General features: G+C 54.8%; 47 protein-coding genes (1 of these 47 running past the window's edge). 21 read left to right on the top strand and 26 right to left on the bottom strand.

Annotated elements, in window-relative coordinates; genetic code table 11:
- The 5 genes from DL239_RS09045 to xdhA all read right to left on the bottom strand — a co-directional run.
- Positions 1–923, bottom strand: partial view of an ABC transporter permease gene (locus DL239_RS09045; protein WP_167683683.1) — the 5' portion only. The gene continues 160 nt to the left of window position 1, outside the view; the window shows 923 of its 1,083 coding nt (coding positions 1–923); the start codon lies at positions 921–923; its stop codon lies off the left edge, out of view.
- 66 nt (positions 924–989) lie between these two features.
- The gene (locus tag DL239_RS09040) at positions 990–2,507 is read right to left on the bottom strand and encodes an ABC transporter ATP-binding protein (protein ID WP_167683682.1); all 1,518 of its coding nucleotides are present in this window, start codon (positions 2,505–2,507) and stop codon (positions 990–992) included.
- Positions 2,504–3,448, bottom strand: a complete 945-nt coding sequence (gene xdhC, locus DL239_RS09035) for a xanthine dehydrogenase accessory protein XdhC (protein ID WP_167683681.1) — start codon at positions 3,446–3,448, stop codon at positions 2,504–2,506. Before xdhC ends, DL239_RS09040 begins: the two co-directional genes overlap by 4 nt.
- Positions 3,438–5,789, bottom strand: coding sequence for a xanthine dehydrogenase molybdopterin binding subunit (gene xdhB, locus DL239_RS09030; protein WP_240931820.1), 2,352 nt, complete (start codon positions 5,787–5,789; stop codon positions 3,438–3,440). Before xdhB ends, xdhC begins: the two co-directional genes overlap by 11 nt.
- Positions 5,786–7,165: a xanthine dehydrogenase small subunit gene (xdhA, locus tag DL239_RS09025; protein WP_167683680.1), complete on the bottom strand. Its 1,380-nt coding sequence runs from the start codon at positions 7,163–7,165 to the stop codon at positions 5,786–5,788. Before xdhA ends, xdhB begins: the two co-directional genes overlap by 4 nt.
- Before the next feature lie 356 nt (positions 7,166–7,521).
- Here xdhA and dnaE point away from each other — a divergent pair, with 356 nt between their 5' ends.
- On the top strand, positions 7,522–11,034 hold the full coding sequence (dnaE, locus tag DL239_RS09020) for a DNA polymerase III subunit alpha (protein WP_167683679.1): 3,513 nt from the start codon (positions 7,522–7,524) through the stop codon (positions 11,032–11,034).
- A 624-nt stretch (positions 11,035–11,658) separates the two neighbouring features.
- The gene (locus tag DL239_RS09015; protein WP_167683678.1) at positions 11,659–12,090 is read left to right on the top strand and encodes a nuclear transport factor 2 family protein; all 432 of its coding nucleotides are present in this window, start codon (positions 11,659–11,661) and stop codon (positions 12,088–12,090) included.
- A gap of 121 nt (positions 12,091–12,211) precedes the next feature.
- Here the strand turns inward: DL239_RS09015 and DL239_RS09010 are convergent, their stop codons facing one another.
- Both DL239_RS09010 and DL239_RS09005 read right to left on the bottom strand, forming a co-directional pair.
- On the bottom strand, positions 12,212–12,838 hold the full coding sequence (locus DL239_RS09010; RefSeq protein ID WP_167683677.1) for a hypothetical protein: 627 nt from the start codon (positions 12,836–12,838) through the stop codon (positions 12,212–12,214).
- Positions 12,839–12,966: 128 nt separating this feature from the next.
- Positions 12,967–13,161 carry a SlyX family protein gene (locus tag DL239_RS09005; RefSeq protein ID WP_167683676.1) on the bottom strand — a complete coding sequence of 65 codons (195 nt, stop codon included), beginning with the start codon at positions 13,159–13,161 and terminating at the stop codon, positions 12,967–12,969.
- Between the two features lie 232 nt (positions 13,162–13,393).
- Here DL239_RS09005 and hisS point away from each other — a divergent pair, with 232 nt between their 5' ends.
- The 3 genes from hisS to hisG are packed head-to-tail and all read left to right on the top strand — an operon-like array spanning position 13,394 to position 16,667.
- Positions 13,394–14,884, top strand: a complete 1,491-nt coding sequence (hisS, locus tag DL239_RS09000; protein ID WP_167683675.1) for a histidine--tRNA ligase — start codon at positions 13,394–13,396, stop codon at positions 14,882–14,884.
- Positions 14,884–15,972, top strand: coding sequence for an ATP phosphoribosyltransferase regulatory subunit (locus DL239_RS08995; RefSeq protein ID WP_167683674.1), 1,089 nt, complete (start codon positions 14,884–14,886; stop codon positions 15,970–15,972). The genes hisS and DL239_RS08995 overlap by 1 nt, the downstream gene beginning before the upstream one ends.
- Positions 15,969–16,667, top strand: a complete 699-nt coding sequence (hisG, locus tag DL239_RS08990; RefSeq protein ID WP_167683673.1) for an ATP phosphoribosyltransferase — start codon at positions 15,969–15,971, stop codon at positions 16,665–16,667. The genes DL239_RS08995 and hisG overlap by 4 nt, the downstream gene beginning before the upstream one ends.
- Before the next feature lie 80 nt (positions 16,668–16,747).
- Here hisG and DL239_RS08985 read toward each other — a convergent pair whose 3' ends face one another.
- Positions 16,748–17,179 carry a DUF1489 family protein gene (locus DL239_RS08985; RefSeq protein WP_167683672.1) on the bottom strand — a complete coding sequence of 144 codons (432 nt, stop codon included), beginning with the start codon at positions 17,177–17,179 and terminating at the stop codon, positions 16,748–16,750.
- Between the two features lie 186 nt (positions 17,180–17,365).
- On the opposite strand from DL239_RS08985, the gene DL239_RS08980 reads away from it, so the two are divergent.
- A complete protein-coding gene (locus tag DL239_RS08980; protein WP_167683671.1) occupies positions 17,366–19,651 on the top strand; it encodes an adenosylcobalamin-dependent ribonucleoside-diphosphate reductase in 2,286 nt (761 codons plus the stop codon).
- A gap of 165 nt (positions 19,652–19,816) precedes the next feature.
- On the opposite strand, the gene DL239_RS08975 is transcribed toward DL239_RS08980, so the two are convergent.
- Together DL239_RS08975 and DL239_RS08970 are read right to left on the bottom strand one after the other, a co-directional pair.
- Positions 19,817–21,652, bottom strand: a complete 1,836-nt coding sequence (locus DL239_RS08975; protein WP_167683670.1) for a TniQ family protein — start codon at positions 21,650–21,652, stop codon at positions 19,817–19,819.
- A gap of 170 nt (positions 21,653–21,822) precedes the next feature.
- Positions 21,823–22,266 carry a DUF4345 domain-containing protein gene (locus DL239_RS08970; RefSeq protein WP_167683669.1) on the bottom strand — a complete coding sequence of 148 codons (444 nt, stop codon included), beginning with the start codon at positions 22,264–22,266 and terminating at the stop codon, positions 21,823–21,825.
- A gap of 125 nt (positions 22,267–22,391) precedes the next feature.
- Between DL239_RS08970 and DL239_RS08965 the strand changes: the two genes are divergently transcribed.
- The 5 genes from DL239_RS08965 (at position 22,392) to DL239_RS08945 (ending at position 30,283) form a co-directional block, all read left to right on the top strand.
- Entirely contained in the window at positions 22,392–22,988 is a 597-nt protein-coding gene (locus DL239_RS08965) for a TetR/AcrR family transcriptional regulator (RefSeq protein ID WP_167683668.1), read from the top strand.
- Positions 22,989–23,216: 228 nt separating this feature from the next.
- On the top strand, positions 23,217–23,750 hold the full coding sequence (locus DL239_RS08960) for a transposase (RefSeq protein ID WP_206188404.1): 534 nt from the start codon (positions 23,217–23,219) through the stop codon (positions 23,748–23,750).
- Between the two features lie 779 nt (positions 23,751–24,529).
- Complete coding sequence (locus DL239_RS08955) at positions 24,530–25,294, top strand: hypothetical protein (RefSeq protein ID WP_167683666.1); 765 nt, start codon at positions 24,530–24,532, stop codon at positions 25,292–25,294.
- A complete protein-coding gene (locus DL239_RS08950; RefSeq protein WP_167683665.1) occupies positions 25,291–27,513 on the top strand; it encodes a TnsB C-terminal domain-containing protein in 2,223 nt (740 codons plus the stop codon). The genes DL239_RS08955 and DL239_RS08950 overlap by 4 nt, the downstream gene beginning before the upstream one ends.
- A 706-nt stretch (positions 27,514–28,219) precedes the next feature.
- Entirely contained in the window at positions 28,220–30,283 is a 2,064-nt protein-coding gene (locus tag DL239_RS08945) for an AAA family ATPase (protein ID WP_167683664.1), read from the top strand.
- 391 nt (positions 30,284–30,674) lie between these two features.
- On the opposite strand, the gene ureG is transcribed toward DL239_RS08945, so the two are convergent.
- The 8 genes from ureG to DL239_RS08905 all read right to left on the bottom strand — a co-directional run bounded on the left by ureG (position 30,675) and on the right by DL239_RS08905 (position 35,946).
- The gene (gene ureG / locus DL239_RS08940) at positions 30,675–31,343 is read right to left on the bottom strand and encodes an urease accessory protein UreG (protein WP_167683663.1); all 669 of its coding nucleotides are present in this window, start codon (positions 31,341–31,343) and stop codon (positions 30,675–30,677) included.
- Complete coding sequence (locus DL239_RS08935) at positions 31,340–31,987, bottom strand: urease accessory protein UreF (RefSeq protein ID WP_158981767.1); 648 nt, start codon at positions 31,985–31,987, stop codon at positions 31,340–31,342. The genes ureG and DL239_RS08935 overlap by 4 nt, the downstream gene beginning before the upstream one ends.
- Entirely contained in the window at positions 31,977–32,432 is a 456-nt protein-coding gene (locus DL239_RS08930; RefSeq protein ID WP_157023921.1) for an urease accessory protein UreE, read from the bottom strand. The genes DL239_RS08935 and DL239_RS08930 overlap by 11 nt, the downstream gene beginning before the upstream one ends.
- Positions 32,433–32,489: 57 nt before the next feature.
- Positions 32,490–34,199, bottom strand: coding sequence for an urease subunit alpha (gene ureC, locus DL239_RS08925; protein ID WP_167683662.1), 1,710 nt, complete (start codon positions 34,197–34,199; stop codon positions 32,490–32,492).
- A gap of 78 nt (positions 34,200–34,277) precedes the next feature.
- Positions 34,278–34,583, bottom strand: coding sequence for an urease subunit beta (locus DL239_RS08920; RefSeq protein WP_157023919.1), 306 nt, complete (start codon positions 34,581–34,583; stop codon positions 34,278–34,280).
- Positions 34,580–34,750 (bottom strand): hypothetical protein, encoded by a 171-nt coding sequence (locus tag DL239_RS08915; RefSeq protein WP_167683661.1) that lies wholly within the window; start codon positions 34,748–34,750, stop codon positions 34,580–34,582. Before DL239_RS08915 ends, DL239_RS08920 begins: the two co-directional genes overlap by 4 nt.
- A 10-nt stretch (positions 34,751–34,760) precedes the next feature.
- Positions 34,761–35,063: an urease subunit gamma gene (locus DL239_RS08910; protein WP_157023918.1), complete on the bottom strand. Its 303-nt coding sequence runs from the start codon at positions 35,061–35,063 to the stop codon at positions 34,761–34,763.
- Between the two features lies 1 nt (position 35,064).
- Positions 35,065–35,946 carry an urease accessory protein UreD gene (locus tag DL239_RS08905; protein ID WP_158981756.1) on the bottom strand — a complete coding sequence of 294 codons (882 nt, stop codon included), beginning with the start codon at positions 35,944–35,946 and terminating at the stop codon, positions 35,065–35,067.
- Between the two features lie 346 nt (positions 35,947–36,292).
- Here DL239_RS08905 and urtA point away from each other — a divergent pair, with 346 nt between their 5' ends.
- The 5 genes from urtA (at position 36,293) to urtE (ending at position 42,195) form a co-directional block, all read left to right on the top strand.
- The gene (gene urtA, locus DL239_RS08900) at positions 36,293–37,570 is read left to right on the top strand and encodes an urea ABC transporter substrate-binding protein (RefSeq protein WP_158981757.1); all 1,278 of its coding nucleotides are present in this window, start codon (positions 36,293–36,295) and stop codon (positions 37,568–37,570) included.
- Positions 37,571–37,632: 62 nt separating this feature from the next.
- Positions 37,633–39,588 (top strand): urea ABC transporter permease subunit UrtB, encoded by a 1,956-nt coding sequence (gene urtB / locus DL239_RS08895; protein ID WP_158981758.1) that lies wholly within the window; start codon positions 37,633–37,635, stop codon positions 39,586–39,588.
- A 3-nt stretch (positions 39,589–39,591) separates the two neighbouring features.
- The gene (gene urtC, locus DL239_RS08890; RefSeq protein WP_158981759.1) at positions 39,592–40,761 is read left to right on the top strand and encodes an urea ABC transporter permease subunit UrtC; all 1,170 of its coding nucleotides are present in this window, start codon (positions 39,592–39,594) and stop codon (positions 40,759–40,761) included.
- Entirely contained in the window at positions 40,758–41,498 is a 741-nt protein-coding gene (gene urtD, locus DL239_RS08885; protein ID WP_167683660.1) for an urea ABC transporter ATP-binding protein UrtD, read from the top strand. Before urtC ends, urtD begins: the two co-directional genes overlap by 4 nt.
- A gap of 1 nt (position 41,499) precedes the next feature.
- Positions 41,500–42,195 (top strand): urea ABC transporter ATP-binding subunit UrtE, encoded by a 696-nt coding sequence (urtE, locus tag DL239_RS08880; RefSeq protein ID WP_167683659.1) that lies wholly within the window; start codon positions 41,500–41,502, stop codon positions 42,193–42,195.
- Positions 42,196–42,242: 47 nt separating this feature from the next.
- Here the strand turns inward: urtE and DL239_RS08875 are convergent, their stop codons facing one another.
- The 7 genes from DL239_RS08875 to DL239_RS08845 all read right to left on the bottom strand — a co-directional run bounded on the left by DL239_RS08875 (position 42,243) and on the right by DL239_RS08845 (position 50,488).
- The gene (locus tag DL239_RS08875) at positions 42,243–43,295 is read right to left on the bottom strand and encodes an ABC transporter ATP-binding protein (RefSeq protein ID WP_167683658.1); all 1,053 of its coding nucleotides are present in this window, start codon (positions 43,293–43,295) and stop codon (positions 42,243–42,245) included.
- On the bottom strand, positions 43,295–44,539 hold the full coding sequence (locus tag DL239_RS08870) for an MGH1-like glycoside hydrolase domain-containing protein (RefSeq protein ID WP_158981763.1): 1,245 nt from the start codon (positions 44,537–44,539) through the stop codon (positions 43,295–43,297). The genes DL239_RS08875 and DL239_RS08870 overlap by 1 nt, the downstream gene beginning before the upstream one ends.
- 5 nt (positions 44,540–44,544) lie before the next feature.
- A complete protein-coding gene (locus tag DL239_RS08865) occupies positions 44,545–45,753 on the bottom strand; it encodes a carbohydrate ABC transporter permease (protein ID WP_158981764.1) in 1,209 nt (402 codons plus the stop codon).
- A complete protein-coding gene (locus tag DL239_RS08860) occupies positions 45,753–46,988 on the bottom strand; it encodes a carbohydrate ABC transporter permease (protein WP_158981765.1) in 1,236 nt (411 codons plus the stop codon). Before DL239_RS08860 ends, DL239_RS08865 begins: the two co-directional genes overlap by 1 nt.
- A gap of 59 nt (positions 46,989–47,047) precedes the next feature.
- The gene (locus DL239_RS08855; protein WP_206188403.1) at positions 47,048–48,400 is read right to left on the bottom strand and encodes an ABC transporter substrate-binding protein; all 1,353 of its coding nucleotides are present in this window, start codon (positions 48,398–48,400) and stop codon (positions 47,048–47,050) included.
- A gap of 23 nt (positions 48,401–48,423) precedes the next feature.
- Positions 48,424–49,554 (bottom strand): LacI family DNA-binding transcriptional regulator, encoded by a 1,131-nt coding sequence (locus DL239_RS08850; protein ID WP_158981766.1) that lies wholly within the window; start codon positions 49,552–49,554, stop codon positions 48,424–48,426.
- A 622-nt stretch (positions 49,555–50,176) separates the two neighbouring features.
- Entirely contained in the window at positions 50,177–50,488 is a 312-nt protein-coding gene (locus DL239_RS08845; protein ID WP_240931817.1) for a DUF1127 domain-containing protein, read from the bottom strand.
- Positions 50,489–50,550: 62 nt separating this feature from the next.
- Here DL239_RS08845 and DL239_RS08840 point away from each other — a divergent pair, with 62 nt between their 5' ends.
- Together DL239_RS08840 and DL239_RS08835 are read left to right on the top strand one after the other, a co-directional pair.
- Positions 50,551–51,444, top strand: coding sequence for a LysR family transcriptional regulator (locus DL239_RS08840; RefSeq protein WP_240931816.1), 894 nt, complete (start codon positions 50,551–50,553; stop codon positions 51,442–51,444).
- A 179-nt stretch (positions 51,445–51,623) separates the two neighbouring features.
- A complete protein-coding gene (locus tag DL239_RS08835) occupies positions 51,624–51,800 on the top strand; it encodes a hypothetical protein (protein WP_167683654.1) in 177 nt (58 codons plus the stop codon).
- Between the two features lie 82 nt (positions 51,801–51,882).
- Here DL239_RS08835 and htpG read toward each other — a convergent pair whose 3' ends face one another.
- Positions 51,883–53,748, bottom strand: coding sequence for a molecular chaperone HtpG (htpG, locus tag DL239_RS08830; RefSeq protein WP_167683657.1), 1,866 nt, complete (start codon positions 53,746–53,748; stop codon positions 51,883–51,885).
- Between the two features lie 264 nt (positions 53,749–54,012).
- Between htpG and DL239_RS08825 the strand changes: the two genes are divergently transcribed.
- From DL239_RS08825 to DL239_RS08815, 3 genes are all read left to right on the top strand, one after another.
- Positions 54,013–54,477 (top strand): (2Fe-2S)-binding protein, encoded by a 465-nt coding sequence (locus DL239_RS08825; protein WP_167683656.1) that lies wholly within the window; start codon positions 54,013–54,015, stop codon positions 54,475–54,477.
- Between the two features lie 2 nt (positions 54,478–54,479).
- Complete coding sequence (locus DL239_RS08820) at positions 54,480–56,708, top strand: xanthine dehydrogenase family protein molybdopterin-binding subunit (RefSeq protein ID WP_167683655.1); 2,229 nt, start codon at positions 54,480–54,482, stop codon at positions 56,706–56,708.
- Between the two features lie 106 nt (positions 56,709–56,814).
- Entirely contained in the window at positions 56,815–57,615 is an 801-nt protein-coding gene (locus tag DL239_RS08815) for a helix-turn-helix domain-containing protein (protein WP_167683653.1), read from the top strand.
- Positions 57,616–57,671 lie beyond the last annotated feature (56 nt).

Here is a 57,671-nt window from a genome sequence, read left to right as displayed (position 1 = left end):
AGGCCACCGGCTAACAGAATGCCGAAAGGATGCAATCGACCCAGAAAGGCTACGATGATCGCGGTAAAGCCGTAGCCGACGTTGAAATCGATGCTGACTTGCCCAGCCGGTCCTGAAACCTCGAACAGGCCAGCCAATCCAGCCAGTGCGCCGGAAATGCCCAGACACAACAGGATCAGCCGTGCCGGTTTGACGCCAGCAAATTTTGCAGCCCGCGGTGCCTCGCCGGTCAGGCGGATGTGAAACCCAATCATATGTCGGGTCAGCAGCACATAGGCAAAGATCACTGCGATCAGGGCTGCAACCACACCCCAGTGCATGCCGGTTCCCTCGATCAGGTCGGCGTTGAACGCACTCTCATAGCTTTGCAGGTTGCGTGATCCCGGAAACCCCATTCCTTCGGGATTCTTCAAGAAGCGTAGCGAAGCCGAGGCCAGCAGCTGTTCTGCGATATAAACCAGCATCAGCGACACCAAAATCTCGTTGGTGCCAAAACGCACCTTCAAGAAGGCAGGGATCATCGCCCAGGCCCAACCACCCAAGGCGCCAGCAATCACCATCAGTGGGAAAATGTACCAGGCCTCATAAGGATAAAAGGCCAGCCCAACAGCGGCACCAACGATGGCCCCCATGATATACTGACCCTCGGCGCCAATGTTCCAGATGCCAGCCTTGAACCCAAGGCTCAAACCAATGGCAATCAACACCAGCGGTGCGCCTTTGACCAGCAACTGTGGGCGAAAGTAAAAGGCATACTCGCCAAATAGCGGATCCCAGAAAATGGTCCGGATTGCCTCAACCGGGTCCTTGCCCAGCACTGCAAACAACAGCCCGCCGAACAGCATCGTTGCCAGCACCGCCACCAGCGGCGTCGCCAGCGACCAGGCGCGCGACGGCTGCGGCCTTTTCTCAAGCCTGATCATGTCGCGGCCCCTTGCTTCTTTTTGCTTAAAATACTCTCGCCGAAGGCGAACCTGTGACGCGCCAGCTCAAACATGCGCCACCTCCATGCCATGGGCCCCGCCCAGCATCAGACCGATTTCATCCACCGTTAGCCCTGTGGCTGCACGCGGAGCACTCAACCGACCTTCGTTCAGGGCGGCAAAATTGTCCGAGATTTCCATTAGCTCATCCAGATCCTGGCTGATGCAGATCACTGCAGCTCCTTTGGCGGCCAAATCCAGCAGCGATTGGCGAATATCCGCAGCCGCTGCCGCATCAACCCCCCAGGTCGGTTGGTTCACGACCAAAACATCAGGATCCTGCAAAACCTCGCGGCCGATTACGAACTTCTGCAGGTTGCCCCCAGACAGCGATCGCGCCGCGTTGTCCGGGCCCGGTGTTCGCACATCAAATGCCTTGATAACGTCTTCGGCAAATGTTGTTGCGGCGCGCCAATTCAAGAAACCGTTGTTTTCCAACCCTTGGCGCACTGCGCCGGTCAACATGGCGTTTTCAGTCAGGCTCATGTCTGGTACTGCGGCATGGCCCAGCCGCTCTTCTGGCGCGGCCAAAATCCCCAAACGACGGCGTTCCACTGGTCCTAAGTGGCCAATTGCCTCACCGCCGAGCTTGACCGCATCCGCTTGCGTGGTGGTTTCGCCGGACAACACATTCAGTAGCTCATCCTGACCATTGCCGGCAACACCGCCAATGCCCAAGACCTCACCTTTGCGCACTGTCAGGTGTACATTCTTCAATGCAGTCCCAAAGGCAGACGGCGCAGGCACCGACAGCCCTGAAATGTTCAGTGCAACATCACCAAACTCACTCCCAGCGCGTTCAGGCGTGTGCAGTGTTGACCCAACCATCAGTTCAGCCATCTCACGGGCGGTGGTATCGGCTGGCGTGCATTCGCCAACGTTTTTGCCTAACCGCAGAATGGTCGCGTGATCACATAAGGTACGGATCTCTTCCAGCTTGTGGCTGATATACAGGATCGATGTACCCTCAGAGCGCAGTTTCTGCAGTGTCTGAAATAGGATATCCACCTCCTGCGGGGTCAGAACCGAGGTCGGTTCGTCCATGATCAGCAATTTCGGATCTTGCAGCAGGCAGCGAATGATTTCGACCCGCTGACGTTCACCGGCTGACAGGTTCCCAACGGTGCGAAACGGGTCAAGCGGCAGGCCATAGGCCTCTGATACATCGCGGATACGCGACGCCAGGTCCTTCATCGCGGGTGGGTTTTCCATGCCCAAAGCAATGTTTTCAGCAACGTTTAGCGCGTCAAACAGTGAAAAATGCTGGAATACCATGGCGATACCATCGCCGCGTGCCGCTCTGGGTTCCGCCGGAGCAAACGGCGCACCGCGCAACAGCATTTGGCCACTGTCGGGTTTCACCAACCCGTAGATCATTTTCACCAACGTCGATTTGCCAGCGCCATTTTCGCCCAGCAACGCGTGGACTTCTCCCTCGCCAATGTCGAAAGAAACCGTGTCATTGGCCACGACACCGGGATAGGCTTTAGTCAGCCCTTGAAGGCTCAGCAATGGGACACTCACGCGCTATGATCCTTTTTCATCTCTTTTGCCATGTCTCGCCGCAGCAATTGTGCCGCAACGCCGACCGCAATCATCTGCGGGTGTTTGCCCAGGGCTGGATCACCAATTGGGCAGGTAATGCGGCTGATCTGCTCGGCGCTGTGCCCCAATGCTGCCAACCGCGATCGAAACCGCGCCCATTTGGTTGCGGACCCGATCAGCCCAGCAAAGGCAAAACCATGACCGAGCAAGGAATGGCATAAGGCCAGATCCAGAGTATGGGAATAGGTAAGTACCAAATGTTGAGCCTTTACAGGCGCATGAGGGACCAAAAGTGCTGGGTCCACTGCTGGAACAGATGTCACGCCCTTTGGTATGTCGCTTGGAAACCGTTCGGCCGCTGTGTCAACCCAGGTGATCGAAAAGTCGGGCAGGGGGGACAGAACGTCAACCAAGGCACGGCCAACGTGACCAGCTCCCCAGATCCACAAAGGCACCTCGGGGTGATGCACCGGTTCAACCATCCAACCGTCAACCAACTGTGGCTGCGGACGCAGCCCCTGACCACGCGCGTTTGCCAGCAAACGTTTCACTGCCAGTGGTGTCGCCCCGTCAGCCCCCGTTTTGACTGGCCGCAGTACGATCTCGTCATCCAGCGCCGCCAGTCGGGAGGCGTCATACACCTCACTCAACAACGTCACCACACCGCCGCAGCACTGGCCCAGATCGGGACCAAGCGCATGACTGCCTAGAACGGTGCCTTGTACTTGTTTGCGGGCTGCAATCGCCGCTTCAAACTCCAAAGTGCCACCACCAATGGTGCCGGACTGGCCGTCTTTCCAGACCAACATCGCCGCCCCAACCTCACGCGGGGATGACCCGCGGATATCGGCGATGACCACACGCGTTACGCGACCACGTGCCTCAACGGCAGCCGTCAACCCTTCCAGATCAAACCCCATCCCGGACCCTCCGAATGGCAGACCAGAGCTGCTCTGCGGTGGCCGGGGCATCCAGTGCCGGATAGGCATCGCCAAACTGCGACACCGCGTGGCTCAACGCCAGATAGGTTGAAATGCCCAGCATGAATGGCGGCTCTCCCACTGCCTTAGAGCGATAGATGCTATCTTCGCGGTTCTCGCCGCTCCACAGTTCAACGTTGAACTCATCCGGGCGATCTGAACAGGCTGGGATCTTGTAGGTCGACGGCGCATGGGTGCTTAACCGTCCCTTGCCGTCCCACACCAGTTCCTCAGTCGTCAGCCAGCCAGCCCCCTGTACATAGCCTCCCTCGACCTGGCCAATGTCCAGATCCGGGTTTAGCGAGGCTCCGGCATCGTGAAGAATATCACTGCGCAGAATTCGGTTTTCTCCGGTTAGCTGGTCCACCACCACCTCGGTCACCGAGGCGCCATAGGCAAAGTAGAAGAACGGGCGACCCTGACCCTTGATCCGGTCCCATTCCACCTTGGGCGTCTTGTAGAACCCAGTTGCCGAAAGGCTGATCCGGCCCTGATAACACTGCGAGGCAGCTTCCTCAAACGTCAGCACATCTTCGCCAACATAGATCTGACCACTCTCAAAGCGAACCGATCCCACGTCACACTGATGGCGCTGCGCCAGAAACTCTGCCATGCGGTCGCGGATGGTGTCACAAGCAGCCTTTACCGCCATGCCATTCAGGTCTGACCCAGAAGACGCAGCCGTGGCAGAAGTGTTAGGCACCTTGGCGGTATCGGTGGCAGTGATTTTCACCAAATCCATGCCAACCCCAAACCGCGACGCAGCCACCTGTGCCACCTTCTGGAACAATCCCTGACCCATTTCGGTGCCACCATGGTTCAGATGGATGGATCCATCCTGATAGACATGCACCAGCGCGCCCGCCTGATTAAGGTGGGTCAGGGTAAAGGAGATCCCGAACTTCACCGGTGAAAACCCGATGCCGCGTTTCAGGTGGTCTTGGCCCTTGTTCCATTCCGCAATCTCCGCCCGGCGCGCCTCATAGTCTGAGCTCTCCAGCAACCGCTCGGTCATCCCGTGTAGTTCAAAGTCGCTGACCTCCATGCCATAGGGCGTGGTATTGTCTTTCTTTTTGTCTGAAATCCCTTGTGGGGCAGAGCCTCCGGACGGCGGCGCATCATAGTAGTTGGCCTGCCGCACTTTGACAGGGTCCAGCCCCAGATCATGGGCAATGTGGTCCATCACTCGTTCGATCCCAACCATCCCCTGTGGGCCACCAAACCCACGATAGGCGGTGGCGCTCTGGGTGTTGGTTTTCAACCGATGGCTCTCAATGCGGATCGCTGGAATGGAATAAGCATTGTCGGAGTGCAGCATGGCGCGATCGGCCACGGGCAGCGACAGATCCTGAGCCCATCCACAACGCACCAGATGGGTGAACTCAACCCCTTGCAGCACGCCATCATCGCCAAACCCGGCTCGGTAGGAAATGCGGAAGTCGTGCCGTTTACCGGTGATCACCATGTCGTCGTCGCGGTCATAGCGCATTTTGCAGGGTTTGCCGGTGGCGCGGGCGGCCACTGCACAGGACACCGCCAGCGCGTTGCCCTGGCTTTCCTTACCGCCAAAACCGCCACCCATGCGGCGGATCTCAACCCGGACGGCGTGCATCGGCAAACCAATTGCCTCGGCCACCTTATGCTGGATTTCGGTTGGGTGCTGGGTCGAACTGGTCACCAGCATGTCGCCACCTTCTTGGGGCAGCGTCAGTGCGGCTTGGCCTTCAAGGTAGAAATGCTCTTGCCCACCCAGTTCCATCTCGCCTTCGACGGTACGGGCCGCAGCGTCGATCACCGCCGCAGCATCGCCTTTTTGATAGATCCGTGGGCCATCTTCAAACCGGCTGTCGGCCTGCAATGCCTGATCCACCGTCAGAATTGGGGTTTCCTCAGCGTATTCGATCTTCCCCTTGCGCGCCGCAACCCGAGCAGCGCGATGGCTGTTGGCAACGACCAAAAACAACGGTTGGCCCACATAGTGAACGCTGCCATCTGACAGCAGTGGTTCATCATGGATTGAGGGCGAGACGTCGTTGGTGAACGGCAAATCCTGCGCTGCCATTACCATCACAACGCCATCACTGGCGCGAACGGCATCCAGATTCATCGACGTGATCTGCCCCTTGGCAATAGTCGATACCCCAAAGGCAAGATGCAGGCAGCCAGCGGGCACCGGGATGTCATCTACATAACGGGCAGTGCCCGTCACATGCAGCTTGGCGGCATCGTGGGGCAGGGGCTTGGCCACAGGGCCGGAATTGGTTTTTGACATGTTGCTCATAGCACCACCTCCAGCACCGAGACCGTTTCGCCGTTTAGTTCGGCGTAGTACCGTGCCAACAGGTTACGGGCGCTTTCTAGCCGGTACAGGTCTGACGCCCGCATGTCGGTCATCGGGGTAAAATCCTTGTCAAATTCAGCCTGCGCTGCGCTGATCGTCTCTCGCGTCCAAGGCTGGCCCACCAACGCTGCCTCTACATGTGAGGCGCGTTTTGGCGTTGCGGCCATGCCGCCGAACGCAATGCGGGCCTCTGTGACAACACCATCTTTTGTGGTGACGTTAAAGGCGCCCAACACGGCTGAAATATCTTGGTCAAATCGTTTCGACAGCTTGTAGCACCGCAGAGTGTCCTCTTGGCGGGCAAAGCTCACCGCCTCAACAAACTCGCCGGGCTGACGATCTTGTTTGCCATAGTCGACAAAGAAGTCCTCTAGAGGCAGCGAACGACGATTGCCGCCCTGGCGAAGATGTAACGTAGCGCCTAGCGCGATCAGCGCTGGCGGGTTATCCCCGATGGGGGAGCCATTGGCGATGTTGCCGCCCACAGTGGCAGCGGCGCGCACCTGTTGGCTGGCATAACGACGGATCATTTCGCCGTAAGACGGATGTAGGGGGGCAATCGCGTCGCGCATGGTGTTCATATCCACCATTGCACCGAACCAGACCTCATCATCCGTGATCTCGACCTGCTTCAGATCAGTGCAGCCATCCAGGAAAATGACGTCTTCCAGATCGCGCAATCCCTTTGTCACCCACAGCGCCACATCAGTAGCTCCGGCTACCAGCACTGCCTGAGGGGTCTTCTCATAGATTGCCGCCAGCTCATCGCTTGAGCGGGGCGCATAAGGGGAGTGGTTCTGCGCAGTGGGCACAGGTTCACGCAGTTGCGGTTCCTCTGTAATCCAAGTTGGAACTGGTTGATCCTCAACCGCCTCGGCGGCGCGGATGATTGGGGCATAGCCTGTGCAGCGGCACAGATTACCGGCGAGCTGCACGTCGTGGTCTGTGGCACCGTTCTTGTGCGCGGTGACCATAGACATCACAAAACCGGGGGTGCAGAACCCGCATTGCGAGCCGTGATGGGTAATCATCGCCTGCTGCACCGGGTGCAACGTGCCATCTGGGCTGCTGACACCTTCGACAGTGCGAATGGATTTACCGTTCAATTGCGGCATGAATAACAGGCATGCGTTTAACGCTTTTGAGCCACGGTCGTCTGTCACCATCACCGAACAGGCGCCACAATCGCCTTCGTTGCAGCCCTCTTTGGTGCCGGTCATGAGCCGGTCTTCACGCAGCCAGTCCAGCAATGTGGCTGTGGGCGAAACGCCCGAAAGCGTGACCTCTTCACCATTGAGATGAAAGGTGATGTCCATTGTAGAAACCCGTCGCGTTACATTATTGTGCCAATGTTGCCTTCCTTCGATGCGACGTAGAAGAAAAGGCGGGCATTATCGCTTGCTGATGACAGCCTAGAAAGCAGGCCCTTGGTCTGGCAAGCGAAAGTCGTCGGGGTTGATTGAATACTAAATTCGTATGGTGTGTCCAATATTTAACTTTTGCATGCATAACTGTTTGTTTTCAGCAAGCTAGGGCCATTGTGGTGATTTCGACCATGAAAGGACTTTCAAATAAATCAGAACAATGGGCGCCGATGGTACTCAAAAAGAACAGGAAGCGGCTGCTCATAATCAGCTTTCCCACAGTCATAGCATTGGGGTAGCTTAGCGATATGACCAGCTCTCCCCGATTCATTCACCTGCGCACGCACACCGAATACTCTTTGCTAGAGGGGGCGTTGCGGCTAAAAAAGCTGCCTGATTTGTGCAAAAAGCACGACATGCCCGCGATTGCGGTGACGGACAGTAACAACCTGTTCTCGGCGTTGGAATTTTCGGTATCGGCCAGTGGCGCCGGGGTGCAGCCGATCGTCGGTTGTCAGGTGGACCTGCGTTTTGTCGATCCAGCACCGGGGGAACGGCCCAGACCGCCCGCATCTTTGGTGCTCTTGGCGCAGAACGAGACGGGCTATGAACATCTGATGAAGCTGAACTCTTGCCTTTACATGCGGCAGGGGAGTGAGTTGCCTTATGTGACGCTGGAGGAGCTGGAGGTTAACTCCGGGGGGGTTATCTGCCTGACCGGTGGACCAAACGGCCCAGTTGGGCAGCTGCTGCAAATGGGACAGCGACCTGCTGCGCAAGAGTTGATGGATCGGTTAAAGGCGATTTTCCCAGACCGGCTGTATGTAGAACTGCAGCGCCATCCGGGCGAGGGTGGCCAGCCCGAGGCGGAGCAGCTGACCGAGCGCGGCCATATTGAGATGGCCTATGCGATGGACCTACCGCTGGTCGCGACCAATGACGTCTATTTCCCCAATACCGAGATGTACGAGGCCCATGATGCGATGATCTGTATCGCCGAAGGGGCCTATGTTGACCAGATCGAAGGCCGGCGTCGGTTGACCGCGCAGCACTACTTCAAAAGCCAAGAGGAAATGGTCACGCTGTTTGCTGACCTGCCCGAGGCGATTGAGAACACGGTAGAGATTGCTAAGCGCTGTGCGTTCAAGGCTTATCTACGTGACCCGATCCTGCCCAAGTTTGCCGACGACGAGGTCGCCGAACTGCGCCGTATCGCCAACGAAGGCCTGCAAAAACGCCTGTCGGTGATCCCGCATGCTGTAACGGTTGAGGAATACCAAGAGCGGCTCGATTTTGAGCTGGGTATTATTGAGGGCATGGGCTTTCCCGGCTACTTCCTGATCGTTGCCGACTTTATCCAATGGGCCAAGGATCACGACATTCCGGTGGGACCGGGGCGGGGCTCGGGTGCGGGGTCGCTGGTGGCCTATGCGCTGACAATTACCGACCTTGACCCGCTGCGCTATTCGCTACTGTTCGAACGCTTTTTGAACCCGGAACGGGTATCAATGCCCGACTTCGACATCGACTTTTGCATGGATCGCCGCGAAGAGGTGATCAAATACGTGCAGGAGAAATATGGGCGCGACAAGGTGGGGCAGATCATCACCTTTGGTGCGCTGCTGTCCAAGGCGGCGGTGCGCGACATGGGGCGGGTGTTGCAAATGCCCTATGGACAGGTGGACCGGTTGTCGAAACTGATCCCTGTCGAGGGCGTCAAGCCGATGTCGATTGTGGACAGCCTGAAGGAAGAGCCGCGGCTGCGGGAAGAGGCTCGCAACGAAGAGGTTGTGGACCGGCTGCTGAAATACGGTATGCAGGTCGAGGGGCTGTTGCGCTCGGCTGGTACCCACGCGGCGGGGGTGGTGATTGGCGACCGGCCGTTAGACGCGTTGGTGCCGCTGTATCGCGACCCTCGGTCCGACATGCCCGCCACTCAGTTCAATATGAAGTGGGTGGAACAGGCCGGGCTGGTCAAGTTCGACTTCTTGGGTCTGAAGACCCTGACCGTGATCCAAAGTGCGGTGGATCTGATCAAGGGCGAGGGGCGTGATCTGCATATCGCCGCAGATGGCACACAGCTGTATGATCCACCCGAAGGCGCGGTGAACGAGATCAACGCCATCCCACTGGACGATATCCCCACCTACAAGCTCTATGCAGCCGCCAAAACGGTGGCGGTGTTTCAGGTGGAATCTAGCGGCATGATGGATGCGCTGAAGCGGATGAAGCCCAACTGTATCGAGGACATCGTGGCGCTGGTGGCGCTGTATCGTCCCGGTCCGATGGAGAACATCCCGACCTATTGCGAGGTCAAGAACGGGGTGAAAGAGATCACCTCGGTGCATCCATTGATCGACCATTTGCTGGCCGAAACTCAGGGCATCATCATCTACCAGGAACAGGTGATGCAGATTGCTCAGGTTATGGCGGGCTATTCGCTGGGTGGTGCTGACCTGTTGCGCCGGGCGATGGGTAAGAAGATCAAAGAGGCGATGGACGCCGAACGACCCAAGTTCGAAAAAGGCGCGGCCGAAAATGGCGTGCCGCCGAAAAAGGCCTCGGAAGTTTTCGATCTGTTGGAAAAATTCGCCAACTACGGGTTCAACAAATCCCACGCGGCGGCCTATGCGGTGGTGTCCTATCAGACCGGATGGCTAAAGGCGAACCACCCGGTTGAGTTCATGGGCGGGGTGATGAACTGCGATATTCACCTGACCGATAAGCTGGCGGTGTTTTTTGAAGAAGTAAAAAAAGGGCTGGGTCTGCCCTATATTCCGCCCTGCGTGAACCGATCCGAGGCGATGTTCAACGTAATCAACGGCGAGTTGATCTATGCGCTGGGCGCCTTGAAGAACGTCGGTGTCGAGGCGATGAAGTTGGTGACCGATGCGCGCCGTGCTGATGGTGAGGATCGACCCTTTGCGACCCTGTATGATTTTGCCCGTCGGGTGGATTTGAAAAAGGTCGGTAAACGGCCACTGGAAATGCTGGCACGGGCAGGGGCCTTTGACCAGCTGGATCCGAACCGCCGCCGAGTGTTTGATAGCCTAGAGCCACTGGTCAGCTACTCGAACGCGATCCATGAGCAGAAGAATTCCAACCAGGTGTCGCTGTTTGGTGATGCGGGTGAGGATCTGCCCGAACCACGGATGTCGGGCACACCGGATTGGTTGCCAGCCGAGCGGCTGAGCGAAGAATTCAAGGCGATTGGCTTTTACCTGTCGGGCCACCCACTGGACGACTATATGCCCGCGCTGAAACGTAAGGGCGTAATGACGCTGGATGAGGTTCTGGAGAAGGCCAAGCGCGGCCCGTTTCTGGCCAAGATGGCGGGGGTTGTTGCCGGATGTCAGGAACGCAAGTCGGCACGTGGCAATCGGTTTGCATTTTCCCAGCTGTCGGACACCACTGGCGGTTTTGAGGTTACGCTGTTTTCCGAAGCGCTAGAGAAGAGCCGCGAACATCTGGTGACCGGTGGCAAGGTGGTGCTGACCGTTGAGGCGACGGTGGAAGCCGACCAACTGAAACTGCTGGCGCGATCTGTCGGCCCCATTGACGCTGCCGTGGCTGATGCCGGTAATAGCAGTCTGCGGGTTTATGTGACCGAACCTGCCGCAGTGGCGACCGTGGCGACGGTGCTGGAAGAGGCCCGCGCCGCAGCCAAGAACGCCAGCCGTGGCGAGGTGCTGATGTACCTGCGTGACTCGACTTTGCCAGGGGATGTGGAACTGGATTTGGGGCAGTACTTCCCGATCAACCCGCAGATCAAAGGTGCGATTAAATCGCTTGATGGCGTGGAGGATGTTGAAGAGATTTAGGCTGGGGGCCTTCGTTCAACTGAGGGACGCTCCTGACCTTTCCCCCGGGGAGGTGCAGAGCGCCTTCCCGGGGGAAAGGTCAGGAGCGTCCCGGCGGTGCCGGGGTATCAATTTTAGGCGATTCTCTGGGTCTACAGCCGGGATTAGTGCTCTGCTGGATTTCTGCTCACTGACATGTTGTAAGCGTGGCTGGGCAGTTCCCCGCCCAGCCACTCCCTATCGGACTTCGTTTGATTGCAGGCGCCTGGAGGAGGCAACGCAGGCAATCCGTCTCTTTTAGGAGTGAGCAGTTACAGAAATTGGATGGTTTGTTTCTGATCACCTTATGGCCCCACAATGCTGCTCTGCGGCGTGAGCGCAATCGGTGTGGTGATAGGTTTGCTCGTTAAACGTGATTTGGCGCTTTTTTAACCAGATTTTCAGGCAGTGATCATGCTTTAGGCGATCTATGCTTAACGTTGATACGCAAACGTTTTGCTGGAGAGTATACGGCTTGAAAACAGAACCTTTGTTTAGTTGCAGCTGTTTTTCTCATAGGCGATTAAGGCTGTGTTAGGGGGTGAGGTGTGACTAATTTAGGACTAGGAAATTGAATGGTGCAGGTTGAATGCTAATTATGAGATCATGACAAAACTAGAAATTATGCAAAGCTGGTTTTCCCGGGTTTGGGAGGATGCCGATACCGCGGCGTTGGATGAATTGCTGTCACCGGAAGTTGACAGTGACACGGTGTTTGACGGCGTTATTGCGCCGCGAAATGAGCTGCCGGAGTTGGTCAATATCATGCATCGTTTGGTTGGGCCGATGCGGTTCAGCATTTCTCGCTGTCTGGAAGACGGGGAGTGGTGCAGCATCGAGTATGAAATGACGGCGGATGGTCCGGGTGGAGTGACACCGGTGTGCGCAGGTGGGCTGATGATGGCGCGGATCAAGGATGACCGCATTATCGAGATGACCACCAAGTTTGATGGTTTTGCATTGTTTGAGCAGTTGGGGCAGTTGCCAAGTGACGCATTGATGGCGTGTTTGACTGGGCAAAAACTCCGCTGGGCCTAGAGGTCTAGGTCCCTGAGTTCGTCAATCAAGCCTTAAAGAAGACCAGTAGGCCGGTCTTCTCGACCTGTGTTCTATCAACGCCCGAGGCCTTGGTGCATCGATAAACTGGCTATAACTCAGTTCACGGAACTTTGAGCTTGGCCACGTCCTTGACCAGGCGAATGGCCTTTTTACGTTCCTTTAGGAGTGTTTTGATTGCACGTTTTAGCTGAGCCTTGACCTTTTTGATTGCGGTCAGAATGCCTGTGACCTCGTCAAACCAGTTAAAAACCATGCTCAGAACCAGACGGAACTTGTTTAGCACCGCCAAGGCGACATCCAGAATGCCAAGATCGTCCCACAGGTTTTCGATAAAACTGACGACTTTTTTGAAGATCTCAACATACTTGCGCACGACGGTTTTCAGAACGCGGATGAGCTTGGTCTTGTCAATTTCCTTGCGGATGGTCGCCAAAATACGTTTGCCCAGCAGAATCATGTCTTGCAGCGCTTTGTCGATGGGTTCCAACACCTTTAGAATAGCGCGAATGGCTGACGTGATGCGGTTGATGGCTTCCTTGCCCACAGTCGCGATCATATCTTTGGTCCCGGCGATGAAATTCTTCAGGAACTTCTGCAACGGTTTCAGGAACGATTTCACGCGCTTCCAAGTGGATTTATAAAACTTGAGCATGCGGTCGTGGTGCTGCTCTATTGCCTCTCCGACAAATTTTACAGGGTCGTCAGATTTCGCAGTTGATGGCGCCATGGCTCATCTCCTTGAATGACTCGCATTTAAAAATTTGCTGGGCAAAACCGCCAGCTCTGGAAAATAAGACTGATGCTGCGGTGATGCTGTGTCAGAATCAAGAAAAATCTATTGTGGTAACTTGAACGTCAATAATGTGGCGGACGTTCGTTGCCAAAGGTCGCACTGCCGCCAGCGTCCTGGTCGCGGCCTGCTTCGCGCTGCATGAGCATTTGAACCCGGCGTGTCAGGGTCGCGATTTCGGTCTGTTGTTTGGCCACCACATCGCTCATTTCCTCGACCGTGCGGGTCAGGTGGGCGATTTGTTCTTCTAAGTTTTGCATGGGGCTCTCCTGCGATTGTGGTTATGTCATAATCTGAAGCGGCAAATTGGTCCATGGGGCGTTTAAGGATGCCGGTTTTTGCAAAACCGGCTGGCCTCCGGCGGGGATATTTGAGGCCAGATGAAGAGCGGATGCAGGAGGCTAAGGGGGTGGTGTGCGGCCATTGCCTTGCTCCTGTTACATGCATGGGCTAGACCGCCGGGCGACAACACTCCCAAAGGGACCATGATCCATGGCTAAGCAAAAGAAAGCCCCACGCCCCAAGGCCCAGACGCCAAAGGGTTTCCGCGACTATTTCGGCGCTGAGGTCACCCAGCGCACCGAGATGCTGCATGCGATTGCCGGGGTCTATCATCGCTATGGCTTTGAAGCGCTGGAAAGTGCCGCCGTTGAAACGGTCGAGGCGCTGGGCAAGTTCCTGCCGGACGTGGATCGGCCCAACGAGGGCGTGTTTGCCTGGCAAGAATTCGACGAAAAAGACAACGGCGACTGGATGGCGTTGCGCTATGACCTGACGGCGCCACTGGCGCGTGTCTATGCGCAGCACCGCAATGATCTTCCGACGCCGTATCGTCGTTTTGCGATGGGGCCGGTTTGGCGGAATGAGAAGCCAGGACCGGGGCGTTATCGCCAGTTTTACCAGTGCGATGCGGACACTGTTGGGACCGCGAGTATGGCGGCAGATGCTGAGATTTGCATGATGCTGTCGGATGTGCTGGAAACCGTTGGTATTCCGCGCGGTGATTATCTGGTGCGGGTCAATAACCGCAAGGTGTTGAATGGCGTGTTGGAGGCCATGGGCCTTGCTGCTGATGACCCCAAGCGAGATGACGTGCTGCGTACCATCGATAAGTTCGACAAGGTGGGCGAGGCCGGTGTGCGGCAGTTGCTGACCAAGGGGCGGCTGGATGCGTCGGGGGCCTATATTGACGGTGTTGAGCTGTCTGACGAACAGGCCGAACCGGTTCTTGCCTTTTTGACCTCTAAGGCTGCGGATGCGGCTGGCACGCTAGACAACCTGCGTGCTGCGGTTGGCGACAGCAAGGTCGGCGCTGAAGGCATTGCCGAGCTGGAGCAGATCGGCGAATTGCTGGCTGCAGGCGGTTATGGCCCGGATCGTATTGAGATTGATCCGTCGGTCGTGCGTGGCCTAGGTTACTACACTGGACCGGTTTACGAGGCCGAGCTGACCTTTGAAATCCTCGACGACAAAGGCCGCAAGCGGCAGTTTGGATCTGTGGCGGGTGGTGGTCGTTATGACGATCTGGTCAAACGCTTTACCGGGCAGGAAGTGCCCGCCACGGGCCTGTCCATTGGTGTGGACCGTCTGTTGGCTGCGCTGCGTGAAAAGGGCCGTATTACTGCCGATCCCAAGGGGCCGGTTGTGGTCACGGTTATGGATAAGAAACGCATGGCGGATTATCAGGCGATGGTGGCTGAGTTGCGCAATGCCGGTATCCGGGCGGAAGTATATCTGGGCAACCCAAAGAACTTTGGCAATCAGCTGAAATATGCGGACAAGCGGAACTCTCCGATTGCTGTGATCGAAGGTGGCGACGAGAAGGAAAAAGGCATGGTGCAGATCAAGGATCTGATCCTAGGTGCCAAGATTGCAGAAAGCGCCACGCTGGAAGAATGGAAAGAACGCCCCAGCCAGTTTGAGGTCCCGCGAGACCAACTGGTAGCCAAGGTGCGTGAAATTCTGGATGGGCAGGATCAGTGATGCCAAATCGTTCTGACATTCAAACCCGCGCAGCCCGGCTGCGGATGGGGTTTGAGGCCGCTGGTGGCCGCGTTGTTGATCCGCCGTTGTTGCAACCTGCTGGAACCTTGTTGGGCCTGTACGGCGAAGACATCCGTGCCCGTGCATATGTGACAATTGATGCGCTGCGTGGCGAGCAGATGTTGCGCCCGGATTTCACGGTGCCTGTAGTGCAGATGCATATGCGCGACGGGGCCGAACCGGCGCGTTATACCTATTCGGGCGAAGTGTTCCGGCGTCAGGAAATAGACGCGGATCGTGCCAATGAGTATGTGCAGGTTGGCTATGAGGTCTTTGACCGTGACAACCCAGCGGCGGCGGATGCTGAGGTGTTTGCCTTGTTTGCGCTGCAGGTGCGGGATCTGAAGCTGCGGGCGGCCACGGGTGATATTGGTATCTTGATGGCGGCGGTGCAGGGGTTGAATACAAGCGCCCGGCGCAAGGCTGCCCTGATGCGCCACATCTGGCGGCCCAAGCGGTTTCGGGCGCTTTTGGATCGCTATGCACATCGAGTATCGGTGCCCGCGCCCCGCGAGGCTTTGTTGTCGACAGATGGTGTTCTGACAGGATCGTCAGTTGAGATTGGCAAGCGTAGTCGCGCCGAGATCGATGAACGGATTGAAGCACTACGCGAAGATGCGGCTCTGCCACCAATTGCTGAGAAGGAATTGCTGGCGCTGGAAGCCTTGATGGCCGTGCGTGAAACCGTGCCTTACGCACTAGAACAGATGCGCGATATTGCGGTGGACTTGCCGTCTATTTCACAAGCATTGAATAGTTTTGAAGCGCGCGCAGCGGCACTGGCCGCGCGGGGTGTTGATGTCGAGAGCCTTGATTTCGAAGTCTCGTATGGCCGTACATCAATGGAATACTACGACGGATTTGTGTTTGGCTTTTATGCCGAGACACGTCCGGACTTGCCACCGATTGCCAGCGGTGGGCGCTATGATGCACTGACCCGTCAGCTGGGGCAGGGGGCTGAAATTCCAGCTGTTGGTGGCGTGTTGCGTCCCGACCTGATGCTGATGCTTGAGGAGACCCAATCATGAGCCTGAAGCTGGGTGTGCCGTCCAAGGGGCGGCTGATGGAGAAGACTTTTAACTGGTTCGAGAAACGCGGTGTGTCACTGTCGCGGACTGGCTCTGACCGTGAATATGCTGGCCGTGTCGATGGCGTTGAAGGGGTCGAGCTGGTCTTGCTGTCTGCAGGCGAAATTCCACGAGAGCTGGCTGCCGGGCGCATTCATTTGGGCGTGACCGGCACCGACCTGGTGCACGAAAAACTGCCGCGCTGGGAACAGCAGGTCGAGCAGGTCGAGGCTATGGGGTTCGGTCAGGCTGATCTGATCCTGGCGGTGCCGCAGTGTTGGATCGACGTGGATACGCTGGATGATCTTGACGCTGTGGCCGCTGCTTTTCGGATACGTCACGGGCACCGATTGCGGATCGCGACCAAGTATCACCGGCTGGTGCGTGAGTTTCTGACCGATGGCGGCGTGGCTGATTATCAGCTGGTCGACAGTCAGGGCGCAACGGAAGGCACGGTTAAGAATGAAACCGCCGAGATGGTGGCCGATATTACGTCGACCGGGGAAACCCTTCGCGCCAATCACCTGAAGATCCTGAGTGATGGGCCGGTGCTTAAATCACAGGCGACGCTTTGGCGCAGTCGTGTTGCGGCGATGTCCAGCGAGGATAAAGAGACGCTAAAGCAGCTTTTGGCGCTGTTGCGCGGCGATAGCTGATCACAGGGTTTTGCCCGGCATTGCCGGGCACCATCAGACCATCACTGATGTGGGCAATACACTAGCCTAGAAGTTCTGCCTCATAGTACCCCGATCTCTGCCAGGGCCTGATTCAATTCGGGCGGCAGGGTGTCTTGCTGCGATTCGCCTTCGCGCAGGTCGGGTGGGCTGTCTTCGGGTTTGAGATAACGCCAACCTTGGAATGGGCGCCGAAGGGCTGCGTGAGTGCGAACGACCTGTGGATCCAGCACAAAGGCACAGCGGCGGATGCTGTCTTCGCCGATTATCTCGTCAAATCGTAGGATGCGTTGGCGGCACTGGATGCTGCCCTTGATCACCCAATAGATTGACCCGCCTGCGATAATTTCGGGCTCGCGTTTAGGCCACATGCGGGTGACGTGGCGCGCCAATCCATCGCTGGCTTGGGCGCGGCGTGTCTCTTGCCAGGCTGTCAGAGTTTCAACGTTTTCGCTGCCCACCGACAGCTTGATCAAGTTCACAAAGTTATCCACCGGTAGTCCACAGAGTCGTCCATAGTTACGACCTTATATTGTATCTCAAGTCTATTCGGAAACAAGGTATTGTGGTACACTCTCAAAAAAAACACAGAATGACGCAAATTCCTCGTTGAGAAATGTGCAGCGTCTGAGTATCGAGGCCTCTACTCACGACGCCTCACGATTCAAGGAAACCAACATATGAGCCGCTTTGCTGCCCCCATCGCCGAGCAAATTTGGGATATGAAATACCGCTTTAAGCAAGCGGATGGCACCCCAATTGATGCAACTGTTGAAGACAGCTGGCGCCGAATCGCTCGCGATCTGGCGCGGGTAGAAGAGCAGCCAACGGCTTGGGAAGACACTTTCTATAATGCGCTGGATGATTTTAAATATCTGCCAGCCGGCCGGATTACTGCTGGTGCGGGCACTGCGCGTCAGGTGACACTGTTCAACTGTTTCGTAATGGGCACAGTTCCTGACAGCATGGCGGGCATCTTTGACATGCTCAAAGAAGCGGCGCTGACCATGCAGCAGGGCGGCGGCATTGGCTATGATTTCTCGACCATTCGCCCTCGTGGCGCGGATGTAAAGGGCGTTGCGGCAGATGCATCTGGTCCACTGTCGTTCATGGATGTCTGGGACGCGATGTGCCGCACCATCATGTCGGCTGGGTCTCGTCGTGGGGCAATGATGGCGACCATGCGCTGTGATCATCCGGATATTGAGGATTTTATCACTGCCAAGTCTGACTCTGCCCGCCTGCGCATGTTCAACATGTCGGTTCTGATCACTGATGATTTCATGGATGCGGTCAAAGCTGACGGCTCGTTTGAGCTGAAGTTCGGGGACAAAGTGTATCATACGGTTCAAGCCCGTGATCTGTGGAACAAGATCATGCAGGCGACCTATGATTATGCTGAGCCGGGTGTGATCTTCATTGATCGCATCAACAAGGCCAACAACCTGTCTTATGTGGAGCAAATTGCGGCAACCAACCCATGTGGAGAGCAACCGCTGCCTCCCTATGGTGCCTGCCTGCTGGGCTCAATCAACATGGCGCGTTTGGTTGCCAATCCATTTGAAAGCAATGCCGCCATGGACGAAAGCGCCATGCAGGAGCTGGTCACTACCGCAGTGCGGATGATGGACAACGTCGTGGACGCGTCAAAGTTCCCACTGCCTGAACAACAGGCTGAGGCCCAGGCCAAACGCCGGATTGGGCTGGGCGTGACTGGTCTGGCTGATGCTCTGCTGATGCTGGGTCTGCGTTATGGCTCGGACGAGGCGGCGCGTCAGACCGAAGCTTGGTTCAAAGCGATCGCCCGCGCCGCGTATCTGGCGTCGGTGGACTTGGCCAAGGAGAAGGGACCGTTCCCACTGTTTGATGCCGAGGCGTACCTATCATCGGGCAACATGATGAACATGGATGACGATGTGCGCGACGCCATCCGCGAGCACGGCATCCGCAACGCGTTGCTGACCTCGATCGCGCCTACCGGCACAATCTCGTTGTATGCGGGCAATGTGTCCTCGGGAATCGAGCCGGTGTTTGCCTATGCCTATACCCGCAAGGTTCTGCAAAAAGACGGCAGCCGCACCGAAGAGGAAGTGGTGGATTACGCGGTGCAGATGTACCGTGAGAAATATGGCGCCGATGCCAAGCTGCCGAGCTATTTTGTCAACGCTCAGACGTTAGCCCCGGCAGACCACGTTAAAATGCAGGCCGCCGCGCAGAAATGGATCGACAGTTCGATCTCCAAAACCATCAACTGCCCAGAAGACATCTCTTTTGATGAATTCAAGGAAGTTTACATGCAGGCCTGGGATCAGGGCTGTAAAGGTTGTACCACCTATCGTCCAAACGATGTGACCGGATCGGTTCTGACTGTGTCGGAAGAGTCGGACAAGGCACCGGGTGAAACCGCAGATGCGCCGCATCAAAGTGACAGCGCCGAGGTCGTTTACATGTCCGAACCGCTGGACCGTCCGCAGAGCTTGGAGGGGCATACCTATAAGCTGAAATGGCCGGATTCCGAGCACGCGATCTATCTGACGATCAACGATATCCTGCTGAACGGCCATCGCCGCCCGTTTGAGGTCTTCATCAACTCCAAGAACATGGAGCACTATGCCTGGACGCTGGCGCTGACCCGGATGATTTCGGCTGTGTTCCGTCGTGGCGGTGACGTGTCCTTTGTGGTTGAAGAGCTGAAGGCGGTGTTTGATCCGCGCGGTGGCGCTTGGGTGCAGGGCAAATACATCCCGTCGATCCTGGCTGCGATTGGTGGTGTGATCGAAACGCATATGATCAACACTGGCTTTATCGAAGGCGAGGGCATGGGGCTGAAGTCTGACCCAACCGCCGAAGTAGTGAACTTGGGCGCGCCGCGCGGCAAAGCCTGCCCAAGCTGTGGCCAGTATGACTTGCAGATGGTCGAAGGCTGCATGACCTGTCGCAGCTGCGGTCATTCTAAGTGCGGCTAACGGTTTGGGTCGCTAGAGTGTCGTCCGACATTGGGATTACGTCTTTGCGACAAAAGACGGTTTTTTGAACCGGACATGGATCAAGGCTGAAGTTCGGCATTAGTAATGAAGAAAGGGCGATGCCGTGAGGTATCGCCCTTGTTGTTTTCCAGAAGAGATAGGGCTTCAGTCAGCGAGCACTGCTTCGACGTCCTTTTTCAGGTAGATGTTGCCGTAGTCGGCATTGTCCGTGCTGAAAGGCATGACACCGGCTCGGCGCAGATGGTGCGATAGCGATTGCCAGCTCGTTCCTTTCGCTTTCGAAATCACTCGAAGTGTAACGAAGCGATTATGAAAAGCGGCGGCATCGTGGGGGGCGATGAACCGCTGCATCGCTTTGGTCCTAGGATTGCGCATCTCGGTGGTGGACACATGTCCATCGCGCACCAGTCGGCTTAGATAGACCGGATTACCAAGACCGACGGTCTCGGCGAACAGCCTCAGAGACATTGCGGACGGCTGGTCCTGTGCAAGAATCTGGGCAACTTCATCATGATAAACGTGAACCGCGGCGTAGCCGTCAAACTGGGCATTGCGTGCAACGCGATGAATGCGCCCATCACAGATTGCACGAATGATATCGCCAGGGCGTAGCTTGAGCCGTTGCGCCGACTTGGCGATTTTCTCCCACCCGTGCTGCGCTTGCTGGATGGTCTCGGCTCCGACCAGCAGCCGGTCCAGAAAGGCCCGCCCATCGCGCGGATCCCAGACGTGTTTTGAATCTACGTCCTTGAGAGCAGGCTGCAGAATGCCGTCCTTGACCAAGAGATTGAACTGAGACCGTCCAATGTGAAAGGTTTCGAAAAACTCCTTTGCTGACATGAAGTCGACTAATGATGACAGCATCGGTTTTGCTTCGGCTGCATCGAAAACAGCCCAGCTATCCGGCAAGTTGGGGTCGATCATCGTGGACGCTTCAAGCATCTTGCGAAGACGGCGGACATCTACGCCGGTCTCCTCAGCTGCGGTGCGGACTGAATGCAACGTTCGCACTGTCACAGGTGTGCCCAGCAGATCGTCACCAGGCCCCAAAGGCCAGCTTGCTCGAAGATGTTTACCAAGCAGTTTTCGAAAAGGTGTGAAATCAGGGTCCTCTTTGTGGTCGTGTGTCAAGCGATCGTAAAGCATGGGGAATACAGCCTTTGGCCCATGGCGAGGCTCGGCGAGCCGATTCAGCTTCTGTAATGCCTTCAGGACCGCCTGTTCTCCATGTCGTGCAACCTCAAAGCCCATCTGGTAACAGCCCCAATCTGATCCTGGTGCGATTTGCGAGAGGTGGATGCCTTGTAGCTTCAACAGAGCCGTGCCCAACAGTCGACAGAAGACGGCCGCCGCATGTAGAGGGTGTTCATCCAACCATGTTGCTGCGTGAGGCTTTCCCTCCAACCTCTTGTCGAACCAGATCTCGAAGTCAGTCGGCTCACGCTCTTCGCCTTGCAGGGCACCTGAGATTACTTGGTCGGCAATCAAGCGAAATTGCGCTGCAGTGTCATAGCGTTGCGTCGGTGCTGCGACCTTCCACAGAACAACCAGTTGCCGTCCGTGCCGCAGGCACAGGCTGACATGATGGATGAGCCAGTGGGAGCGGAAGGTCATCGCGCGATGCGGTGGTAATGACGAACCAGCGATATCTTCTCGAAGACAGCAAGGGCAGCCACGAACCTCGGACGTTAGCATCGGTCGGGCTGGAAAACGATGACCATGCAGGCTGCGCTTGGCATCGCCATCTACTGCAGGTGTCCAGTCTTCTATTGCTGGTAGATGAGCACCAGAAAGACTGCTGAGCCCCTTTAGAACAGATGTTTCTCCCTTAAGCGCGTCTGCGAAGGGAAGCTCAACGTCCTGTCCGAATTCAACAACAGAGGTGCTGCCTATGGCTGCCAACCGGGACATGAAGGCAAAAGCGGGCTCCCGCTCGCGGGGGGAAGTATGTAGGGGTGATATAAAGCTATTGTCTTTCATAGGGCTCAGGTAGGAGCCAAGCATTAATCTGTCAAACGCGCTCAAAGATGCCTCCATCAGTGTAGTATTATTGGCAGAAAGGGCGGTAAGGAGCCGTGCGCTGCGCTGGCCATGGAAGTCTGCACTGCGGACAAAACTGACCTCCAAATCAATCGAGTAGATGTCCGCTATCAGGATTTCTCATCCTTGATTACCTTTGTGTCCCGTTTGCCAGACGCCATCAGCCACAAAGCAAGCAGCGGAAAACCCACCAGCTCAAATGCCAGTGACGGGGCAATCGCTGCGCTAAATATGACCTCAGTGTCCATGCCGTTAAGTCGAAACAGACCCGCGATTGCGACCATAGCCGACAGAATAATCAAAGTTGAGCGAAACATGCGCATTGCAAAGCCGCCAATCATGAACGCAGCACCGACGCCAAACCAGACCCCACCAATGAACCGAATGTGGCTATCTTGAGCATGGAATGTTGCAGCATCTGTGATCGAAACAAAATCGCGCGTCGATTGCCATCCCAGTGTCTTTATCCCGCCTAGGCCGACATTCAAACCTAGGAAGACGATTACAGCGCCAACGATCACAACAACCGAGTTCAGTAAGTTTGTCTTGTTCATTTCACGTTTCCTAAATGCACGCCTGTGGGTCCATAATAATTGGTACGCGTTCTATATTAATGTGATCTTGACAAGGCAAGCATTATTTGGGACGCGTTCTATAATAAACTGAAGAGGGCCTAACTATGGCTAGAACCGCTGGCAGGCCACCCCGCAGCAAGGCTGAAATTCTGGAGTTCCGATCAAAGATCGGGAAACACGCGCTTGAGATTTACCGCACGGAAGGCTTCGGGGCGGTTTCAATGCGCCGTTTGGCCAGAGAGGTCGGATGCGCCCCGATGACAATCTATGCGCATTTTGAGGGCAAGACGGATATTCTTCGATACCTTTGGGCAGACGTCCTCACGGACATGTCACATGACATCGAGAAAAAGCTGAAATCGGTCGTTGTTCCGAGTGAACGGCTACAAACAGCCGCACAAACCTTTATCGCCTATTGGATCGATCACCCTGATCATTTTCGACTTGTCTTTATGTCTAACGATGTGACGCGGGCGGATGTCAGTACATTCGTTATGGACGACAATACCTTGGCACACGTCTTGATGTTTTCGGATTTGATTCGAAATGTTCTTCCACAAGAACATGACGTTAAAATGAGAACTGACACACTCATATCTGGAATGATCGGGATCGCTTTTTGCATGATTACTATTCCTGACTACCCATGGGCCGACGCGACATTGATGACCAAACAACTCCTTACGAGCATCATCACTTAAGCCAATTCGTAATATGAGGAAGAGCTGACCTTGGTGCATCTCGCAGCATCCGGCATCTTGGGCTCGTTCCGACTATTCGCTGCATTGGTCACGAATGTGGGCTGAGGGCCGTTACCTGCCTCAGCTTAGAGCATTTGGATAATTATATCGAAAGCTACCTTCGGGTCATGGCCGCGAGTGCCGCCGAACTCCCGAAACCTTCACCAGTGATTGCAGTCGGCCCAGCTAGTGAAGTACATCACTTCTATGACCAAGAAGCCTCCATCCGACGATTTCCAGAACTTCCAATATTGGCAAACTCTAGGGCAACAGCTCCCAGTAGACGGCGTGGCTTCTACCTTCGAAACAGAATCCGACTGCCGTGACCGACTTGCCGCGGTCCGCTGGCCAATTGGGGTCACTTGCCTAAGATGCGACACCAAGAATGTCGGCTATCTCGAGTTGCGAAAAGTCTACCACTGCCGCGATTGCAGATACCAGTTTACTGTTCTGACCGGCACCGTGCTGCACTCAAGTAAACTGTCACCACAATGCTGGTTCGACGCGGCAGAAGAGTACATTCGATGGCGCGCTGCCAATGAACGTTATGACTACGGCATTCACGCTCTCGCCGACTTTCTCGGCGTTCCTTATCCGACGGCCCAGCGTGTTAGGAAGATCTTGAAGCAAGACCTGGCTCCCGACGGTTCTGGACTGCTCGCCAAGTGCATCTGCACGGAAGCCACGAGCGATCCCTTTGAAACTTTGTCGGAAAATCTCTGAATACGTAAACACCCTGCGCCTAAAAGCGGTAAGACTTTAGTAGGCCCACCCGGATGTATACGAAACGCTGTACCAGCGAACATCTGTTGAGTTTTCTATATAATCGAAGGCCTGTTTGCTGTATCGGAAGAGATTTTTTGCGCCTACTTGCGAATTTGACAGTGGCAACGCTGATCGAAGAAACGGCTGAGAAAAGAAACAGGAAGGAAGAGAGAAATGGTTGAACTTATGCCTTGCGAGAAAGTTGGGCGCCACGTAATTCGCTGATACTAAACAGTAATTGGACTCGATGCCTGGGGATGTGCTCTAATAAATCATAATCTGTGAGTCGTCTGATGCCATGACATGGACCCCACGGAGAGCTTTTCCGATCGAATGTGAGATGATCTCACATCCGGTAGCATCGAGCAGAACAAGTAAGTCGCCGAAAACGGCGGCAACACCACCAAACCAGTTCTGGAAGGGGCGACCGCGTGCGGTGCTCCACATGCGATACGGAGAAAGGAACAGCAAAACTACTCAACACCCCAAAACAGCGCAGGGCGCTGAAGTTTCCTGACACAAAGGGGGCTGACTGTAGATCGACTTAAGATACCGATAAACTAGTCGAACCACCTTTCTTGTACAAGTTCGCCTTCGGAAAAATCGATGGCAACTCACCTGTGCGCTACTCGCGCAACGGGCAGGTCTTCTGCAGCCATCACCAATATTTGCCCGATAGGGCGATCACCCATCACTGGACGCGTCGAACTCACCGGCGCGAATAGGAAAGTTATGCTATGAAAAACGTAGTAGAGATCGCGACAGACCACCCGCACGCCGCCTTGCCTCATCTTTGGCAGGCAACTTTTTCGCCTCCACCGCTTGCCGATCCGGATGATCCTCACAAGATTATTCGCACGCACCTGAAGAAAGATGAGATCGGGAAGTCTAGTGGCACCTGCCGGGTGGCCTTTCTGACGCGCTTGCATCGCCGCGCCGCGTTTCAGGAGTTCTGGTGTGCCTCTTTCGAAGAGGCTCAAGTTTATACGAACATCGCCGGTCACCCCGATGTGATCAATTTCAAAGAACAGCTGACGAAGGTTCCGTTTTATGACGAGGATGGCAGGAAGACTTTCACGCGAGTGGACGCTCACGCTCTGCTCCGCGATGGAGAGGAAGTTCTGGTTTCAGTCAAGTATGACAACAAGGCTCGCCGACAGTCCTACATTCGTGAAGTCAAAAACATTGCAACTCAAACGCCAATAGAAGTTGCCGACCGGTTCGCGGTGACCTCTCGCTACGTCTTCCATCCGAATTATCGCGCTTGCGCGGAAGCAATTCATAAAGCCCGTCGCGGCTGGGACCCGGAAGCGGACAAAACCATGGCTGATCTCGCCCAGGATCTCGGGGAGGGGTTCAGCTTCCAGGAAATCGTTGATGCCTCAGGCCTCGAACATCGTGCGCATCGCGCGGTCATCCGATTAGTGGGTGATGGTGATATTCGCAAAGACCTTCTCGATCCATTCAGCCCAACAACTGAACTCTGGAGCGCGGCAGCATGACCTATTTTCAGAACCTGACCCCAAATGACTTGGTGACCTATGAGGGTTGCCGTGTATCGAGTATCGCGCCGGAAATCGACAAACACTCGAAGGAGATCAAGCGGTACCGCATGTCTGTCAAAGGTCGCGACGGTGAGCTTGAAATTCGCAAGTTTCGCCCCGAAGAAATCCGCCATCTCATTGATACTGAGGTCATGGAAGTTCAGCGCGGTTATTACAGCGCTACGCGTATGCGCGATCGAGAACTCTATGGCTCCCGTGAGCTGAATGGTGCCAATGCGCACCAGCGGGAACGGGTCGAATTGATTGTACAGCAGTGCCGCTTGATGGAACGGTATCACGCGATGGGCATGAAGCTTACGCGCGAAGGCGTTGGGGAGTTCCGAGCTTCCCTCATCGATGACTATGAAACTTACCAATCGCGCAAGTTCTATGGAACGCAGAAACCTAACGCGGCGCAACGGCTTCACAGGCTTCCTGCAAACAGCACGTTGCTGGATACATTCCGAAAATATCGGCGTTCGAATGGAAACCAAAATGTATTCCTCCCCACAAAATCCGATCCGATCGATCTCGATCTGCAAGCAAGCGCGGATTTTTTCTTTGTAATGCAGCGGCTTGGGAAATACGCCACAAGTTATCCAGCATCCATGAAAAAGGTCATCGATGACATGCTCGATGATGTGGAAGAAGAGAATACTTATCGGGCTTCAATCGGCCGTCCCTTGATCAAGGTACTCTCTCAGCGGCAGTACGAACGATGGATCGGACTGTATCTCGATCCTTTTGAAGTAAAGATGCAACGAGAAGGATATTCGGCGGCAGTCCGAGAGTTCGGTTTTGTAGAACAGGGCCGGAGCGCTTCGGCGATCGGACAGCTAGTGCAGTTTGATGCCTGGCGAGCTCACATGAAAGTGCTCGATTGCACGCGTGAAGAATACAATAGGATGACGGAAGAGAAGCGCAAGGAAGTCAAGTTCATCAGCCCGTGGGTGACTGCGGCTGAAGACCTAAGCACGCGTGCGATTGTTGGCGTTTCTTTCAGCAAGACTCCTAACCAAGAGGCCTCTCTGGAATGCCTGCGCATGATTTATAGAGACAAGACCTATCTTCTTCGTGAGATAGGGATCAAAGACTCTGATTGGAACTATGTGTGCCTAATGCAGGAAGGCAGCAATGACAGTGGTTCCGAGTTCGGAAAAGAACCATTCGGAGGTGCGATGTTCTCAAACGCTGTCCGGCTATTGTCGAGCAGCCAAATGAACGGCGCGGCGGGTGTATCCCATCTAAGAGGTGCAATGGAGCGCTTCTTCTGGACTTGTGACTTGAAGTTTGCGCGGTACTTGCCGGGCTACACTGCCCAGAATCCACAGGCGCGAAACGACCGGAAGTACCTGTCGGAGGTGTGCATCTGCTTTGATGAGTTTCAAACATTATTCCTGCTGTTTATCGCAGAATACCATAAGTCGCGGCATCGAGGACTCAACGGTCAAACACCGGCAGCAAAGTGGGAAAAGCTTTCGCAAGGCGTGGAGTATGACATCACACAATTGCCATCACCAGCGCAGTTTCGCGAAGCATGTGGCTATCATACAACCGCAAAGGTCAGTGCAGAGGGTATCCGCTTTGCGGGTGCGGTCTATTCTAACGAGTTCATCCGCCACCAACGCAGGGCTCGCCTTGTTGATCGCATCGCAGCGCCCGGTGAGAGTGTGGAAATCATGGTTGATCCTTATGATCTGGGTGGCATTTCAGTGCTTGCGAATGGCGAATTGATCAGTGTTCGTAGCCGTGACCCGGAAATGGCGGGCAAATCGCTGCGTGAATGGCAGGAGGAGAGAAAACTGCAACGTCTCAAAGCAGATGCGGAAGCCCGTGAGCAAGAGGGGGCCCGTCGTGAAGCACATAATCGTTGGCACAGTCTTGCGGCCACCATCATGCAATCTTCTGACATCGGCATTTTCGGATACACCAAAGCAGAAGTTGAGCGCGCCAAGAACGAATTGGAGTTCGGCAAGGGACAGCATGAAAAGCCGTTCATCGGCCGTGATGAATATGTCGATCCGCTGACGCAAGGCGGCTTCGAGACGGGCCGGGGAATGCAGGCAGTTGCAGACGATGAGGAAGATCCGGACAACCTTGAAGATGAGCCCAAAACACAAATGGACCGGTTCAGATCAGGCTCACGGAACCGAAAAAGTAGCAAAAAAAGAAAATGATCCAGATCGCCGCGGCCCTCAAAGCTGCGGCGTTTTCCTTTGGTACTCCAGTTGCAGTCTCACGATGAACGAACACCAGCGCCTACTGCAAATATGCAAGCAGCGACGAGTGCGACAGTCGATTGATGAACACTCGGCGCGCAGTCAAGCTTTCTGTTCCGTTTGCTATACCGGCACGATGCTAGGTCCAAATGCCGGGGCCGATCAGCCAAAGAGCATCAATTAGATGCGGTTGAGCTAGGCTATTCTGAGACGCATTGGATAGAATCACCTGTTTGGATTGAGGCCTAAGATCTCGAATGTGATCTGTCGATGAGTGGGCTGCGAGGCTTCGATCTATTGATAACGAGTGTCATCGCGTTCAGCCAAACTTTTCCAATTTCGCTGAAAAACGATATGCGAAAAGCGGGACGCGTTTCATCCGTACACCTCAAACTTCCAAACCCCTCAGACATTTCCCCGAAGTCAATGCTTGCGGATGAGGGCAAGAAGACCCTGCGAAAAGCGTGGATCCCTGAAATTTATAGGTTTCTCAATGGCTTGGTTGATGTGGTCTTCCGTGGGAGCCTTCACAAGAAAGACGATTTATGTTATGTTCCATCTGTGTCACGGCAACGATGACAACCAGCGGAACCATCACTGATCTAAACGAACTTCAACACGTATTTCCGTGAACGGTACCACTTTGCGAGGAGGAAGCTCGACCATGCCAGAGAACAAACAAACGTCTATTTGGACCGTCACGGCTCATACTAAAATTCTCGAATACTTAGTCGATGTGGGCAGCGAGGAGCCATTGACTGAGCTTGCAGTGGAAAGCGGCTTGACTGGCAAAGAGCCAATGGATTTCGCTGTCTTCAACGGCAATGAGGTCAAGTTAGGCCATTTCATCGCAGTGCTCATGCTCTGCCGTCGCCTATCCTCTGTTTCTTTCGACATGTACAGTCACAAAGCGATTACGTGTGTGTGTTCCGACTTGCAGTCACGCGATCTCACGCGCGCTATCACGATAACGGCGCCAGCGGACCAGTACATTCAGAGCAGCAATTTACACTACAGCGATGTAGGGGATGCCATTCATTGCCGAACACTCGACAAGCGCACCAGCGCCATACGAACTGAGGCTGAGTTTTCGGATCTGTTATCGACAGGCGAACCGATTATCTACATTGCAGACACAACTGTACTGGTTGAGAAACTCATCCCACCTTGTCCCTATGAAATCGTAGTCCTAGGGCCGATCGACAGGGAGATCATCGGACTCGTTTTAGCTTTCGAGTATCCGGATGAAACCACAGTTGCGGCCATTGCGGCTCTGAAAGACTTGCCTGAAGATCAGCAGTTCGAACACATTACGCCGTTCGATTTGATCTGCGCATGCCGGGCCAAAGATCCAGTGGGCGCCATTGATTATCTAATCCGATGTCCGAACACACCAAAGCAGACTGAAGACGACGAAGATAAGCCGGATATCGCGGAGTCTGTTGTGCCGCTCGATCAGCTTGTGGGATACGGGGATGCTAAGATTGCAGCGCAGGATATGTTGAACGCGCTTGCTTGCTACAAGCGAGGTGAGCTTGCTTGGGCAGATGTTCCCAGAGGGCTGCTATTAATTGGTGCGCCTGGTACAGGCAAAACAGAACTGGCGCGGGCGATGTCTCGGACTGGCGGTATCTCTTTTGTGGCGGGTTCTTTTTCCGAGTGGCAGAAGCGCGGTCACCTAGGGGATTTCTTAAGAGCGATGTCAAATACGTTTGAAGAGGCCAAGAAGAACTCACCATCCGTGCTGTTCATTGATGAGATGGACAGCTTCCAGAAGGATGCCGACGGCAAGAACTCCAGCTATGACACGAAAGCCGTCAAGGGCATTCTAGAACAGTTAGATGGCATCCGGGGGTGCGAAGGAGTCGGCGTCGTCGCCGCTGCAAATAACTTGGAAAGGATCCCCGCTGCAATCAGAAGATCAGGACGGTTCGACAATATCGTAACAATACCACTACCAGAGCGCTCAGACTTGGCAGTGATCTTCAAACAGCATCTGAAACGCCAAGAAACCGATATCGATCTCCAAGCATGCTCAGTACAGGCCTTGGGGAAAACCGGTGCCGACTGTGCGGCCGCGGTTAGGAAGGGGCGGGCAATTGCGCGCCGGACGAAACGCCAGCTGACGACTTCTGATATACTTCATTCACTGAATGGCGACTTCCGCAATTTATCAGAAGATCTACGGTTCAGGATGTCTGTACACGAATGCGGGCATGCGCTCTTGGGCAACTCGTATCAAGAGTTAACGGTCGAGTTTCTGAGGATCTCCGAACAAGGGGGAGAGTGCCGGATAACTGGGCAGGAGATGGTCCACACGGCAGCTACAATGCATCGTGATCGGACAATCCTGATGGGTGGGCGCATGGCGGAGATCCTTTTACTTGGCACGCCATCTAGCGGCTCTGGCGGAGACCACGATTCCGATCTCGCTAAGATCGCAATCTCGGCAGCCAATGAAGCTGGCTCATTTGGTTTTGGGCAAAATGGGGCCATCTGGCTTGGTGCAAGCAACTCAGAAGCGTTGCTGAGGGACGTGTACAACTGCAACCTGCCCGAGGTCACGGAGCTCATTGCGGCAGCAGAGGTCGAAGCTCGGCGTCGGTTAGAGCCGATAGTCGCTCGGCTGACGGTGATGGCAAAGTCTCTCATGGAGACGAGTGTTCTGACTGGGGACCGTCTCACAGAACTTTTGTCGGAACACGCGGCGCCAGATGCTGTGGTTTGAAGTCAGTGCTTCGGTTGCGTCTGAGGTTTGGGCCAGGGCACCGTCTTAAGAAACCACTAGCAATGACTGTGGGCCTCGGGTTCCCTAACTAAAGCGCGGACCAATTAATTGATAGAAGATCATTGCCTCCCAAAGTTCTTGAGCCCATGATCCAGCTCACAGGTGACGGCTTCTATCTTGCACAATACGCTAGAAAATCCAGTAGTTTGAGCTGCTTTCGAGCGGAGATGTTGAGCCGTGAACGGCGCAATCTTTCTAACTTCTATTGGGAACGGTATAAACATGCAGACTGTCGCTCTCCCCCATCAGGTCTTGGACGTCTGAATGGCTTGTTGATGCACCGTCCGTTTACGTTGAATGTTGCGCTCTTCGTTCGTCATGAAAACTGCCTCTACCCGAAATTGGGTGATTTACAGAAAGTATCGCGAGAGTTCGTACTTACCACTGTGGAAAACCCACCAACCTCAGCAAGTTGAGCGATAATGTCCGCAACACCTTGGTTGTGTTTCAGGCTGGCAAAGAAGAATGGCCCATCGCCGCGCATTCGCTTTGCATCCCTCTCCATGACCTCGAGTGAGGCCCCGACGTAGGGGGCCAGATCGGTTTTGTTGATGACCAGTAGATCAGAACGGGTGATTGCCGGGCCGCCCTTTCGCGGGATTTCCTCACCTGCGGCCACGTCGATGATATAGATGGTAACATCTGCCAGTTCGGGGCTGAAGGTGGCTGACAGGTTATCGCCGCCGCTTTCAATCAGGACAATTTCAAGGTCAGGATGCCGGTTTTGCATCTCGGAAATTGCGGCGAGGTTGATCGAGGCATCTTCGCGAATGGCAGTATGTGGGCAGCCGCCGGTTTCAACACCGATTACGCGATCATGCGGTAGCACCTGCATCCGCATCAGCGCTTCAGCGTCTTCCTGCGTATAGATGTCATTGGTGATGACCCCAATTGAGTGGGTTTTGGATAGACCGCGCGCAAGGGCGGCGGTCAGGGTGGTTTTGCCTGCGCCGACTGGGCCACCGATGCCTATCCGCAGGGGGCCATTAAAAGTGCTCATGAGCGAAACGTCCTTGAGTATTGGATTTCGTGTTGCATGGATGCGATGTCGGCCAGAAAGCAGGAGCCGCTGAGGTCGGTGAGATCCAATGTCAGAGCGTCTTGCGCTATCTGAGCAATCAAAGGCGCCAAATCTGTCAGATTACGCTGTCCTTCGACTTGTCCGACTGGCATCAACCGCTGCGCGGCTGCGACAAGGTTGGAAACAAAGGAATGAAGGTACATATGTACGGTCACATCCAGCGGTAGACCGTGCCGCCGCGCCGCATAGCCAAGTCCAACCGGATAAGTTAAATCTGGAATGTCATGGTCTGAAATCGCCGAGGTGGTCTGGCAAAAGGCAGCACCTTGCAGAGCTGTCTCGGCCAGACGCTCATTGGACGGGGCAAAGGCCCGTGCCTGTTGGTCGATATCCTGCAAAGCTTCGGCGTCTTCACTGCGATAGGCGGCGACCAGCAGGATTGGATCACTGTAACCGGCACCATTTGTTATCAGGTCAGTCAACCACAGCCGCAAGTCATCAATGTTGAGGATTGCACCAGTCTCGATTGCGGTCTCAAGGCCGTGCGAATAGGCGAAGGCCCCGACCGGGTAGGACGGAGACAGCCACTGCTGAATTCGGGTTAAACCGGGATCAGTGGGCATGGGAATGAGTGCGCCCGTGACCATAGGCGCCTCCTACCGGGGTAAAGGGCTCGATTACTTCGTTGAGGTTAGCGCCCAGTTGTTTCAACATGTCGTGAATCACATGATCACATTGGATCAGCAGGCGGGTGGGTTCGATCTGGCACGGGGTGTGGCGGTTGCCTATGTGCCAAGCCAGTTGGGTCATGTCATTGCCGGTGACCTGCAACAGCTTTTCCGATGCGGCGACCACTTCGATCTCGCCACCACCGTCCAGCAGCAGCACGCCCTTGTGGTCCAGAGATGTGGTTTGGGGGAGATCAACCAGCAGTTTTTGACCCGCCTCAGTGGTTAGTACCTTACGACGCATAAAGCGGGCGTCGTAATCAAGCACCACCCGATCAACCGGGGATGTGTCATGGGCATGGCTGTGATAGGCACGGCAGGCCATCGACGGGGCGCTCATGACAGCGCCCTATGGGAAGGGCAGATATCGTAATGAGTTCTTTGCATATTTTACCTCTTAAAACAGGAAGTAGCGTTGGGCCATCGGTAGGACCTCAGCTGGTTGGCAGGTCAAAAGCTCACCGTCGGCGCGCACTTCATAGGTTTCGGGGTTCACGTCCATTTCGGGCGTAGCATTGTTTAGGATCAGGTCCGACTTGCCGATGTTGCGGGTGTTGCGCACCGCCACGGTTTGCTTGGCCAGACCCAGTTTTTCACCAATACCGTCCGCCTGAGCGGCCTCGGATACGAAGGTGACGGCACTGTTTTCCAGAGAGCGGCCGTAGGCGCCAAACATCGGGCGGGTGTAGACAGGTTGCGGTGTTGGGATCGAGGCATTTGGGTCGCCCATCTGGGCGCAGACAATGCTGCCCGACATCAGAACCATCTCGGGTTTCACCCCAAAAAACGCCGGGTCCCACAACACCAGATCGGCGCGCTTGCCTTCGGTTATGCTGCCGATTTCATGACTAATGCCGTGGGCAATGGCAGGGTTAATGGTGTATTTGGCAATGTAGCGCCGCACCCGAAAGTTATCGTTTTCGCCGGTCTCTTCGGCCAGACGCCCGCGCTGTTTTTTCATCTTGTCGGCGGTCTGCCAAGTTCGGATCAGCACCTCGCCGACGCGGCCCATGGCCTGGCTGTCGGATGCTATGATTGAGAAAGCGCCCATGTCGTGCAGAATATCCTCGGCGGCAATGGTCTCGCGGCGGATGCGGCTTTCGGCAAAGGCGACATCTTCGGGGATGGATTTGTCCAGATGGTGACAGACCATCAGCATATCCAGATGCTCTTCTAGTGTGTTGACCGTAAAGGGCCGCGTTGGATTGGTGGAGGAGGGCAGAACATGCTCTTCGCCACAGATCTTGATAATGTCCGGCGCGTGACCGCCGCCGGCACCTTCGGTGTGGAAGGCGTGAATAGTGCGGCCCTTCATGGCGTTGACAGTGTGTTCGACAAAGCCGGACTCATTCAGTGTGTCTGTGTGGATCATCACCTGAACGTCCATGGCGTCGGCGACACCAAGGCAACAATCGATGGTCGCAGGGGTGGTGCCCCAGTCCTCGTGCAGTTTCAGCGCACAAGCGCCGCCTTTCACCTGTTCTTCCAGAGCAAAGGGCAGGCTGGCGTTGCCCTTACCGGCAAAAGCCAGGTTCATTGGAAAGGCATCGGCCGACTGCAACATGCGCCCGATATGCCAGGGGCCGGGGGTGCAGGTGGTGGCCAAGGTGCCATGCGCCGGGCCGGTGCCGCCGCCCAGCATGGTGGTCAGTCCCGAATGCAGCGCGTCTTCGATTTGTTGGGGGCAGATGAAATGGATATGGCTGTCGAACCCACCCGCCGTTAGGATCTTGCCTTCGCCGGCGATGACCTCAGTGCCCGGCCCGATGATGATATCTACGCCGGGTTGGGTGTCGGGGTTGCCAGCTTTACCCAGTTTGGCAATGCGCCCGTTCTTCAGACCCACATCAGCCTTGAAGATACCTGAGTGATCAATAATCAGCGCGTTGGTGATGACCGTATCCACCGCCCCATCAGCGCGAGTGACTTGTGATTGGCCCATTCCGTCGCGGATCACTTTGCCACCACCGAATTTGACTTCTTCGCCATAGGTGGTCAGATCGCTCTCGACCTCGATAATCAGATCGGTATCGGCCAGACGCAGACGGTCGCCCGTAGTGGGGCCATACATTGCAGCATAGTTGGAGCGTTTGATTGTGGCTGGCATCTTGTGGCCTCCAATGCGTCGGATACGGTGGTGTCTTGCGGATTTTTTGAGGATGGTTCGGCTGATAATGACGGTAAGTTACAGGTTCCCCATCACTTTTTGATTGAACCCATAGATCCGCCGGTCCCCGGAAATAGGGATCAGGTTCACCTCGCGCCGTTGTCCCGGCTCGAACCGCACCGCTGTTCCGGCGGCAATGTCGAGCCGCAGGCCATGTGCCACGGTCCGGTCGAACTCAAGTGCCGGGTTGCTTTCGGCAAAATGGTAATGGCTGCCAACCTGCACCGGACGATCGCCGGTATTGGCAACCATCAGCGTCACCGCCTTGGTTCCGTCGTTCAGTACCATATCGCCCGCGGCTGGAAACAACTCTCCGGGGATCATTTGCGGCTGCTGCGCGCATAGGCTAGCGCTGTGGCGCCAGCGATGGCGGTCAGGCCCAGCACAACCGGCAACCAGCTGCTGGCTTCATGCGGGTGGATATGGGCGCCACTGTGGGCCAGGGCAGGGGAGGCAAAAGCGATCAACGGTAGAAATATCAGAGTTTTCATCGGGATGTCCTTATCGAATGGGGTTGTGAACGGTGACAAGTTTGGTGCCGTCCGGGAATGTGGCCTCGACCTGCACTTCGGGGATCATCTCCGAAATGCCGTCCATGCAGTGTTCAACCGAGATGATCTCGGCTCCGGCTTCCATCATGTCGGCAACGGATCGGCCATCCCGGGCGCCTTCGACAACGGCGTCGGTGATCAGAGCAATCGCCTCGGGGTAGTTCAGTTTGACGCCACGGGCCAACCGCTTGCGCGCGACCTCGGCGGCCATGGCAATCAGCAGTTTGTCTTTCTCGCGGGGGGTCAGGTTCATATCAGAGTCTCCAGCACAGCGGCAGACCGTTGTCAGTGAGCCGGTCAAGAACGGGTAAAAGGGACTTGCGTAGGACAAAGCTGTCTTTGGCGAGCAGACGTAACACCAGCAGGTCATCGCCAATCAGCGACACACCTCCGGTGTCAGGCAGGGCGTCACGTAAGAACGTCAGGTGACGCCCTGCATCCGGAGCAGTGAATATCAGGTTGGCCATGGCATTTGCGCCATTGGCCACGGCGGGGCGGGACAGTTTGGCTGTGATGTCCCCGTGCAGCCGAACCGAATCGTAATAGAGACGCTGTCCATTGCGACGTATGTCGATACAATCATTGAACCGTGCGTCATTTAGCACTTCGCCCATGGCAATTCGGCCAAATACCAGCGGTTCGACCACCAGCAAGGTGGCATCTTTGGCCAAGTTTGCGGTGAGATGGCGTTGGAAGGAACAATGATTATACAGAATGGTTTCTTGCGGCATCCAGTTCAGGCGCGCACCGGTGCCAACACGCAGGCGGGTGTCCATCCCACCAGTCTGTCCTGGTTGCGCGCGATATATCCGTTCTGCGGCTTGGGTGGTCAGTGTCATGTGACAGTTGCCTACAGCCTCTGCCGAAATGGAGAAACGGTCACCGCCGGTTATACCACCCGCAGTATTGATCATCACGGCCTCAAGGCCGGAAGCCCTGCTTGGGAACAGTAGTTTAAGCGCACCAGACTGGCGCAGATTTGCCAGGCAAGATTTGCCGCTTTTGAAACGCCCGACAACCCGCACAGCCCCAATGGCACGGGGTTGCGCAGCCTCTGATGTTGCAGTGTTTATGTCCTGGCGAATGGTGATGTCGGTTTCCTCGATACCCTGTTCTCGACAGAATATGGAGCACATCAAGGTAGCGATAACTAGAAAACCGGCAGTGTAAGCCGGGGCACAAAAGGCGGGTGGGTAATAATTGGGCGCACCTGCAATTATTCGCCTAGAAATTGATCATTTGTAATTTTTGCCCAGAAATTAAGGGGTGCCGCAGTTGCCAATCATCCGGTCAAGCAGAACCTCTGGTGCCACTGAGAGCGCAATCATCTTTGTGATGTCAGTGAAAATAGGTGTGTGACGACCAAACGAATTGGACCTCGATGCGGCCGCCACACGATTTGCAACAAACGTTGCAGGGTCGACGTAGTAGTGCCGTCTGTAAAAGGCAAGTACTCCTGCGCGCTCTGTCTGGAGAGATACGATGACCTTTCTAAAGAAAACCGCGGCTAGCGTACTGGCTTTGAGCGTCATGACTGGTGCGTCAATTGCCGGTGGCACAATCAAAGTTGGCGTTCTACATTCGCTGTCCGGCACCATGGCCATTTCAGAAACCACCTTGAAAGACACCATGTTAATGCTGATCGACGAGCAAAATGCCAAAGGTGGCTTGCTGGGCAAGCAACTGGAAGCTGTTGTGGTTGACCCCGCGTCGGACTGGCCGCTGTTTGCTGAAAAAGCGCGCGAACTGATCTCTGTACATGATGTTGACGTGATCTTTGGCAACTGGACTTCTGTGTCCCGTAAATCGGTTCTACCGGTGATTGAAGAGCTGAACGGCCTGCTGTTCTACCCAGTTCAGTACGAAGGCGAAGAAAGCTCGAAGAACGTCTTTTACACTGGTGCCGCGCCAAACCAACAGGCGATCCCAGCCACCGATTACTTCCTCGAAGAATTGGGCGTAGAAAAGTTTGCACTGCTGGGTACGGACTATGTCTATCCCCGCACAACCAACAACATTCTTGAGGCCTATCTGCAGGGAAAAGGCGTTTCCGACGGCGACATCTTTGTCAACTACACACCCTTTGGTCATTCGGACTGGTCTAAAATTGTTGCAGACGTTGTAGCACTGGGGGCCGACGGCAAAAAAGTCGGCGTGATCTCAACCATCAATGGCGACGCAAACATCGGCTTCTACAAAGAACTGGCAGCAGCTGGCATCTCGGCTGACGATATCCCTGTTGTTGCCTTCTCTGTTGGTGAAGAAGAACTGTCTGGTCTGGATACTTCCAACCTCGTTGGGCACCTGGCAGCCTGGAATTACTTCCAGTCGGCAGACACCGAGGTCAACGAAGCCTTTGTCGCCAAATGGAAAGAAACCATGGGCGAAGAACGTGTGACCAATGACCCGATGGAAGCACACTATATCGGCTTCAACATGTGGGTGAACGCCGCTACGGCTGCTGACACCACGGATGTGGATGCTGTCCGTACCGCGATGTACGGTCAGGAATTCGGCAACCTAACCGGTGGTACTGCGGTGATGTTGCCAAACCACCACCTGTCCAAGCCGGTTCTGATTGGCGAAATTCAAGACGATGGCCAGTTCGACATCATCAGCCAGACAGATGAGGTTGCAGGCGATGCTTGGACTGATTTCTTGCCGGAATCTTCGGTTCTGAAATCTGATTGGAAAGACCTGGGTTGCGGTATGTACAACACCACAACACAGACGTGCGTTCAGACGCTGTCGAACTACTAAAGTTCGGATAGATATGACGAGAGCCTGTTGGCTCTCGTCCCTTGCTGGGCGGACAAATTACCATGATACGAATACTAATTGCTTGCCTGGCACTGATGTGCTGGGGCCAGGCAGGGCTTGCCCTGGACCTGACGTTGCAGGAGATCCTGCAACAGAATAAAAATCTGGTTGAAAAATCGTCGCGCAAGACGATTGGACCAGTCATTGAGGAGATCGCAGCCAGCAACCTGTCACAAGCGCAGGGCTTTCTAGAGGCCTGGGGCAACAAACAGGTCTGGCAGCGTCGCTCCGATGGGTTGTTTTTCTTTGGCACCGAAGTAGCCAAGCGGCAGTATAAACTGACCGACCCCGACAGCGGCGAAAGCGTTGGTGAATTCACCAAGAAAGATCTGAAACAGTTGAAACCCAACAGCGGGGTGCGTGCTTTGATCGCCACTGCCCTGGTTCTGTTCCAACTGTCCGACCCAGATCCCGCCAAACGGGCTGAGGCCCTTCAGGCGATGGAACGCGCCCCTACTGCCGAGCATTTGGCCCCGCTACGGCTCTCGATTGATAATGAGCAGGACGCCGACCTTAAGGCGCACAAATCCCGACTGGAACGTCTGCTGACCATTTCCTTCGATCCCGATACGGCCACCCGTGTCGCAGCGATCCAATCCTTCGAAGGTGATCTTGGCGTGGATGTGCGGGCAACGCTCAATCCACTGGTGGTCACCTCTATGAACATCACTTCTGGTGACTTGCCGACAGATGAAAACATCGCGCGCGTCATCAAACCCGGCAGCGAAGATCTGAGCATGCCTGCGGCCTATGACCTCTTGGTTGCCAGAAAACTTGCACCGCCTGCCACCTCAACCGAAGACATCCGCGCGGCGCTGGTAGCGCATATCGACGGCGGTCAGGTTGCCAAAATTTCGGTTGCGCAACTGTCCGATCCTGAAATCCGTCGGCAGGCCTATGACCGGTTGGCGGAACAGTCATTGGTGCCCGCCTTTATTGGTGAAGAAGACATCGCCAAAAAACTGCTGGGCTATACGTTTTATGAAACCTTCGCGGAGACTTCCGTCGTAGTGACCGATGCTGCGCAGGCGGCCTTGTCCAAAATAGACTTGAATGTCGGTATGAACCAGACGCTGGATCTGACGCTTGATGCGATCTCTCTGGCATCAATCTACTTCCTCGCTGCCATCGGTTTGGCCATCACCTTTGGTGTGATGGGCGTGATCAACATGGCTCACGGCGAGTTCATCATGATGGGAGCCTATACCGGCTACGTGGTACAGCAAGTCATTCCAAACCATACGGTTTCCATCCTTGTGGCGCTGCCGCTGGCTTTTGCGGTGACCTTTGCCGCCGGTGTCGTGATGGAGCGATTGGTGATCCGCTACCTGTACAACCGCCCACTGGAAACGCTGTTGGCCACATTTGGCATCTCAATCGCACTGCAACAGCTGGCCAAGAACATTTTTGGCACGCAGGCGCGACCACTGACAGCGCCGGGTTGGCTGGATGGGGCCTGGGTTATGAACGACGTGGTGTCGATCAGTTTTATTCGCATTGCGATCTTCATCCTCGCGTTGATTTTTCTGGGCGTGTTCCTGTTTATCATTAAACGCACCCGGTTGGGACTGGAAACCCGCACGGTCACTCAGAACCCACGGATGGCTGCGTCGATGGGCATCAACCCCGAGCGCGTCAATATGCTGACCTTTGGACTGGGCTCGGGCATTGCGGGGGTCGCAGGTGTTGCCATTGGGCTGTTCGCCAAGGTCACTTCGGAAATGGGCAATGACTACATTGTGCAAAGTTTCATGACTGTGGTTGTCGGCGGCGTTGGCAACATTTGGGGTGCGCTGGCCGGGGCCACAATGATCGGCTTTCTGCAAAAAGGCATCGAGTGGGGCAACCCGTCCAACACTCTGGCCGCGCAGACCTACATGATCATCTTCATCATCATTTTCATCCAGTTCAGACCCCGGGGCATTATCGCGCTCAAGGGTCGTGCGGCAGGAGATTAACCTATGCGGACATCCTTTATCGCAAAGAACCCATCGGTGCTTGTTTTCTTGCTGGCACTGGCGAGTTTTACCATCATCGTGACTATCCTGTCCGAGGGGTTTGGCATCGGGGTGATTTCTACCAGCTTTATCAAGACGTTGGGTAAAACGCTCTGCCTGTGTCTGATTGCGGTCGCCATGGATCTGGTCTGGGGGTTTGCCGGAATTCTTAGCCTTGGGCATTTCGCCTTCTTTGGGCTGGGCGGCTACATGATCGGCATGTGGCTAATGTATGAACGCACCCGGCTGATCGTGACCGAGGCATTGATGCAAGGTCAGATTCCGCCAACTGGGAGTGAAGTGATCGACAGCATCGGAAGTCAGATCTTTGGGGTGGTTGGCAGCAATGAGTTTCCGCTGATCTGGACCTTTGCCGACAGTTTGGGCCTGCAATTGCTGCTGGTTGTTTTGCTGCCGGGAATTCTGGCGCTGGTCTTTGGCTGGCTTGCCTTTCGCAGCCGGGTCACTGGCGTCTACTTGTCGATCCTGACCCAAGCCATGACGTTGGCACTGGCGCTGTATCTGTTCCAGAACGACAGCGGCTTGCGTGGCAACAACGGCTTGTCCGGTTTGCAGAATTTGCCCGGCGTAGAGGCCCCACAATCCATTGTGTCGATGTGGTTCTTTCTCGCCTCTGCCATGGCATTGGGTTTGGGGTATTCATTGGCCGCATGGATAGTGTCGGGCAAGTTAGGCTCGGTCCTGCGTGGCATCCGCGACAATGAAACCCGCGTGCGGTTCCTTGGCTATTCGGTCGAAGGTTTTAAACTGGCTATCTTTACCCTGACGGCCTGCATCGCCGCCATTGCCGGGGCGCTGTATTATCCGCAGGCAGGTATCATCAATCCGGCTGAAATTGTGCCCATCGCATCAATCTATCTGGCAGTCTGGGTCGCCATCGGGGGCAGGGGGCGGCTGTATGGCGCTGTTATTGGCGCGGGTTTTGTCAGCCTGATTTCGACCTGGTTCACCGGTGGTCAGGCCCCCGATATTCCGCTGGGGTTCTACACCATTAGATGGGTCGACTGGTGGCTGGTGCTGCTGGGCCTGTCGTTTGTTGGGGTCACATTGTTTGCGCCCAAGGGCATCGGTGGGTTGTTTGACCTTCTGAAGAAAAAGGAGGGCAAGGCATGAGCACACTTCTTGAGGTATCCGGTGTTTCGGTCAGCTTTGACGGGTTTAAGGCCATCAACAATCTGTCGTTTCAGATTGCTGACGCCGAGTTGCGCGCGGTGATTGGTCCCAATGGGGCGGGCAAGACTACATTTATGGATATTGTCACTGGTAAGACCCGCCCGGACGAAGGGCGGGTGATCTGGGGTGAGAAATCAGTTTCGCTGCTGCGGATGAGTGAGGCCCAAATTGCGCGAGAGGGAATTGGCCGCAAATTTCAGAAGCCGACGGTGTTCGAGGGCCAGACGGTCCGCGAAAACTTTCTAATGGCATTGAAAAAGGATCGGGGTGTTCTGTCAGTTCTGCTCTTTCGGCCCAGCAAGGCGGACCATGAACAGGTCGATGCTCTGGCCGAAGAGGTTGGTTTGCTGGCTGAACTTGACCGCTTGGCCGGAGAACTAAGCCACGGCCAGAAACAATGGTTGGAAATCGGCATGTTGCTGGCGCAGGAACCGCGCCTGTTGCTGGTGGATGAACCCGCTGCCGGCATGACACCGGAAGAGCGCGAGCATACCTCTAAATTGCTGGTACAGGCCGCCAAAACCCGCGCGGTTGTTGTGGTGGAACATGATATGGAATTTGTCCGTCGCCTGAACTGCAAGGTTACTGTGCTGCACGAAGGTGGAGTTCTGGCCGAAGGGTCACTGGACCATGTAACCTCAAACTCTGCTGTCATTGACGTCTATCTGGGGCGATAACATGCTGAAAGTAAAAGACCTCACGCTCCATTATGGGCATTCGCAAATCTTGCACGACATCTCGATGGAGGCACGCGCTGGCGAAGTCACCTGTGTGATGGGGTGCAATGGCGTTGGTAAAACCAGCCTTATGAAAGCCATCACTGGAACCCATTTACGATCCGGTGGCCAGATGTGGTTGGACGGCCAGGAGTTGGGTATGGACTCGGCCCATGTTCTCGCCCGCGCTGGCATTGCCTCGGTGCCGCAGGGCAGGGACATCTTTCCCCTGTTGACGGTGCGCGAGAATCTGGAAACTGGATTTGCCTGTCTGCCGCGGGACCAGCACCATATTCCCGATCACATCTTCGACCTGTTCCCGGTTCTGCGCGACATGATCAACCGTCGCGGCGGCGATCTGTCCGGTGGCCAGCAACAGCAACTGGCCATTGGCCGCGCGTTGATTACCAAGCCCAAGCTGCTAATCCTTGATGAACCGACTGAGGGCATTCAGCCCAATATCATCCAGCAAATCGGCGAGGTCATCAAACTGCTGCGCGACCAGGGCGAGATGGCGATCATTTTAGTCGAGCAGTTCTTTGAATTTGCCTACGGGTTGGCGGATCAATGTGTGGTGCTGCGACGTGGCGAGGTCATACTTGAAGGGGCGAAGGAAACGCTTTCCCGGGAAGAGCTTTTGGACGGAGTTTCCGTTTGAGATTGTCATGAGGCAGAATTCAAATACTTGCCTCATGACTTAGGGGTTCAGCGGCTTACTCTTTGCGCGTTGTCATCAAAAAAGTGCAGATGCTCTGGTTTGAAGAGCAGGCCCACTGTTTGACCCACTTCCAGATCTGTATCCCCGCTGACCCGCACGGTAAGTTTTTCGGTGCCGCCGTAGTCCATGATCAAGAATGTATCCGCGCCGAGGTATTCTATGACTTCGACCTGGGCGTCACACTGTCCGGTGTTGGATGTTGTCAGTTGAATGTGTTCGGGGCGGATGCCGACATGCTTGGCCGACTGTGTGAATGGGTAGGAGGCACCACCGCCGACCGTTAGGTGATACTGTCCATCCGAGATTGAACAGGGCAGGATGTTCATTTTGGGGCTGCCGATGAATTGCGCCACAAACAGGTTGGCTGGGCTTTCATACAGTTCCCGCGGTGTTCCGACCTGTGCGATATGGCCATATTCCAGCACCACAATCCGATCCGCCAAAGTCATTGCCTCGACCTGATCATGGGTCACATAGATCATCGTGCGCTTTAGTTTCTGGTGCAGCTTGGCGATTTCATAGCGCATTTCCACCCGTAGGGCGGCGTCGAGGTTGGACAGGGGCTCATCAAACAAAAACGCGGTTGGGTCGCGTACGATGGAGCGGCCAATGGCCACCCGCTGTCGCTGTCCGCCCGACAGATCTTTGGGGCGGCGATCCAGAAAGTCGGTCAGCTTCAGAACTTGGGCGGCGTGTTCAACTCGCTCTTTGATTTCAGATTTGGGGGCACCTGCAACCTTGAGTGAGAAGCCCATGTTTTCAGCAACGGATAAATGTGGGTACAGGGCATAGGACTGGAATACCATGGTCAACCCACGCTTTGACGGCGGGTGGTCGGTGACGTCAGTGCCGTTGATCGCTATGGCCCCGCGCGACGTGTCTTCCAGCCCACCAATCATACGTAGCAGGGTTGATTTGCCACAGCCTGATGGACCAACAAAGACCACAAACTCGCCGTCCTGAATGTTCAGGTCGATACCTTTGATCACCTGAACATTGCCAAACCATTTTTCGACGGACTTTAGTGCGATGCTGCCCATTATTCCCCTCCTACCCAGGCCAACCATACTGCGGCAGTCCAGGTGAACGACTTACCCCCGGCGGGGCTGCCTGAGAGCGGGTCGAAATATTCCGCAAACCCGTGTTCAGAGATCAGCGCCCCTGTCTTGCGCGCAAGCTCGGCCGCTTCTGCGTGATGCCCTTGCTGCTCAAGCCCTAAGCCGATGAGCATGTTGACAACTGCCCAGGTTGGGCCACGCCAGTACCGGCGCGCGTCAAATGTGTCGCTATCCGGATCATTGCTGGGCACCGGGTATGGGACGGTTTCCAGCGTGTTGCGCAACCTGTCCATCATTTGGTCCGACTCGATGCCACCCAACCAGCATAAATAGGATGCGTTGGACAGGCATTCTGCCCATTCGCCACTCAACACATCACGAGAGTCAAAGGCGCCAAGATCGGTGTTCCACAAGGTGGCGGCTCCGGCTTCGAGGGTTTGAATGTCCTCGGCCAGGCCGATCGTGTCAAAGCCCAGTTCGGTCCCCATCGCCAAAAGATCCCTTGCTGCCCCCAATGTGGTGAAGGTCATAGTTGGATCCGCCACCCGGAATGGGCTCTGTTCACGTAGTGCGGCTTGATCCCAGTTTAGTTTGCGGCCCAGTTGAACCAATTTGATATATCGGTCGTAATCGAACTTTGTTGGTCGGTCGTCACTGTTTACGTGTGCAGTGTCGCGCCGGGTGTATTCCCCAACATCCGAGGCATTCATCCGGGCCATCGTGTTGTCCCAGTCGGGTGCATTATCGCGGCCAGTTTCCCAGGGATGGGTGGTACAGACAGCACCGCGATCCAGTCGCCATTGCATGATCCAGCGATGCCATGCCAGCATCTTGGGGTAGAGCACAACCATCCGTGATGCGCCTGCAACGGTGTCCTTTTCCCAAATCCGGCGGGCCATACTGGCGGCAATCGGGGGCTGAATAATCCCTGACGACGGGATCGGCCCACCACAGCCCCAAACATCGGGGCCGGGAAAATAACCGGAATCGGGTTGGTGGAACAGAATGTGCGGGACCATGCCATCTGCCCATTGCCCGGAAAACAGGGTCTCCAGTTCGACCCAAGCGCGATTGATATCGAACTCGGCAAAGCCCAATGCGGCAATCGCGCTGTCCCAGTTCCATTGGTAGGGGTACAGTCCCTTGGTCGGGATGGTATAGCTGCCCTTGTCATTCTGGGTCAGGATCTGCCGGGCTGCTTGGCCCAGGCTGTGTGTTGTCGTCATTTGGGTCATCCTTTGACAGATCCGGCTGTCAGGCCTTTGGTCATGAAACGTTCAAGTCCCAGGAACAGCGCCATGATTGGTACAGTAGCGATCACTGCCCCTGCCATCAGGTGTTGTCTGGGGATTTCGGAGGAGTTGAGCATCGACACACCGCGCGTCAGCGTGAACTTTGAGGGATCGTCCAACAGCATGAAGGCCAGCAGAAATTCATTCCAGGCTATCATGAAAACATAAAGCGAAACGGAGGCCATCGCGGGCAGGCTCAGCGGTAGAGTGATCTTCCAGATCACCGACAGTCGCGACAATCCATCCATCAGGCCTGCTTCTTCGACCTCGGTTGGCAGGCCTCGGAAATAGCCCTGCAGCATGTACAGCGCCACAGGCACAGTAGTGACCGGATAGATCATCACAATACCGAGGATCGAGTTGCGCAAACCTGTCATTGAGAAAGCGATGTAGATTGGCAGTGCCAATACGATCATTGGCACCATGTAGATCAGCAGGATAGAGCGTGAGAACGCCTTTTGCCCTCTGAACCGGAACCGTGCCACTGCATAGGCGCCGGGCACGCTGAACAACAAGGTGATGAAGACAGTCAGTACCGAGATGTAAAACGACGTCCATAGGTAGCCGCCAAAATTAAAATCGGAAAACAGCTCGGTATAGCTTCGGAACAGGTCCCAGCCGCGGCTCAGTTCGATCGAGAAATCCAGTGGGTTTTGCAGCAGTTCCTGTTGTGATTTCAGGCTGGTCATCACCATCACATAGAAAGGGATTACGACGATAGCGGTGAAGAAGATATAGCCGAACCCGGTGCAAAACCGGATCACAGCGGCTTCGAATTCATGCCGCGTGAGCGTCGCATAAGGCACATCAAACAGGATTGCCTGTAGTGACAGATGCAGAATTGCTGCAAAGGCTACCAGCGTAATCAGGCGCGAGGTCAAGGTGACCTCGGGGCCGATCAGAACGGGGCCGACTTCTGTCAGGCAAGCCAAGGCTCCCGCTGCACTGAGCGCCAGACGTATCAAACCATTTTGGACCGGGAAGCGAACATATGAGAAACCGATCAATGCCCCCCAGATCAAGCTGAACAGAACCTGTGGGCGGAACAAGGCGCCAGTTGCAAAGGACATCGTCACAGCTAGGGTCGACGCGATGACCACCAGCCATAGCGCGCCCAGGATCGGGCCGGTTACATAGCCATTGCGCATCACAGACCCTCCTCACGGCTGATGAAACGGAAGAAGACAAAGCTGAACAGAAGCAGGCACAGCAAGATTACCACTGCGACCGCAGCCCCGGCGCCGATGTTTGAAATGGCAAAGGCCTGTTCATAGACATTCACGGTCAGTGTGCGTGTTCCGGCATTGCCCCCTGTCAGTAGGAAAATGTCGTCGAATTTGTTGAAGGTCCAAATGAAGCGCAGCAAGAAGAGAACCGACAGGATGCCCAGCAACTGTGGGATGCTGAGTAGCCAGAATTTCTGAAACGGAGAGGCCCCGTCCATGTCAGCGGCTTCATACATGCTGGTATCAATGGATTGCATCCGAGCCAAAATGAATAGGAACGACAATGGAAAATAGCGCCAGATTTCAAACACCGTCACCATGATCAGGGCCAGTGGCCGTTCACCAAAGAAATTAATCGGCGATTGTGACAGGCCCATTTGAAGCAGCAATGCATTGGCCGATCCTGAGAACGGGTCAAATAAGGTGACCCATGTAAAGGCTACGGCAATGACCGGCGCAACATAGGGGAACAGATACAGCCCGCGAATAAACCCCTGACCGCGAAAGCTCTTGTTCAACAACAACGCAGCAAAAAGTCCCATGACCAATGCACCAAGTGTTCCAAAAACCGTGTAGAATAGGGTGATCCAAAGGACCGACCAAAATTCATCACTGTCAAACAGACGTGTGAAGTTTTCCGAGCTAAATTCGAAGCTTGTCAGCACACTTGGACCCGCCCCAGTCATGACCGGTTTGGAGCCTTCGGCCAACTCCTCCAACGCGGACTCATCGCTTGTTGCCAGGACCGGCAGCCGCAATTTTTCGCGATCGCCGCCGTTCATGTCGCCAAAATCACAAAACAGATTGCGATTAGTCAGGTAACAGTGGTCTGGCAGGTTTTCTTTCAGCGTCAGCCCCAAGGGCAGCGTATCGCTGAGGGTAACACCGGTGATAGCAAGTTCTTGGCTGGAATTTCGGACCCGATATTCAAGGCGTAAATTGTCGCCTTCGCCGCGTAGGCTTTCCCGCACGATTGGCGCAGGTGGCCGCAGATCGGTCAGTGTGAAGGGTTTGAAACTGATCCAGATGATCGCCAGCAATGGCAAGACAACAACCAGGGAAATACTGATCATTGTTGGTGCCAGCAGTGCCCAGGCCAGACGCGCTTCGCGTTTGGCTAAGGCTCCCGAGCCGGATGGTGGGTGTGCCGTAGACATAGAAAACCTCGGAAGGGGTATGACAGCGGCGGATTTGCCGCTGTCATGTCAGGTAGGGCTTAGTTGATTTTAGACAGTTCGTCGTTCATCGCTGCAACCGCCGCAGGGGCATCAATTTCGTCATCGATGTATTGGCGTACGACCCGGTTGATCGCTTGGCTGTTGATGATTTTCGACGCCAGTGACAACTGTCCCTCGGCAACGCCCCAACGTTTGGCCACGTCCAAGCCGCCGACGATTTCGTCGATCATGGATTGCTCATACAGCTCGCCCAGTGGAGCTTTACGGTCGACGCCAACGGGCAGTTTTGACCAGGCTTCGGTAAAGGCTGTTGGGTTGTCCGCAGTGCCGCGTCGAACCGGGAACTTGCCCTCGGGTGCAATCGACAATGTCTGGGTGTATCCGTCATCCATTGCAAATTTCACAAAGTCCATTGCGGCATCGGTGTCTGCATCAGATGTGATACCGAAATAACGAACATCTCCCCATGCTGCGCCATCCGGGTTTGACGGCCCCGAGAAGTTGGTCACGATACCCGTTTTCCCGGCGAGGGCTGCGGAAGTGGGATCATCGTTGATCGTTGGCGGAGCACTGTCACGAAGGCCAGCCAGTTCGTCTAGAATAAACGGAGACCAAATGATCATCGCGGCCTGACCCGAGAAATACAATTCGCGTGACTGCTTCCAGTAGAGTTCACCTGGAGGCGAGGCTTTGGCGATGGCCTTGTAAAAGTCGAGAACCTCGGTGGTGCTGGCTTCATCAAGTGCGTTCAAGCCGTTTTCATCAACCGGACTGACACCGTTGGCCAGGAACACATGTTCCAAAACCTGGCTCATGAAGTTTTCGTCCACCTTGGTTGCGGCAACAAAACCGTAGAGTTCTGGTGGGTTGTGCAACTTGGCCAGTGCGGCCTGCACATTGGCAAAGGAATCCGGAGCGGCCAGGCCGTGCTGTTCAAACAGATCTTTGCGGTAGACAACCATTTGGGTCCAGCCATCGACCGGAACAGAGGCTGTTTCACCTTTGAACGCAGCCATGGCAATGGCCCCCGGTGCAAATGTGTCGGTGCCCAGATCAGCAATCACTTCGCTGGCGGCTTCGGTGTCCAGAATGCCAGCTTCGGCCCAGGGGAGAGCATACTGCAGAGTGTGGTAGATCACATCGGGCAGGTCGCCAGCAGCGTAGGCGGCTGTGGCGCGGGTTCCCAGGTCGCTTTCGGTTACTGGGATGACTTCGACCGACGTGCCGGTTTCTGTTTTGAAGAGGTCAGCCATTTCTTGCTGTTTGGCCAGCCGCTCGGGCTGTTCTTCTGTTGTCCAGAACCGGATGCTATCCGCCTGTACTGACATGGCCGACAAGGCCAGTGCCAAGGATGTGCCAAGCATTAGCTTAGCTGTGTAGTGACGTATCATGTTTAGTCCTCCCCTAAAATGGATCACTGTTTTTGTATTTTCTCGGCTAGTTCGGTCGAGCTGAGCGCTGGCGGGCCATCGGAGTCCCGTTCGACCAGCTGAGCCTCTTGCAATTCGCGCAACTGGTCAGCCGGTTCCCCTCGGATCTGACGGACCAGCAAACTTGCCAGACGTTCCCCGGCCATTCGGGTGTCAACGTCATATGTCGTCAACGCTGGACGCACATACTGGCTTTCAGGCACCCCGTCGTAACCGATCACGGAAACGTCTTTGCCGACGGTCAGGCCCAATTCAGTTATGGCCTTGTAAGCACCCAATGCTGCCATATCGGTTGCATAGACAATTGCGGTTGGCGGTTGGTCCAATTGCAACAACACACGGGTTTCGGTAGTCCCTTCGTCGCGCGTTCTGGCGCCCTCTCTTAACAGATCTGGATCTGGTTGAAGTTTGGTGGCGTGCAAACCTTGGGTAAAACCTTCGCGGCGCAAGTGGCTGTAGTTGAATTCAGGATCGCTGCCGACGTAGCCGATGCGTTGATGTCCTAAGCTAACCAGTCGTACAACGGCGTTCTGCATAGCTGTTTCGCCGGAGATATCGAACCAAGAGGCGTCTTTTTCGATCTTTTTCTGTCCATGATCCGTGCGCCCAAACATGATGTAGGGCACACCAAGCCGGCGCAGTAACCGGACACGGGGATCCGTGACCTTGGTCCGTGGCAGAATGAAACCATCGGCTTTGCGTTCTTCGATAAGCCGGGTCAGCACAGTGTCCATATCTTGATCAGATTTGGCTGTTGAAATGGTCACCGTCCAGCCAAAGTCACTGGCCGCTTCGCAGGCTCCGGCAAGGAACTCTTGCAGGAAGGGATTGTGCTTGTCCGGTTCGTCATTTTGAAGAACCAGCGCTATGGCCCGAACCCGACCTGTACGAATGGCCTGGGCGTGACTGAGTGGCCGATACCCCAATTTCTGCGCAGTTCGCTCAACACGCTTGCGGGTTGATTCAGAAATATCTGAATAGCCGTTCAGGGCACGCGACACTGTGCTTTTCGACATACACAGGTGGCTTGCCAGGTCATTGATTGTGACCCTCCCCCCAATCTTTGGAGAAGAAGAAACCTGGCCTTTGACCAAAGTGATTCGATTCGTGTTCATACGGCGATGATTTGTTCCGAAACCGGTTTCGGCAATGGGCGACTATCTTTTTTTCATTCCGCAACGCCACAGAGGCTTCACCAACGTTTCTTGAACCGTTGCGGCCTGATTTTTCTGACGCCTCATGGTATCCATTTTGCAAACACAGATCTGTTGCTGCCACTTAGGTCTAAAGTGAGGCTGGCACCCTCGGGAGGAGGAGAAGGTGCCAGCCCCAAGCGATGACGGCTTCTGGGAGGAAGAACCGTCAAGGTAGATGTCAGGTAAACTCTGGGAGGAGAGAGGCCTGGCACCTCTCGATCCCGCTCTTATAGACGGGCGTCGATTTCGGAGAGAATCAGCTCCGTATTGTGTCTGATCCTGGTTTCATAGTCCGTCGTACTCATACGTAATCAGGTATGCTGCACGTTGCCCGATGTCACTTCTCTTTAGGTCTATTTGTTTTAGTTGTTCATCTGTGAGGCGGCTCAACGCGGCCTGCATTCTAGCAATTTTTAGCCTGAGCATGCACTGCGCCACAGTTTTACGCACATTGGATGCCCCCTTTCCGAGTGATGTCCATAGTTCGGAAAATACGTCCTGTATTAACAGATAGGGTGCCGAACTAACGTAGCTGCTTTCTCTATACTTCATTTGCCCGACCTTTTTGTGATGCCTCAAGCGCAAGTTGGCGAATGTGCGATCGGGAAATCCCAAGGTCGGCCAAGTCTCGGTTGGTGAGGTTGTTGAGTTCCCAAACGGTAGCTCGGTAAATGCGTCGTCGTTCGTTTGCCTGCTGAGCTACAAGCAGAAAGCGCTTAAAGCCTGAGCGGAGATCATCCAGAACGGCTTGCAAATGTGCATTGTTACTAGAAATTGCCATTGGCATCATGCGTTTTCCTTTTTGTCGCTGCATTGCAGTATTTATGCTGCAGTGCAGAGGTAGCGCAAACATACCCCGTCTCCAATCCGGTAAATTTGCATAGGGGGGGTGCCAAGCAGGAAAGGGTACGACGCATGATGGATGCATCCGCACAGATGTTGGTTTTTGTGAAAGTCGTTGAAATGGGAAGCATTTCGGCGGCGTCCAGAGCGAGCGGACAAACGCCATCTGCTGTGAGCAAACAGATCGGACATTTAGAGGACCGTGTCGGACGTCGGCTTTTACATCGCACAAAAGCTGGTGTGTCCGTGACAGAGGATGGCCGAGAGTATTATGAAAAGTGCCGATCAATGGCCGATAGGTTTCTGGAGGCTGAGGATCATTTCTCCGCGTTCAATAGTCGGCCTATGGGCACGATCCGTGTTGCTTCAAGCGTGGTTTTTGGCAAGTCCCAACTGATCAGTGTTTTGCCGGATTTTCTGGATCTTTACCGCGAAATAACGGTGTCGTTGGAGCTGACCGACCGGCAGGTTGACCTTGAAGAAGAGGGCTTTGATGTTGCTATAAACTTTGCGGAGCAACTGACCAACCCAAATGTCATTGCGAAGAAAATCATGAAGAACGAACGTATTCTGTGTGCATCACCGGGATTCATCGAACGTCATGGCAGCCCAAAATCCTTTAGCGACTTGTCGAAATTCAATTGTCTACGCATGTCTAATGTTATTGGCAGGAATGCTTGGCATGCCAAGTTGGGCGGTGTCAGCCACACGGTTGATGCGACTGGTAACTTTGTGGGTAACAGCGCCGACGCTGTATACAAAGCTGCGCTGGCTGGCTTGGGAATCGCGCGATTGTCCAACTATTTGGTGGCTGAAAGAATTGCCGCAGGTGATCTCGTCAGGCTCATACCTGAATACACCCAAACAAACGCGGATATTGCTGTAATTTTCGCCAACAAACGCAACCTTGCCCCTAAAATACGGGTGTTCGTGGATTTTTTGGCAGATCGGTTTCATAGTCATTAATGCCCTCAACAAAGCTACTCCTTATCCCTGGATCGCCGGAATTTGGAATTTTTCGCGCCTGAATGATGAATGGCTGGTCGCGCCATTTGAGCATGTCTGACGTCAGCGCTTATGGGTTCAAATAGCGGTATTTGATAAGATAGAGTTCTTGGCTCATCGTAACCACTGAGGAGTGGACGATGAGAAAGACAACAGGAATACGCAAAAGCCCTAGCGAGAAGATCGTCAAAGATATCAAACGGGCGACCCGCAAGCACTATTCCTCAGAAAAATCTGATTTGTTTGGGCAACCATGGATGCTGACCGAAGCTGGGAAGCTTAGGCCCATAAGTCCTCATGCAGAAATCTGCAACTGAGGCAGTAGCGTTCTGCCAGCCATCCAGACCGCCAAGCAGGACATGGCTAGTAGGCTTCATTTAGTTCACGCCAAGGGGGGCACTACAATGCGCTGTCCATAACTGCGCTAAGGCGGCGAACGAATTCCGCAGGATCAGAAGGTGCCTCGCCGTCGGAGATCCGAGCCTGATCCAGCAACAAATGCGCCGCATCTTGTAGCAACGTATCTGACGCAACCGCGTCGCCTTTTGCACGTTCGGCCAACTTTTTCACAACTCTGTGGTCTGGGTTTAGTTCCAGAACCCGCGGCATGCCTTCCATCAACTGGCCATGTTGCTTCAGCAGCCGTTCCAGATTGACGTCCATGTCGCCATCGTCTGCGATCAAGCACACCGGGCTATCGGTTAACCGCTTGGACGGGCGCACATCTTTGACCAAATCTCCAAGTTCCAGCTTTACCGCTGCAATAAGATTATCAAGTTCAGGTGTCTCTGCATCATCCTTGTCATCAGCTGCATCTGCATCACTACTGATTTTGTCCAGATCAGTTGCCCCGCGAGTAACAGACTTGAACGTCTTGCCTTCAAATTCAGTGATGTGTTGAAGCCAGAACTCATCGACATGGTCTGCCAACAACAGGACTTCCACGCCTTTGGCTTTAAAACCCTCCAAGTGCGGTGACTGCGATATTTTTTTCGCATCATCACCTGCAATATAGTAAATCGCGTCCTGGCCCTCTTTGCAGCGTCCAACGTAGTCCGCAAGGCTGGTCAGCTCTTCATTGTGAGTTGAAGAGAAACGACAAATTTCAAGCAACCGATCCCGCAAGGCCGGATCTTCGATCAAGCCTTCCTTTACGACCGCGCCGAAATTCCCCCAAAAGTTCGCATATTCTTCCGGGGCCTTATTGGCTTTCTTCTTAAGTGCTCCGATCACTTTCTTGCTGAGAGCTGTTTTGATCTTCGCCAGCGTCGGGTCCGATTGAAGCATCTCGCGGGATACATTCAGCGAGAGGTCTTGTGAGTCGACGACACCCCGAAGGAACCTCAGATTTGCAGGCACAAGATCCTTGGTGTTTTCCGAGATAAACACCCGATTCACATAAAGCTTCACATGGCTTTTGCGTTCAGCATCGTACAGATCCATTGGGGCGGTCGTGGGCACATACAGAAGGCTCGTGTGGCTCACCGCGCCTTCGACATGGCTATGCAGAGTAAGCCAAGGCTTATCAAAGGCATGCGAAGTATGATGGTAGAACTCTGTGTGCTGCTCTTCGGTCACATCCTTTGGGGCACGGGTCCAAATGGCAGAGGCCGAATTTAGAGCTTCGCCACCCAGCGTCACCGGAAAGCTAATGTGATCAGAATAGGTCTTGATAATATGGCGAACGCGGACCTCTTCGAGGAACTCTTTCGCGTCCTTCTTCAGGTGTAGCACCACAGTTGTACCGCATGCGACCCTATCACCGGGCTCAATGGTAAATTCGCCTTTGCCATCCGATGACCACTGCCAGCTTGTGTCTTCGCCTGCTTTTCGCGTCAAAACATCAACTTTGTCGGCAACCATGAATGCGGAATAGAAGCCAACCCCAAAGTGGCCAATAAGCCCCATTTCGCCCTTTTCGCCATCCTTCAAGGCGTTGAGAAACGCCCCAGTCCCTGACTTCGCGATGGTCCCAAGCGTTTCAAGCAAGTCATCGTGGTTCATCCCAATCCCATTGTCCGAAACGGACAGGGTTTTGGCTTTCTCATCGATCTCAAGAGAAACAGAAAATTGATCAGATCCGCCGGTGAGTGTGGGATCTGTAAGCGCCTCATAGCGCAGCTTATCACAAGCATCAGACGCGTTTGACACCAGCTCTCTTAGGAAGATCTCGCGGTTCGAATAAAGAGATCCGGCGACAATATCGAGTAACTGACCCACCTCAGTTTGAAAGGAAAATGTCTCTTTAACGCCGGTATCAGTCACAGATGCAGCCCCTGGATTTCTTGCGGAATGTGGTCGAATTCCTGCGCAATTTAGGGAAGAGATACGGGTGTTTCAACCTCAGGATTTCGACATCCTTCAACACGCACCGGCGCCGACAAACTAAAGATCACGAAAATCAAAATCCGAAATCTGGAAGGGGATATCTGACGATTTACGCTGTACCGCCCTCTTTGCTTTTGGCGTGATTATCATATCGGCACCCCGGTGTTGCCTTTAACACAACCCCCAAAAGGGGAACCACTCATGGAAATAGTTATCAATGGCGATATGATTGCGGTGCCCGACGATTTACAAAATGTGACATTGCTCGATTTCCTTCGTGATTTTGTCATGCTGACAGGCACCAAGTTTGGATGTGGAATTGGGCTGTGTGGCGCTTGCACCGTGCATCTTGATGGTGTCGCAGCGCGATCCTGCCAAACCTACGTTTCGGATGTTATCGGCGTAGAGGTCACAACCATCGAAGGTCTGGACCAAACCAGCTCTGGCGAAGGTTTGCATCCGGTTCAGCAGGCCTGGATCGCAGAAGGTGTGCCCCAATGTGGCTATTGCCAGGCGGGACAGATCATGACTGCATCAGCCCTGCTACACCGTAATCCAGCCCCGACAGCAGCAGAGATCCGTGAAGAAATGAACGGCAACCTCTGCCGCTGTGGCACCTATGACCGCATTCGGCAGGCCATTACCCGCGTTGCGCAGGAGGCTTGATCATGGAGTCTTCGACAAAAATGAAGTCCATCAGCCGCCGACGTTTCTTGAAAAAGACCGGCTGGGTAGCCGCTGGGATAACGGTGGCTAGTTTTGGCGCGGTTCCTGTGGTGCGCGACAAGATACCTGCCTTGCCAACCTTTGGTGCCCCTAACGACAAGGATGGACTGACATGGATTCAAATATTGGTCGACGGGCGTGTCCGGTTTTATTGCCCCCGAATGGAAATGGGGCAAGGCGCTGCTTTGGGGTTAACACAGGTCGTGGCCGAAGAGCTGAATATTGAGCAGACTGACATTGAATGCATATTACCCGACACGAACCAGACACCGCCGTTTCAGATGACTGTTGGCAGCCAGAGCATTGCTAATTTCTTTGATCCTGTATCATGGGCTGCGGCGCAACTGCGTGAGGCCCTAAGGGCCGTGGCTGCAGAGAAAACTGGCCTGAGTACGGAACAGATTTTGGACGGGCGCTCGGGTTTTAAGTTACCAGACGGTACGACGATTGGGTACGCGGCCTTGGTGCCCGCTGCGGACTTTATCATTGCTGACAACCGGCTGATAGAAAATGATAAGTTGAAGCGCTACGCCCTTCGGCCAACAACGGATCACCAAACGATCGGGCAAAGCTGGTTGCACCATGATCTGACCGCAATTGTCACAGGTCAGATGGCCTACGCACGGGACATATCCTTACCTGACATGGCATTTGGCGCAGTTGTACAGCCGCCCAGTTTTGGCGCGCGGTTTGTGGCGGCTAACAGCACCGGAGCGACGGCAATACCGGGCGTCCTTGGAGTGGAAATCGACGAGGCTGCTGGCTTTGTCGGGGTGGTCGCCAGCACACCGTTTATCCTTTCCGAGGCTCTGGAGGTCTTAGATGTCGAATGGCAGACCGGTCCTGATTTGGGTCAGGAACAGATTGACGCCCTTCTTGATGTAGAGAGGCTGCGGGCAGAAGATGATTTCACCCATACGTTGGACCAATCCGGTGACCTTGAGGTCGGGCAACAATCTGCACTGCATCGCTCTTCGGGACGCTATGATACGCCGTTTGCAGCCCATGCAGCAATAGAACCACGCTCCGGCCTAGCCTGGGTTAGAGCGGACAAGGTCGAAGTTTGGTGTGGGACCCAAGATCCGTTTTTTGTGCAGAAAAGAGTGGCGAAAATCCTCGACCGCGAGGCAGAGGACGTCGTGGTACATACCCATCGTATTGGCGGCGGTTTTGGTGGACGGGTGATGTGTCAGGCTTCCGAAGCTGCGGCGCGCTTGTCTGCAAAATTCAACCTGCCGGTCCGGGTACAGTGGGACCGCGCGGCCGAGTTTCAAAACAACTACTTTCAGCCCGGATTTTCGCACTTCATCGATGCGGGTGTCAGTGAGGACGGTTTCATAACCCATTGGGACCATGATGTTGTATCGTCTTCCATTCTTACCGGCTTGGCGCCCGGTTTGATTGGTAAGGCAATTGATCTGGCAACCCCTGATCAAGGCACAACACGCGGGATCCGCCCCCCATATGAGATGGCAAACAAGCGCATACGCCACTCAGCCATTCGCACTCCGGTTCCTATCAATGCTTGGCGTGGCCTTGGCGCCGCTCCAAATGCCTTTGCAATCGAGTCTATGATGGATGAGCTGGCCTTCAAGTCTGGCATCGACCCATTGCAGTTTCGGTTGAAAAACCTACCTGCAAGCAGCGCCCGTCTGGCCGAAGTAGTGCGCAAGGTCGGCGACATCTCGAACTGGGGGCAAGCTAGAATTGAAGACACTGGGCGTGGGTTGGCTTGTGCGGTCTATAAGGATGAAACCGCCGTCGCTGTTGTCGCGGACCTAACGATCGACCATGCAGCTAAAACTTTGAGGGTAACCAAGGTGTGGTGCGCACAGGATTGCGGATTGGTGCTTAATCCCCATCAGGTCGAAAGCCAGATAATGGGAAATGTCACTTGGGGCTGCAGTATGACGTTGAACGAACAGATTACGTTTGCAGAAGGTCGGGTGGAGCAAGACAACTTCCATTCATACGAACCACTCCGACATGGGTCCTCCCCAGAGGTCCATGTGGCGTTACTTGCCCCTCCGGGTACACCGCCAGCTCCAGTTGGTGAATCTGCGCTTCCCCCGGTGCCTGCGGCTATTGCAAACGCTGTGTTTGCAGCAACCGGGCATCGCTGCCGCCGCCTACCGATAAGATACGAGGATATTTTTGCGGAGACAGGCTAGGCCTATCTGTTTAAATCATGATGGCACAAGGATACCAAATAGCTGTGGAGAATTTTCGATCCGTGAATTTGCCAAAGCAAGCCTGATTGAGCTGATTGCTGTCTATATGCAAAAACACAATCCGGGGCTGCTGTCTGTGTCTACGGATGGCATCGACGCATTGCGCCAAGCGCAGGCCCCGGCGGGAGCCAAACGTGACATGCTCCAGATGGTTGCGCGTGAATGCGGGCCCAAGGCACTGCTTTCTATTGGGCAGGAGATTAATCAGGTCACCTATGACCCGGTTTGGCGCAGTGCGCTTTGCTCTGAAACTCCAGCTGTCTTATTTGACAAATGGCGTCGGTTCGAGGTGTTTGCTCACTCGAGCAATCGAATGGAAATAGATCTCGTCACGGAGAATAGCGCACGTTTCAGACGGCGTGCAACAAGTGACACCGCCCCGACAACGCCAGAAAATTTACTGATCTGCGGCCTGATTATTGGTCTTCTAGAGGGCATTGGCTGCCGCAATCTCTGGTGTGATATGGCCTCGCAATTGGGCGGATCAGTCCGCATTCGCCAACAATGCGCGTTCTGTCTGCCCGAAGACCCGAGAGAGCTTTTGACCAGCAGCTGGACCATCGGATGGCAGGCGCATTCTATCTCCCAAGCCATTAACCCGCCAGAGAACAGCCCGCCGCAAGTGGATTTACCTCCCGTCGAAGATCTCTCTTTGGCAATACTATTAGAGACAATAACGGATCTGATGATGCTTGATATTGCTCGGCAGTGGAAAACCTACGAACTGGCCAGTGCGTTAGGCCTGTCAACACGGACACTGCAACGTAGATTGGCTCAGGCAGGGCTTAGTTTTTCTCAGTTGGTACGGCTTTGTTGCACAAATCGGTTAATGGGATTCACTGTATGAATCCAGCGTGATAGTTGGGGTTCATGAGCAGGTGGACACCGACGACTTACAAGACC

It is taken from the genome of Parasedimentitalea denitrificans, from assembly GCF_011813015.1.
Taxonomy (GTDB): domain Bacteria; phylum Pseudomonadota; class Alphaproteobacteria; order Rhodobacterales; family Rhodobacteraceae; genus Parasedimentitalea; species Parasedimentitalea denitrificans.
Note: the sequence above shows the minus strand (reverse complement) of the source record. Positions and strands in the feature narration are given on the sequence as shown.

Bases quoted from the DNA above. Each gene is read 5' to 3' on its own strand.
- DL239_RS08910 (WP_157023918.1), bottom strand. From the start codon at position 35,063: ATGAACCTGACCCCCCGCGAGAAAGACAAACTGCTGATTGCCATGGCC.
- DL239_RS08850 (WP_158981766.1), bottom strand. From the start codon at position 49,554: ATGAACACGAATCGAATCACTTTGGTCAAAGGCCAGGTTTCTTCTTCT.
- DL239_RS08875 (WP_167683658.1), bottom strand. From the start codon at position 43,295: ATGGGCAGCATCGCACTAAAGTCCGTCGAAAAATGGTTTGGCAATGTT.
- urtE (WP_167683659.1), top strand. From the start codon at position 41,500: ATGCTGAAAGTAAAAGACCTCACGCTCCATTATGGGCATTCGCAAATC.
- DL239_RS08995 (WP_167683674.1), top strand. From the start codon at position 14,884: ATGCCAAATCGTTCTGACATTCAAACCCGCGCAGCCCGGCTGCGGATG.
- DL239_RS08845 (WP_240931817.1), bottom strand. From the start codon at position 50,488: ATGTTTGCGCTACCTCTGCACTGCAGCATAAATACTGCAATGCAGCGA.
- DL239_RS08860 (WP_158981765.1), bottom strand. From the start codon at position 46,988: ATGTCTACGGCACACCCACCATCCGGCTCGGGAGCCTTAGCCAAACGC.
- urtC (WP_158981759.1), top strand. From the start codon at position 39,592: ATGCGGACATCCTTTATCGCAAAGAACCCATCGGTGCTTGTTTTCTTG.
- DL239_RS08915 (WP_167683661.1), bottom strand. From the start codon at position 34,750: ATGAAAACTCTGATATTTCTACCGTTGATCGCTTTTGCCTCCCCTGCC.
- ureC (WP_167683662.1), bottom strand. From the start codon at position 34,199: ATGCCAGCCACAATCAAACGCTCCAACTATGCTGCAATGTATGGCCCC.
- DL239_RS08950 (WP_167683665.1), top strand. From the start codon at position 25,291: ATGACCTATTTTCAGAACCTGACCCCAAATGACTTGGTGACCTATGAG.
- DL239_RS08840 (WP_240931816.1), top strand. From the start codon at position 50,551: ATGATGGATGCATCCGCACAGATGTTGGTTTTTGTGAAAGTCGTTGAA.
- urtD (WP_167683660.1), top strand. From the start codon at position 40,758: ATGAGCACACTTCTTGAGGTATCCGGTGTTTCGGTCAGCTTTGACGGG.
- DL239_RS08920 (WP_157023919.1), bottom strand. From the start codon at position 34,583: ATGATCCCCGGAGAGTTGTTTCCAGCCGCGGGCGATATGGTACTGAAC.
- DL239_RS09015 (WP_167683678.1), top strand. From the start codon at position 11,659: ATGACAAAACTAGAAATTATGCAAAGCTGGTTTTCCCGGGTTTGGGAG.
- urtB (WP_158981758.1), top strand. From the start codon at position 37,633: ATGATACGAATACTAATTGCTTGCCTGGCACTGATGTGCTGGGGCCAG.
- DL239_RS08965 (WP_167683668.1), top strand. From the start codon at position 22,392: ATGGCTAGAACCGCTGGCAGGCCACCCCGCAGCAAGGCTGAAATTCTG.
- DL239_RS08905 (WP_158981756.1), bottom strand. From the start codon at position 35,946: ATGTGCTCCATATTCTGTCGAGAACAGGGTATCGAGGAAACCGACATC.
- DL239_RS08955 (WP_167683666.1), top strand. From the start codon at position 24,530: ATGAAAAACGTAGTAGAGATCGCGACAGACCACCCGCACGCCGCCTTG.
- dnaE (WP_167683679.1), top strand. From the start codon at position 7,522: ATGACCAGCTCTCCCCGATTCATTCACCTGCGCACGCACACCGAATAC.
- ureG (WP_167683663.1), bottom strand. From the start codon at position 31,343: ATGAGCACTTTTAATGGCCCCCTGCGGATAGGCATCGGTGGCCCAGTC.
- DL239_RS08820 (WP_167683655.1), top strand. From the start codon at position 54,480: ATGGAGTCTTCGACAAAAATGAAGTCCATCAGCCGCCGACGTTTCTTG.
- hisG (WP_167683673.1), top strand. From the start codon at position 15,969: ATGAGCCTGAAGCTGGGTGTGCCGTCCAAGGGGCGGCTGATGGAGAAG.
- xdhC (WP_167683681.1), bottom strand. From the start codon at position 3,448: ATGGGGTTTGATCTGGAAGGGTTGACGGCTGCCGTTGAGGCACGTGGT.
- DL239_RS08975 (WP_167683670.1), bottom strand. From the start codon at position 21,652: ATGAAAGACAATAGCTTTATATCACCCCTACATACTTCCCCCCGCGAG.
- DL239_RS09010 (WP_167683677.1), bottom strand. From the start codon at position 12,838: ATGGCGCCATCAACTGCGAAATCTGACGACCCTGTAAAATTTGTCGGA.
- xdhB (WP_240931820.1), bottom strand. From the start codon at position 5,789: ATGAGCAACATGTCAAAAACCAATTCCGGCCCTGTGGCCAAGCCCCTG.
- DL239_RS08865 (WP_158981764.1), bottom strand. From the start codon at position 45,753: ATGCGCAATGGCTATGTAACCGGCCCGATCCTGGGCGCGCTATGGCTG.
- DL239_RS08815 (WP_167683653.1), top strand. From the start codon at position 56,815: ATGCAAAAACACAATCCGGGGCTGCTGTCTGTGTCTACGGATGGCATC.
- DL239_RS08870 (WP_158981763.1), bottom strand. From the start codon at position 44,539: ATGACGACAACACACAGCCTGGGCCAAGCAGCCCGGCAGATCCTGACC.
- DL239_RS08855 (WP_206188403.1), bottom strand. From the start codon at position 48,400: ATGATACGTCACTACACAGCTAAGCTAATGCTTGGCACATCCTTGGCA.
- DL239_RS08825 (WP_167683656.1), top strand. From the start codon at position 54,013: ATGGAAATAGTTATCAATGGCGATATGATTGCGGTGCCCGACGATTTA.
- hisS (WP_167683675.1), top strand. From the start codon at position 13,394: ATGGCTAAGCAAAAGAAAGCCCCACGCCCCAAGGCCCAGACGCCAAAG.
- DL239_RS08945 (WP_167683664.1), top strand. From the start codon at position 28,220: ATGCCAGAGAACAAACAAACGTCTATTTGGACCGTCACGGCTCATACT.
- DL239_RS08930 (WP_157023921.1), bottom strand. From the start codon at position 32,432: ATGAGCGCCCCGTCGATGGCCTGCCGTGCCTATCACAGCCATGCCCAT.
- DL239_RS08835 (WP_167683654.1), top strand. From the start codon at position 51,624: ATGAGAAAGACAACAGGAATACGCAAAAGCCCTAGCGAGAAGATCGTC.
- DL239_RS08970 (WP_167683669.1), bottom strand. From the start codon at position 22,266: ATGAACAAGACAAACTTACTGAACTCGGTTGTTGTGATCGTTGGCGCT.
- xdhA (WP_167683680.1), bottom strand. From the start codon at position 7,165: ATGGACATCACCTTTCATCTCAATGGTGAAGAGGTCACGCTTTCGGGC.
- DL239_RS08935 (WP_158981767.1), bottom strand. From the start codon at position 31,987: ATGCCCACTGATCCCGGTTTAACCCGAATTCAGCAGTGGCTGTCTCCG.
- DL239_RS09005 (WP_167683676.1), bottom strand. From the start codon at position 13,161: ATGCAAAACTTAGAAGAACAAATCGCCCACCTGACCCGCACGGTCGAG.
- DL239_RS08980 (WP_167683671.1), top strand. From the start codon at position 17,366: ATGAGCCGCTTTGCTGCCCCCATCGCCGAGCAAATTTGGGATATGAAA.
- urtA (WP_158981757.1), top strand. From the start codon at position 36,293: ATGACCTTTCTAAAGAAAACCGCGGCTAGCGTACTGGCTTTGAGCGTC.